The sequence below is a fragment of the Ruegeria sp. CDSA033 genome (assembly GCF_059612305.1).
Map to the genome: position 1 here is coordinate 1 of NZ_JBXWQI010000014.1, position 56,119 is coordinate 56,119.

Consider the following 56,119-nt stretch of genomic DNA (forward strand, 5'->3'; position numbering starts at 1 on the left):
GGACAATATGGATGCCGCAACGCAGCATTGCAAGAATTTTCTTGCTGCACTGCAGAAATTCTTCACAGAAGAGTTATAAATCAACCGCCTGCCTTGACCTGCACATAGGTCCCCGGTGCCGGTGCCAGAGCGGGATGGCCCGAATCGCCGGGCGCGCGCGCGGGCACCTGCTTGCCCGACCGCTTCTTCAGCCAGGCCTCCCACCGGGGCCACCAAGACCCTTCATGATACGTAGCCTCTTTCAGCCAGGTCTCGGGATCTGCCTTCAGATCGGTATTGGTGTAATGGCCGTATTTCTTCTTGCTGGGCGGGTTCACGATGCCTGCAATATGCCCCGATTCCGAAACGATGAAGCTTTTCGACCGCGACCCCATCTGCTGCACACCGCGATAACACGCCTTCCACGCCGCGATGTGATCCGTCTCGCAGGTGATCGCCATCAGGGGCACGTCCACGTCGCGCACATGCAGCTTGTGCCCCAGCAGTTCGAACCCATCGGTGACGAAGTCATTGCGCTGACACAGGCCGCGCAGATACTGGACCGCCATACGACCGGGCAGATTGGCCCCGTCCCCGTTCCAGAACAGCAGATCGAACGCGGGCGGTGTCTCACCCATCATATAACTGCGAATCGCAGGCCCATAAATCAGGTCTTTGGAACGCAGAAATGACATCGTGCGCCCGATGATCCACGCCTTCAGAACCCCGTCCTCCGAGATCTGATCCTCGATCCCATCCACAAAGTCGTTCTGCAGGAAGGGCGTGAACTCACCCTGATCACCAAAGTCGGTCAGGGCCGTGAAGAATGTGGCCGATTTGATCGACTTGTCGCCGCGCTGCTTGAGCAGCGACAGCGTCAGGCTCAGCGTGGTGCCCGCGATGCAATAGCCGACCGCATTGACCTGTTTGACCTTGCAGATCGACTTGACCTCTTCGATCGCGGTCAGGAAACCGTCCTGGATATAGTCTTCCATACCGATATCGGCGTGGGATTCATTTGCGTTCACCCAGCTGACCACAAACAGGATATAGCCCTGCTCTGTCACCCATTTGATCAGACTGTTCTGCGCTTTGAGGTCCAGAATGTAGAATTTGTTGATCCACGGCGGGAACAGCACCAGCGGCGTTTCGTGCACCGTCTCGGTCGCCGGCTTGTACTGGATCAGCTCCATCAGCCGGTTACGATAAACCACATCGCCGGGCGTCGTCGCGATATTGCCACCCACCTCAAAGGCACTGTCATCGGCCAGTTTCACCACCATCTCGCCGTCATTGGCCTCGAGATCAGCCACCAGGTTTTCCAGACCCTGGATCAGTGACTGGCCTTCCGTCTCGACCGCCTTTTCCAGCGCATCGGGATTGGTTGCCAGAAAATTCGTCGGCGACATCATGTCGATGATCTGCTGCGAGAAGAATGCCAGCCGCTGCTTGTCCTGCACATCCAGATCCTCGACCGAAGCCACCGCCTGCGCGATGGCATCGGCATTTGTCTGATACTGCTGACGGATGAATTTGAAATACGGATTGGTCTCCCACAAGGGGTTGGAAAACCGCTTGTCCCGGGGACCCGATGCGGCCTCTTCTGCCTCGCTGCCTACCAGCGCCTGCTGCGCCTCGGCAAAGTTCAGAACAGACTGGCCCCAGAACTCGATCTGCTTCTCCATTAGCCGCGCAGGATTTTGCATCGCTTCAGCCCAGTACGCCGATGCTGCCTTTGCATAAAGCTCTTGATTCGGACCGTCCAAAGCAGGGTTGTGACCCTTCTTTCCCGACATCGCATCAACAAGTCGCTTCGAAAGCTCCTCCACCTTGTCCATATTTTCTTTAAGCCTCTCAAGGTGTTCCGGGGATAGCTCCGGTGTCTGGTGTTCACTTGTTGTCATTTTAACAATTCCCCCTTAACCTCGCTGCTATGCAGAATAATCGTCGTGGGCTTGGGGAGCAAAGCGACGAATGGTCCGACACTCACACCGGCAGCCAGGAGGCCCCCTATATGCGCTACATGATGACCTACGACCTTATGGAAACCATGCGCAACACGAACCAATGGATGGGGGCAACGGCCAGTGCTATGGCGTCTTACCCACTGTTTTCCATGATCCCCAACCCAGCGTTCAGCATGATGGCCGCATGGGGCGAGGTGACCGAGCGCACGTTTCAGCGCATGATCGCAAAGCCGGATTGGGGTATTCGAACGTTCACGTGTGAGGATGGCAAGGACCACCTTGTTGATATTGTTCCCGTAATGGAGCGCCCATTTGGCGACCTGATCCATATTCGCGTCAACGGACGGGAAGAACAACCCCGTAAGGTGCTGTTGGTGGCGCCAATGTCCGGCCACTACGCGACTTTGTTGCGTTCCACGGTCAAAAGTCTGCTGGTCAATTGTGAGGTTTACGTAACCGACTGGCATAATGCGCGTGATATCCCTGTTTCCGAAGGCAAGTTCGATGTCGAGGATTACACGCTGTATCTTGTCGATTTTATGAAAGAGCTGGGCCCGGACACTCATGTTGTAGCCATTTGCCAGCCCGCCCCTCTGACGCTTGCCGCAACCGCTTATCTGGCCGAGGTCGAGCCCAAGGCTCAGCCCAGCACATTGACCCTGATCGGTGGTCCGGTTGACCCTGATGCCACCCCGACCGACGTAACCGATTTCGGCCGTCGTGTGACCATGGGACAGCTGGAAGAAACCATGATCCAGCGCGTCGGCTTCAAATACAAAGGCGTCGGCCGCATGGTATATCCAGGCTTGCTGCAATTGGCGTCCTTCATGTCGATGAACGGGGATCGCCACTCCAAAGCGTTCACCGATCAGATCCAGCGTGTGATGCGGGGCGAAGCGTCCGATCACGATGCGCATAACCGCTTTTACGATGAATACCTGGCGGTCATGGACATGCCCGCCGAGTTTTACCTTTCCACGGTCGAGCGTGTGTTCAAAGACCGCGAGATCGCCCGCAATGAGTTCGTTGTCGCAGGCCACAAGGTCGATATCGGCAAAATCACCGATGTTGCGGTCAAAACGGTTGAAGGCGCAAATGACGATATCTCGGCGCCCGGCCAGTGTATTGCCGCGCTTGAGCTCTGCACCGGTTTGCCGGATGCCAAAAAGGCAAACCATGTCGAACCCGGCGCGGGTCACTATGGCATTTTTGCGGGCCGCAGCTGGCGGGATAACATCCGGCCGCTTGTGATTGACTTCATGAATGCAAATACGCGCAAACCAAAGCGTCGCGCCGCAAACAAAAACAAAGTGGCCTAAAAATCATGAGCAGGAAAATGGCGAAAGACACCCCATTTTCCTGCTCTTGCGGTTCCCTGCACGGGCGGATCAGCGCCGCAGGCGTGAAACACGGCACACATGTCGTGTGCTACTGCCACGATTGCCGCGCAGCCCAGTTGTATTTTAGGCAACCCGATCCTGCCCCCGGTCCTGTTGAAATCCTGCAGATGCTTCCGGAAGAGATCCTTTTCGACGGTGGCGCAGAGCATCTCGCGCTGATGCAACTGAGCCCCAAAGGGATGATGCGCTGGTATGCCAGTTGCTGCAATGCGCCACTGGCGACCACACCAACAACGCCGAAGTTCCCATTCGCAGGTTTGATCGTCAAACGTATCCCCGACCCAAGTGGGTTGGGGCCAGTCACCACGCGCGGGTTTATCCCCACAGGCCACGGCAAACAGACCCATGAAAAGATTGGGTCGGCCGTATACGGGCTGGTGACCCGCGTCGCGAAATCGCGGATGTCAGGTAGCTGGAAGAACACACCCTTCTTCGACCCAGAAACCTTCGACCCGGTTGTCGAGCCTGTGATCCTCAGCAAATCCGAGCGCGCGGCCCTTTACCCATAAGTGGTTCGCGCAGGCATGTTTAACCAGTTCTCAAGTGCTTCATTGACAACCTGAGGCGCTTCGAGCGTTGGCAAATGCCCCGCATCCTCAACCACTTTGAGTTCCGCATTTGGGATCAAATCTGCCATAAAGGTGTGTTTTCTTACGGGTGTCAGCAGGTCATGGCCCCCACACAAGACCAGCGTGGGCACCTTGATCATTCGCAGCGCACCTTGCTGATCCGCGCGCCGCTGCAAAGCGCGCATCTGGCGTTCAAACACATCTGCGCCCTGATCCAATGCCATGGAGGTCACATCACTCAGAATGGGAACGCGCCTTGGTCCCGGGGCTAGCGTGTGCGACCCAAGGATCTTTCGCATAACCTCTTCGAGCCGTCCGGCCTTGGCGCCAACCATATGCTCTTCTCGTGTTGCCGCGATCTGCGGCGTGTCGGCCTGCGCATCTGTGGCCATCAGACACAGGCGCGAAATCCGGTCGGGCGCCCGACGAATAAGTTCAAGCGCCACCACACCACCCATACTAAATCCAGCAAGCGCAAAGCGGTGTGGCAGTTGATCCAAAAGGCCCGATGCGATCTCTTCAATCCGCTCGCCCAACGAAACCGGTGCAACCGTGACCGCACGCTGACGGGAAAAGTGGGCGATCTGAGGGGCGAATACCCTAGAATCGCACATCAATCCGGGCAATAGAACCAGCGGCTCGATCAATCGCGGCCTCCTTCGTCTCAGCTTCTTGAGTGGCTTTGTTTTTTAACAGGATGAGAGGTTTTTTCGGCCTGGGCAAGTTAAACTTCACGGATAGGCAATACCGCGAAACGTGGGAAAATCCGCATAGCGCTTTTGACGAGTCTTCAGGTCTTCGCCCGGATTTTCGCCCGCACGCAACAGGCACCCGCGCGGGACGATGTAGCTGTCGATGCGCTTGATGGGAATTGGTCGCCACACCAGATTGAAGGCGCAGAGTTTTGGAAAAAACCAAATCTCGGAATACTCCAGATGGTCGTGCATCCACCACGCCAGATCGCGCCAATCCCGGCCTTCCGCATAACGATCCGCGAACCACGGAATGACAATCGACGCCCCAGCAATCCGATCATCGCCGGTACCCCAATCCCAGATATGGCACTCCAGTGGATTATCGTTTCGGGCACAGTTTAGCCGGTTTTCATTGCCAAATTGATTCAACGACGGCGATCGGTAACCGGACCGAACCGCCACTCGTCCGAACGTTTCCTCTAACGGGTCCAGTAACGTCTGGCAAAAGGCACGACCGGTTTCGATGGCAAGATCAGGATTGTCGGGAAGGTTCTGTTTTTCATGGAAATTACCAATCTCGGAATACAGGAAATCCCGCATGAAAAAGTGCCGGGACAGGCGCACGCGGCCAAGAGTTTCAAGGCTCCACATGCTACCCGGCTTACGCATCACCCATACCCGTTCCAGCGAAACGCCCCATCAGGGGCCAGAGGTGAGAACGGGTTGAAAGCGACCTCCCAGATCGTGCCTTCGGGTGCGCGGAAATAACCGTGATGCCCGCCCCAGAACACATCCGAGGCCGGTTTAAGAACCTCGGCACCGGCGGCCTGAACCTTGCTCAAAACCTGCGCGACATCTTCCTTTGACCGGCAGTTATAGCTAAGCGTCAGCGCCCCACGGCCCAAGGTGCCCACGTCAACACCAATCTCATCGGCCAGTGCCGGCAGAGGATACAGCCCCAGCGTCTGCCCGATCAGATCAAAGGCAATCACACCGTCCGGGCTGTCGACACGTTTCCAGCCGATCTTTTCATAGAATGCGGCCGCAGCTTCCGGGTCTTCCACCCCGACAGTGATAAGGCTGACGCGCTGTTCCATCATTCGATCCCTTGCTCTTTCAACCATGCCAGAATACCAGCTACGGCAGCATCCGTCTGTCCCGGAGACATCAAGCGTCCGGCAATAACATGTGACGAAGGGTCATCGCCCGGCCCCATCGTAACCGTCTGAACACTTGCAGGCCCGCCCCAAGCTTCGGCCACCTTGTGGGTCAAGTCCGGGCGCACAACCTGATCATCGTCAGAGAACCAGAACAACGCCGGGACACGCGCCTGCGAGAAGTCCATGGCATAAACAGTCTCAACCAAGGCGGTCATGGGCACAACTGCCTCCCACGGATAAACCGACGACCAGTACTTGTTCTTCTCGGGATCCGGCCCCGAGACGTCCCGTTCTTCCCCCATGATCAATGGCAACCAGCTTCGCGCCCATGGAAGACCCGGTATCCAAGCACCGGGCGTGTTCACGCCAAAGTTCGGAGAGACAAAGACCAATCCGGCTACGTTTTCTTTAAGCGCGTCGTCCAATGCTGCCGCCGCAGCCAGCGTTCCACCGGTCGAGGTTGAAATCACGACGACCTGATCGCCCACAGCACGGGCGGCGGCCAACCCTTCGGCCATATCCTGCATCCAGCCCGAGGCGGTGCCTTCGGCCATCGCCTCCCCGTCGCGCCCATGACCCTGCAAGCGGGTGTAGACCAGATTGGCCCCCAGCGCATCGGCGACCATGTCCGGGACAGGGCGAATTTCCTCGGACGTGGCGGAAAACCCATGCAAATACAATATGGAAACCGGGGTGCGCTGTTCCTTGAACCCGTTTTGCCAGACAACCCGTTTCTCAACACCCGGAGTTATGTCATCGAAAGCGGACTCGACGCTTTCGAAATAGACCTGCACCCCTTCGCCAAACTTGCGTGGCTCGAACGTCGGGTTCAGGTTCACCTCTTCGCGCGGACCGAACCAATAGATCAGGGCACCAGCCGCGACCAGCACCAGAAGAACACGCCCGATGGCTTTGCCCACCCCCCGGATCATTGCGCGCCCATCACTTCAAGCACGGCGTTTTCGATGATTTCCAGGCATGGCCCGTCCGAGAACCTGTGGTCTGCATCCTTGACCAAGAGCAGGCGCATATCTGAACCGGTGGCATGTTCCACCAGGCGCACAGCGGTTGCGGTGGAAACAGCAGTATCTGCGGTCCCTTGCAGAAAACGCACCGGAAACTGAAGATTAATTGCATCCCGCAGAACCAACTGCTGTCTTCCGTCCTCAATCATGCGTTTCGTGATGATATAAGGCTCCATATAGTCAGAGGGTAATTCGACATACCCTTCGGTTTCCAACACCTGTTTTTGCGTGTCAGAAAACGACGCCCAATAACCGTCTTCAGTGAAATCAGGCGCGGCGGCGATGGTCACCATCCCTACAATCCGATCCGGCATTGCCTTCGCCAGCAAAAGCGTTTGCCAGCCGCCCATAGACGACCCGACTACGATCAGCGGCCCATCGGTCAGCGCAGTCACCGCGGCCAACGCATCCTCGTGCCAGTCGCCGATGCATCCGTCCTCAAATTTGCCCGAGCTCTCGCCATGGCCCGAGTAATCGAACCGCAGGAATGCCTGACCGCGCGCCTTGGCCCAAGCCTCAAGATGCACCGCCTTGGTGCCATCCATGTCAGACTTCAGCCCGCCCAAAAATACAACCGTCGGCCCTGCCCCATCGCTTTTGTGATAAGCCAGCCGCCGCCCTTGCGCCGTTTCCAGAAAATCCGTCGCTGCCATGTCGCCCTCTTTCCTTTTGGGGTTCATCATGCACGGCTGCCCGGTGGCTGCAATTCCCGAATTCGAACCTCCCGCCGCGTCAGCCACAGCGCGGTTGGGTGCTTGACAGGTCATGCTGCAACTGCCAAATGGATCGAACACACATAACCCGCAACCGGGCGTTCAGTGGGCGCCAAACCGACGAGGAGAGCCGATATGGCCCTGGACTCACAGTCAGTCTCCCTTACTTTTCCCGATGGCAATTCCCGATCCTTCGACGCAGGCGTTACGCCCGCGCAGGTCGCTGCCGACATCTCGACCTCACTGGCCAAAAAGGCCATCTCAGCCACCGTGAACGGCCAGCACTGGGACCTGCAGTGGCCCATCGAATCTGACGCGCAAATCGCCATCCACACCATGAAAGATGAGGAACAGGCCAACGAGCTGATCCGTCACGATCTGGCGCACGTGATGGCGCGCGCGGTACAGGAAATCTGGCCTGCAACCAAGGTCACCATCGGCCCCGTGATTGACAACGGTTGGTACTATGATTTCGACCGGGAAGAACCGTTCACGCCCGAAGATCTCGGCCTCATCGAGAAAAAGATGAAAGAGATCATCAACAAGCGCGATCCCGTGACCACCGAAATTTGGGACCGTCAGCGCGCAATCGAATTCTACAAGGCCAATAACGAGCCTTATAAAGTCGAGCTGATCGAAGCCATTCCGGGTGACGAACCGCTTCGCATGTACTGGCACGGCCACTGGCAGGATCTCTGCCGTGGCCCGCACTTGCAGCATACCGGCCAGTTGCCGGGCGACGCCTTTAAGCTGATGAGCATTGCTGGAGCCTATTGGCGTGGCGACAGCGACCGCGCAATGCTGCAGCGCATTTATGGCGTGGCCTTCACCGGCAAGGAAAAGCTTAAAGCGCATCTGCATATGCTGGAAGAGGCTGCCAAGCGTGATCACCGCAAGCTGGGCCGCGAGATGAACCTGTTCCACATGCAGGAAGAAGCGCCGGGCCAGATCTTCTGGCATCCGAACGGCTGGAAAATCTATACCACTCTGCAGGACTATATGCGCCGGATGCAGGAACGAGACGGCTATGTCGAAGTGAACACGCCACAGGTCGTTGACCGTAAGCTGTGGGAAGCGTCTGGCCACTGGGACAAATATCAAGAGAACATGTTCATCGTCGAAGTGGACGAAGAACACGCCCGCGAAAAGGCGATCAATGCGCTGAAGCCGATGAACTGCCCGTGTCACGTGCAGGTTTTCAATCAGGGTCTGAAGTCTTATCGCGACCTGCCTCTGCGCATGGCCGAGTTCGGATCTTGCGCGCGGTATGAACCCTCGGGCGCTTTGCATGGGATTATGCGGGTCCGTGGCTTTACGCAGGATGACGGCCATATTTTCTGTGCCGAGGAACAGATCGAATCTGAGACCGCCAAGTTCATTGCGTTCCTGTCCAAGGTCTATGCTGACCTCGGGTTCCATGACTGGACCATCAAACTGTCGACTCGCCCGGAAAAGCGGATCGGATCGGATGAAAGCTGGGATCTGGTCGAAAAGGCGCTGGGTGATGCCTGTAAGGCAGCGGGCTATGACTATGAGGTTCTGGAAGGCGAAGGCGCGTTCTATGGCCCCAAGTTGGAATTCACTCTGACCGACGCGATCGGCCGGACATGGCAGTGCGGCACCTTGCAGGTTGACCCCAACTTGCCCGAACGTCTGGATGCCAACTTTATCGGAGCTGATGGCGGCAAGCATCGTCCGTTCATGCTGCACCGTGCGACATTGGGCTCGTTCGAACGCTTCATCGGTATCCTGATCGAAGAGCATGCTGGCAAGTTGCCGTTCTGGTTGGCCCCGCGACAGGTCGTGGTCGCCTCGATCACGTCAGAGGCGGATGACTATGTATTGGAAGTTGTCGAAACGTTGAAGGCCGCAGGCGTGCGGGCCGAGGCGGATATTCGCAACGAAAAGATCAACTACAAGGTTCGCGAGCACTCGGTCGGCAAGGTGCCTATCATTCTGGCCGTCGGTCACCGCGAAGTTGACGAGCGTACGGTAAGTGTGCGCCGCCTTGGCGAAAAACAGACACAGGTTCAATCGCTTGAGGCTGTAACAAAAGAGTTGTCTTTGGCGGCTACCCCGCCTGACCTTCTGTAACATTCGGCGATAATTTGCACGGAATCCGACCCCAAATTCGGGGTCGGATTGAAACATTTTCCATTTTTCATTTCAAAAACAGTTTGTTAACCTTCAAGATGGCATTACGCTCTTTGACGGGGTTGTGAGACACGGGCTCGTGAATTCACCTGCCCCGATTTAGCTACTACCTTTGTCATTGTCACAAGAAGACATACGCAGTCATCAAAAGGGATTACCGAGATGTCGAACACCGCAAAAACCCTGGTTATCGCAAGCGCAGTTGCAGCAGCCGTATCCGGCGTCGCCACAACCGCCTCCGCACAAGCCAAAGAGAAATGCTATGGCGTTTCGCTGGCCGGTCAGAACGACTGTGCCGCTGGCCCCGGCACCACCTGCGCGGGCACCTCGACCGTTGACTATCAGGGCAATGCCTGGACACTGGTCGACGCTGGAACCTGCGCCGATATCGAACTGCCCAAGTCGGCAGATGGTGCAGCGCGTGAAGGTTCGCTGGAACCGCTGGAGCGCGACCTGCCGGCATAAGCCCAAGCATCTGAGAATCGGAGGGGCGGGCCTTATCGCCCGCCTCTTTTCGTGACCGAAGGATTTGCACATGCTGGATAGTTCACTTCGATCGAACAGACTGCCCGCGGCACCGGGGGTCGGGTATAAACCCCAGCATTACGACCAGATTCTGGACCATGCGCATCCGGTCGGCTGGCTTGAAATCCATGCCGAAAACTACATGGGTGACGGCGGCAGACCGCTTGCGCAATTGCGCCACCTCTCTGAAAAATTCCCCATTTCCGTCCACGGCGTTGGCCTTTCGATCGGTGGAGAAGGCCCCCTGGACCCCGATCATCTGGCGCGCTTGAAACACTTGGTAGGGTGGCTGAACCCAGCCAGCTTTTCCGAGCATCTGGCCTGGTCGACTCATGACAGTTATTTCCTGAACGATCTTCTGCCCCTGCCCTACACTGACGAAACGCTGGAGCGAATCTGTGGCCATATAGACCAGGTTCAGGAAACCGTGGGACGGCAAATGCTGTTGGAAAACCCATCCAGCTATTTGGCTTTTGAAGAAAGTACATGGTCCGAGCCTGACTTCCTGCGGGAAATCGCACGTCGGACAGGATGTGGTCTTTTGCTGGATGTGAACAACGTCTTTGTGTCGGCAACCAATCTGGACTTCTCGCCGCAGAGCTACATCGACGCCTACCCGCTGGACAACGTCCACGAGATACACCTTGGTGGTCATGACGAAGACGAAGACGATCATGGCCGACCTTTGCTGATCGACAGCCACGGTCGCGAAGTCGTCGATCCGGTGTGGGCGCTGCTGGACTACGTGTTGAACCGTTCCGGCCCCAAACCCGTTCTGATCGAATGGGATACGGACGTACCCGACTGGTCCGTTCTTCGGGCCGAAGCAGATCGGGCTCAGGCGGCACTGGACCGCATTCCCGCATGAGCGTCTCGCAAACCTCGTTCCGCGTAGCCCTGCTTGACCCGTCGGCGGCTGTTCCGGACGGATTATGGGATGCCGCAGAACGCCCTGCCGGGCGGCGGTTCAGCGTTTACCGCAACAACGTGGCTGTTTCGCTGACCGAAGCGATGCATCAGGCCTTTCCCGTGATCGCACGACTGTTGGGCACACAGAACATGGATGGGCTTGCCGGGCTTTTCCTGCGCAAACACCCCCCGTCTTCACCGCTGATGATGTTCTACGGTGAGGAATTCCCCGAATTTCTTGCCGGGATGGAGCAACTGTCGCACCTTGGCTACCTTGCCGACGTAGCGCGTCTGGAACTGGCACTGCGCCGGTCCTACCACTCTGCCGACAGCCAGGCCGCACGACCCGATGCGCTGGCCATCCCACCGGAAGAGATCGTTCTGGCAAAGCTGGAATTTGCGCCATCCATGAAGGTTCTTCGGTCAGATTGGCCGCTGTTTTCGATCTGGCGCTTCAATTCCGAAGAGGGTGCACCCAAACCTGCATCCGGGTCCGAAGATATCCTGATCACCCGACCCGAATTCGACCCGGCCCCGCATTTGCTGCCCAAAGGCGGAGCGGACTGGATCGCCCGCGTTCAGGCCGGGGTTACCATTGGCGAGGCATTCGAACAAACCTCTGCCGAATTCCCCGAATTTGACCTTGGGGCCACTCTGGCGCTGCTTTTGCAGGGCGGCGCAATAACCTCTGTGACTATCGAAAGGCTGGCAACATGACTGCCCTGATCTCATTGCACAACAATACCCTGGGAAGGTTGGAATTGACCTCTGGCTGGTTGACACCGACCCTGGCACGGGTCGTGTTCATCGCGGTTCTGCTGTTCTATTTTTGGAATTCAGCAATGACGAAAATCGACGGTTCGATATTTTCGCCGTCTGCAGGCGCATTTGGTCAGATCTTCCCAAAAGCGGCCGAAGCCGCCTTGTACGATATTTCTCAGCTGACCATTATTCAGCGTATCGTGATTTTCCTAGGTACCGTTGCAGAGTTCGTTCTGCCCGCGCTGCTGCTGATTGGCCTGCTTACACGCCTGGCAGCATTGGGCATGATCGGTTTTATCTGGGTTCAGACCGCCACTGACGTTACCGGGCACGGCGTGAAACTTGGCAGCCTGTTCGACAATGCGATCTCACTGATAGACCAACGCATGATGTGGACTTTCCTGTTCCTGGTCATCGTCATTAACGGTGCAGGTCCGCTCTCGGCCGACCGAATCCTGCGCATTAAGTGACCTAGAAATGTGCCTTGGGCTCGTCCGGCTTTCCCGCGGCCAGCCCAAGAATGCCCGCCACGGCGGCAAAGGCCACCGGAAACATCGTAAAGGCGTTGAATCCAAACGCAAAATACATCCCGACGGCTGAGATCAGCAGCAATATTCCACCGATAAGGGCCCGCGCATGGGCCATTGCGCCCCCCGCGATGGCCAGCAAAGGCGCAATAATGGAAGCGGTCTGGATGAACTGTACGTTGTCCACTTGCTCAGCAAGGCCTTCGATCTCGCCGTAGTGGTTTATGAATTCGATATAGCCATAGCCAAAAAAGCCAACAATCATTCCGATCAAACCGGCAATGACGCCCAAAATCATTGATGCGTTGCGCATTTAAACCCTCATATTTACGTCAGACACATAAGCGCCCGATCAGGCAACGCCAAGGCTTGCCTTGGTTTTCGCGGTCCAGCCCAACAACAACGTACCGTCATCTTCGATCAAGGGGCGCTTCATCAAAGTCGGGTGTTCCTTCAGCAACTCCAAAGGTGGTCGCGTGCGTTGTTCCGCGTCCAATCCACGCCAAGTTGTCGACCGGGTATTGAGCAAAGCTTCGCCGAACGTAGCAAACGCCTCTGTCAGGACAGAATCGGGAACTCCTTGCGCGCGAACGTCTACAAATTCAATATTTTCAATTTCTTTCAGTGCCTTACGGCAAGTATCACAGTTTTTCAGGCCATATAGACGCATTTTGGGACCGTTCCTGTACTTGTATGAATTTTTGGCATTTTTGCCTGCTACATCCAGTTATTCTTGATTTTTTACTTCACCGTGCAATGTTGAAAAAGACGAAACACACAATTCGGGCTGCGTCGTGTGGGCGAAGCGGTGATGCGTTGTGGTTGCGTCAACCACTGCCCCCACCAATTTGTGGGACAACGTGTAAGTAGAAGGAGACACGGGAAATGCCAACTGGCACCGTGAAATGGTTTAATACCACGAAAGGCTATGGGTTTATTGCCCCTGACGAAGGTGGCAAGGACGTTTTTGTTCATATCTCGGCCGTAGAACGGTCCGGTCTGACCGGACTCGCTGACAATCAGAAAGTCTCGTATGAGTTGGAAGACGGACGCGACGGCCGACAAATGGCCTCTGATTTGAAGCCATTATAAAACACCCCGTCATCTGCGGGTACTAAAAGCAGGCCAACGGCCAATTTCCGGCCGTTGTCCATTCTCAAGGGTTTGAAACCTTACCCTCGCGTCGGTTTGGTATCGGCATGAGCGCTTTCGTTTTAGCCGAACACCACGATTTCCGAGCGTTCACACATCACACTGATGACTGATGTCATGAACCACTCAAAAAGGCGTCATGACATCAGAAGAAAGAGTTCTGTCGGCTTTAACTCTCGCGAATGACAGCCTCGAACTCGCGCCATTCCCGTGCCGTCATGCCCGAGTTTTCCTGCGTCACAGTTTCACCGGCCAACATGCGTCGCAGGCTATCAACCATCTGCGCCGAAAGGTTGACCGCACCCAAACGGTAATCTTCGAACGCTCTATACGCGAAGGGCACCCAGTCGGCGACGATCTTGCACATCATGTCGGCGTAAACTCGGATTTCGTACTGAGCATGTGGATCGGCCCGCAGGCGCAGGAAATGGAACAGGTTGTGCAGGTCGACCTTCCAGTACCACTGCGTGTAGATATTCGCAGGCAGGTTCATCCGCGCCAGTTCTCGCGCCAGCCCCTGCTGACCATCCTGGTTGATCATGGCTTCGTAATTGTCATAGCACCGCGCGCTGTCGGCCTTGAGCATTTCTAGTACGCGGGCTGCCTCTTCGCCTTGCAGGGCGTCGCCGCGACCCTGATTGTTCACTTCGGATTGTGCGGCCACGTGGTCCGGTGCAGGGATATAAAACTCTCGGTCCAGAATAGAATACCGCGCAGAATACTCATTCACATTTGCGGTCCGGTGACGAATCCACTGTCGGGCGACAAAGACCGGCAGTTTGACATGCAGCTTGATCTCGCACATCTCGAACGGGGTCGAGTGCCAGTGCCGCATCAGATAGCGGATCAGACCCTCGTCATTCTGCACCGACTTGGTGCCCTTGCCGTAAGATACGCGTGCCGCCTGACAAATTGCTGCGTCATCCCCCATGTAGTCAATGACGCGCACAAATCCGTGGTCCAGTACTTGATGCGCGGTATAGAGGTGGTCTTCCATCCCCTCAGCCACAACGCGGCGTGTTGGATGCGATTGCGCCCGTTGCGCTTCGATCTCGGCCAGTTGGTCAGAGGACAGCGGCATGAAAGTTCCTTTCCAGCAATGAGTCGCTCACCACTATATATCGGCAATTCACAGACAGGAACCGCGACATGTGCACCAAGCGTCGCAATTTCCAAATTGTGTCCACCCTGCCCCTCGACACGCTTGGCCCGCGCGCTAAGCTGCAGCCCATCACCTGAATAGAAAGGAAGCCACAATGGGGCTGACATATCTTCACACCATGGTCCGCGTGAAGGATCTGGAGAAGTCGATGGCGTTCTATGAACTGCTGGGCCTGAAGGAAACCCGCCGTTATGACAGCGAAGCGGGGCGGTTTTCGCTGATCTTCATGGCACCTCCGGGACAAGAGGATCGGCCGATCGAGCTGACCCACAATTGGGATGGGGATGACACTTTGCCCAGCGACAGCCGACATTTCGGGCATCTCGCTTATGGGGTCGACAACATTTACGAAGTTTGTCAGCACCTGCAGGATAACGGCGTCGTGATCAATCGCCCACCGCGTGACGGGCGTATGGCGTTTGTGCGCTCACCCGACAATATCTCGGTCGAGCTGCTGCAAAATGGTGACGCGCTGGAACCGGCCGAGCCCTGGGCCAGCATGGAAAGTGCCGGTCACTGGTGATCCGCTGGCTGATAGCATTGGGTCTGGCCGTTCTGGCCAGCCCCGTTCGGGCCGAGACCTGCCGGCTTGCACTGGCACTCGCTATGGATATCTCGACTTCCGTGGACGAGAACGAAGACGTTTTGCAAAGGCAGGGTCTTGCGGCTGCATTGATCGCACCAGAAGTGGTCGAGGCGTTTTTTTCCTCGCCCGCACCGGTGGCGCTGGCCGTGTATGAGTGGAGTGGTCGCACCACACAACGCGTTGTTCTGAACTGGACCATGATCAACACCGAAGCCGACCTGCTGGTTGCAGCTTCAACAGTGCAACAATCTGTTCGTTCGGATAGTGGCTCAGCCACAGCAATGGGCTATGCCTTGGCATTTGGCGCGACTTTGATGCAGCAAGCACCGCCCTGCCTGTTCCAAACTATCGATCTGTCCGGGGATGGCTCAAACAATGACGGCTATGGGCCGGATTCGGCATACCGGCACTTTCCCTTTCAAAACGTCGTGGTCAACGGGTTGGTGATCAACGCTGCGGACTTCGAAGGAGAATTGTTCCTCATCCCGTTCTTCGAGAACAACGTTCTGCATGGCCCTGGCGCGTTTTTAGAAATCGCACAAGGGTTCGAGGATTTTGAGCGTGCGATGCGCCGCAAACTTGAGCGTGAGCTGAAAGGGTTGCAGATCGGTGCGTTGAAGGAGGGTGCACATCAATGATCCGCCCCCTGGCCACGATACTTGTCATGTTCGCCAGCGCCGCTGCGTCGGAATGCAGGCAAGCACTGGCGTTGGGGCTGGACGTGTCAGGTTCGGTCGACAGCGCCGAGTATAGGATGCAAACCGGCGGTCTGGCTGCGGCCTTGCAACGCCCTGAAGTTGTTCAACTGATCCTGTCCGACATCGGCGCGCCTGTGCGATTGGCGATCTACGAATGGAGCGAGACCCGCCATCAACATATGTTGGTAAACTGGACTGAGATCCGCACGGCACAAGATCTTGCACGGATCAGCGACCAATTGAAGACCGTCGCGCGGGGTAACGCACCACAGGGCACGGCTGTTGGGTCGGCAATGCGGTTCGGAGCCAATCTACTGTCGCAGCAACCGAATTGCTGGAAACGCACATTGGATCTGTCAGGGGACGGCAAGCACAATCTGGGCCCCCATCCACGCAGCGTGAAAGCCGAACTGGAAAACACCAGCATCACGATCAACGGGCTCGTGATCGGCGCAGACGATCCCAGTCATGGCGACAAACGCTATGTCCAAGTCGGTGAGCTTTCCGCCTATTACAACACATGGGTAATACTGGGGCCCGGAGCCTTCGTCGAAGTCGCTTTGGGCTTTGAGGCCTATGAGGACGCGATGACCCGAAAACTGGTACGCGAGCTGGAGGGGCTAACCCTGTCCGACGCCGCAGATACCCTGCACCCTTGATCAATAGATGTACCGGATTTGGTCCGTCCAATACCGCTCGACCCGACGCAGGGATGTGGTGATGTCGTCGATGCCTTCCAGCCCCAACACGCCGCGATTTTGCAGCCCCTCAACGTGGCGCGAAAACAGCTCGGATACGACATCGCGTATTTCACGACCGCGTGGGGTCAATCGAACCCTTACGGAACGGCGGTCGATCTCGCATCTTTGATGGTGCATGTACCCCATTTCGACCAGTTTCTTAAGGTTGTAGCTGACGTTGCTGCCCTGATAATACCCGCGACTTTTCAGTTCACCCGCGGTGACTTCATGGTCGCCGATATTGAACAAAAGCAAGGCCTGTACGGCGTTGATCTCCAATACGCCAACACGCTCAAACTCATCCTTGATGACGTCCAATAGCAACCGGTGCAGCCGTTCCACCAAGGCAAGTGCCTCAAGATAGCTGGTCATGAACCCTTTGGTTCCCGGCGCGGAGACCTGCATTTCCATACTCATCCGATCCTCCGATTCAGTCGCGCTGTTTCAGGCAGGATGAATGGAAATCCCGAAAAATCGGTTAAGCCGGGTTTTCTTCTATTTTTGAAAGGTCTGCGCGATGTCCGATATCAATTCGGAATAGGTTTCGGGCGGCTGCACCTGCCCTGTGACCCACTGATAAAGATCCTGGTCGTTTTCGTGCAACAACGCATCATAATTATCCAGATCCGACGGCTCCATGGCCGTCAGATTTCGGTCAGCATAGGCTGACAGGATCAGATCCATTTCTTTGATCCCACGCCGCATGGATCGCATCTTCAGCCGCTTTATACGAACGTCCCGTGGTTCGTTCACCGACCCTGCTCCAGCATCAGACGCACCCTTTTCTCCAGCTTCGCGGCCCGCTCGGCGCTGGCGCGCATTTCACCGCGAATGGAACGCAGCTCAGCCACGACATCCGCAAGCTCGGGTGCGCCTTCTTCCGCTTCGACGGGGGCATCCATGCCTTCGCCTTCGCCGGTCAGCAGCCACATGATCGACACGTTGACCATGCCTGCCATCATGGAAAGACGGTTCGCGCGTGGCTCGGACAGATCATTTTCCCAGGCTGCAATTGTCGTCTTTTTCACGCCAAGCCTGCGGGCCATCTGGGCCTGGGTCATACCAGCCGCTTCGCGTGCCCCTGCCAGCCTGTCCCCGAATGTCGCAGAGTCCGGTCCGTACCAGTCATTCTCGTCGTTCATCGGGCTCTCCAATTCCATTATTCATATCGCTTGATCGTCATTCGAGCGCACCCTATGACAGTCAAGCTGAACATACAAATCGAGGCCGACCATGAGTTTCCTTTCTGCGACACTGTCACGCGTGAAGCCATCGCCCACCATTGCGATAACCGCTAAAGCGGCCGAATTGAAAGCTGCCGGGCGCGATGTCATCGGCCTAAGCGCGGGCGAGCCCGATTTCGACACTCCGCAGAACATCAAGGACGCAGCAGTAGCGGCCATCGCGGCCGGTAAGACCAAATACACTGCGCCTGACGGCATCCCTGAATTGAAACAAGCTGCCTGCGCCAAGATGAAGCGTGACCACGGGTTGGACTATACGCCCGCGCAGATTTCGGTCGGCACCGGCGGCAAGCAAACCTTGTACAATGCCCTGATGGCCACGATGAACGAAGGCGATGAGGTTGTGATCCCTGCGCCCTATTGGGTTAGCTATCCGGATATGGTGCTATTGGCCGGAGGCACTCCGGTAATCGCGGAAACTTCGATCCAGACAAACTTCAAACTGACCGCAGATCAGCTTGAGGCTGCGATCACGCCGAAGACCAAGTGGCTTATCTTCAACTCACCGTCGAACCCCACTGGTGCAGGCTATAGCCGTGAAGAGCTGAAAGAACTAACCGACGTCCTGATGCGCCATCCGCATGTTTGGGTCATGTCCGACGACATGTATGAACATCTGGCGTATGACGGGTTCGAATTTTGCACCCCGGCCGAAGTCGAGCCCCGCCTTTATGACCGGACGCTGACCTGCAACGGTGTCTCCAAAGCCTATGCGATGACTGGCTGGCGCATTGGTTACGCGGCAGGACCGGTCGAGGTTATCGCCGCCATGCGCAAGATTCAGTCGCAATCGACCTCGAACCCCTGCTCGGTCAGCCAATGGGCGGCGGTTGAAGCACTGAACGGCACTCAGTCCTTCCTGGCCCCCAACAACGAAACGTTCAAACGCCGCCGTGATCTGGTTGTTCGCATGCTGAACGAAATCGACGGCATCAGCTGCCCGACGCCCGAGGGGGCGTTCTACGTCTATCCATCCATTGCCGGGCTAATTGGCAAAACCACCCCCGCAGGCACTGTGATCGACTCGGATGAGGCGTTTGCCACCGCATTGCTGGAAGAGGTAGACGTGGCCGTCGTGTTCGGTGCGGCTTTTGGCCTGTCGCCAAACTTTCGGGTCAGCTATGCGACCTCGGACGAGGCGCTGACCAAAGCCTGCACCCGCATCCAGCGCTTTTGCGCATCATCGACTTGAGTAAGCGCAAATGACGTCGGAACTGCCCGAATATTATTTCCGCGTTCGCGAAAATGGTGCGGCGGTTTTCAGGATCGACACTGAAAACCGCCAGCGCCGGATCGAGATGGATCAGATCGCGGTCATCAACATCCGCAATGGCGAGGTGAAACCGCAAGGCCAACGCACGTTGTCCGACGCCGACAAGGCCGAGATTGCCCGTTGGATGGAGGCGCGAAAAGCGTTGCTGGCCCAGCGCGACATCGATGACATTCACCGCGCGGTTGATTATCTGAACCTCACCACGCAATGGGCGCAATCCAAGGCGACACCAGAGCAGCTTGAGGACGTAACCGACCGGTTGTTGCTGGCCATGCATGATCTACGTTCTGTCCTGGTGCGAAAAAAGGCAGACCGCTTCGGCAAAGACTGACCCGCCGAATCTTACTCGGCGGGCACACCGACCTCGCGGACCGAGCGCATCCAGAACCGCGCCATCAGCATAACCGCTGCGCAGGCCAGGCCCAGAACAAGGCCGAGCCAGACTCCGATTCCGTCCATGCCCAATACGAAGCCAAAGTAGTACGAGGACGTGATCCCCACGCCCCAATAACTGAGCGCGGCCATGACCATCGGGACCTTTGCGTCCTGCAAGCCGCGCAGCAGACCCAACGCAATGACCTGTGCGCCATCCACCAACTGAAACAAGGCAGCCATGGCCAGCAGGCCTGTACCGATCATCAGAATTTCCGGACGCTGCGGGTCATCCGGTTCCATGAACAGGGAAATCAAAGGCTCGGCATAGGCTAGGAACAGGATGACAGTCAGGACCGAGATCACCAAAGACATCCCCGTCACCGCAATCGCGCCGCGTTCCAGATGTGGCCTATCTTTCCGGCCCAACGCGTTCCCGGCCCGGATCGTCGCAGCGTTTGACAACCCCAGATGCACCATGAACGTCGCGGATGCCAAATTAAGTGCAATGCCATGTGCCGCCAGCGGAACCTGACCCAGCCAGCCCATCATGATCGCTGACATTGCGAACAGGCTGACCTCGGACAGGGTCGTCAGGCCAATCGGCACGCCAAGGCGGAGAACGCTAAGAAACATCTCCCAATCTGGACGCCAGAACCTTTGGAACAGGCTATGTTCGGGCAGAACGCGCATGGCGTAAATCACCACGCAAACCAGCGACACGATCTGCGTAACGACCGACGCGATTGCGGCGCCCATCACACCCAGCTCAGGGGCTCCCCAATTGCCGAAGATCAAGGCATAGTTGGTAAACGCGTTAACCACCGCCGCCGCCACGGTGATCCACAAAACGATCTGAGTCCGCTCTAACGCGGCCAGATAGGATTTCAACACCATGACCAAAAGCGCCGGAATCAAGCCCCACCCGGCGACCCTTAGGTACTGGGACGCGGTGTCGGCAACCTGCGGGTCCTGCTTCAACGCAAGAAAAATTGGGTAAGACCACCAGAGCATTGGCATCATGACCGCCGCATAGATCAACGACAACCACAACCCCATGCGCGTTGTACGGCGAATGCTTGTTTCGTCTTCTTCGGCCGCGGCCGTCGCCACCATTGGCATGACGGCCAAACCGAATCCGGCCCCAAACAGGAACAGCACAAAGAAATAGCTGCTGGCCAGGGTCACGGCGGCCAGCGCCTCGACACCGTACCAACCCAGCATGACCGTATCCGTCAGCCCAATTGCAAATTGGGCCAGGTGCCCGCCGATCAGCGGCAGGCCCAGCACAGAAATGGCCCGGAAGTGGCCACCATATGTCATCACCTTACTCATCCGAACAGCCTTATGCCCGGCCCGAGGCCGGGACAAGAGGCGAACGACGAAATTTCACCTTGAGACTACACCCGCAGGTTCAAATGTTACCTGAGAGGACTACTGTCACACCGTTTCAGGATGCAGTGAATTGCCCAGAATATGTTCCGAATGCTGGATCACGTGATGCGCCTGCCCGACGATCAAAGGATCGGGGCTGTCGACGATTTCATGGTTCTTGTCCGGATAATCCAGTGTGGACAGGAAGTGGCGCATGCAATTCAGACGCGCGCGCTTTTTGTCGTTCGATTTCACGATGGTCCACGGGGCATCGGCTGTGTCGGTGTAGAAAAACATCGCCTCTTTGGCCTCGGTATAATCGTCCCATTTATCAAGGCTGGCCTTGTCGATCGGCGAAAGCTTCCACTGTTTCAGAGGATCGGTTTCGCGGCTTTTGAACCGGCGTTGCTGCTCGGGTTGCGTGACCGAAAACCAGTATTTGTAGAGCTGGATGCCCGAGCGCACCAGCATCCGCTCCAGCTCGGGTGTTTGGCGCATGAACTCGAGATACTCGTTGGGTGAGCAAAATCCCATGACCCGTTCAACCCCCGCGCGGTTGTACCAGGACCGGTCGTAGAAAACCATTTCGCCGACCGTGGGCAATTCCTGAACATAGCGCTGATAGTACCACTGCCCCTTCTCTTCCCAGGTGGGCTTGTTCAGGGCAACGACACGCGCTTGGCGTGGGTTCAGGTGCTCCATAAAGCGTTTGATCGTTCCACCTTTGCCTGCGGCATCCCTGCCCTCGAACAGCAGGACAAACCGCTGGCCGGTTTCCTGTGCCCAATGTTGTACTTTTAGCAATTCTGCCTGCAGTTGCGCCTTTTCCGCCTCATAAGCTTTGCGCGCCATCTTGCGATCATAAGGATATTTGCCGCTTTCAAAGGCCTGACGAATTCTCTCGGGGCTAGGCTCGGCCGGTGAGGTTTTGGCTATCGCCGACAGGTTGGCAGGGTCTTGCACATTCTCGATCTGCGTCACTACTTCCATTCAGGTTCTCCTTGTCTCACTGTCCGGGAAAACGCCTAGCAGTCGGGTGAAAAACACGCTTTGATTGGTGTCAAAGTTTTACATCTTTCTGGGCGTGTGCTTCAGGTACAACAAAGGGCTTCGGCTATGGAAAAAAAGTTCATTGATCTTAACGGCCAGAGGTTCCTTCGGCGCAGCTGGGGGGACCCCGAACTTCCGCCCTTGTTGATGCTTCACGGTTTTCCCGAATATGGCGGCGCGTGGCAGGACCTGGCCCCGCATTTGTCCTCCGACTTTCATTGCATCGCCCCCGATCAACGCGGTTATGGGCAAAGCTGGGCACCGGAAGGCGTCGACCATTATGCCCTGTCGCGACTGGTCTCGGACATGGTGACGCTGATCGAGGGGTTCGCCCGCCCGGTTTGTGTTCTTGGCCACGATTGGGGAGCGTCTGTGGCCTATGGTTTGGCCATGTTCCGCCCTGATCTGGTGGACCGGTTGATCATCGCCAACGGCGTGCATCCGGCGCCCTTCCAACGGGCCATGGCCGCAGGCGGGGCGCAATCCGAGGCTTCGCAATACATCAATGCACTGCGCGCACCAGACGCGGCAGAGCGTTTGTCGGCGGACAATTTCGCCAAGCTCGAACAGTTCTTTCGTTTCGGGATGGGTACAGACTGGCTGACGGACCAGCAAATGCAGGTCTATCGTACAGAATGGGGCCGGCCCGGGCGGCTGGAGACTATGCTGAACTGGTACCGGGCATCGCCGCTGGTGGTTGCGAAACCCGGCGCACCGCGCACGGATCTGCCAGAGCTGCCGAAGGACCGGTTGATGGTTCGCTGCCCCCACCTGTTGCTGTGGGGGCGTGAAGACAAGGCGTTGCTACCAGAATCGACGGAGGGGCTGGAAGACTACGCGCCCGACCTGACGCGCATCGACATACCGAACGCCGATCACTGGCTGCATCACCAACAACCCAAAACGGTGGCGCAGGCAATCCTTGGGTGGATGGCGCGCTAAATCCGTTTACCGGTGCCCCCAATCCGCCGGGTCATCCGAGTTGTTGGGTGACAGGCCCAATATGTCACCATCTGTGGAACACCCCAGCCCCAAAACGGTCCGGTTCGCATAAGAAAAATACGCGCACACCTGATTGATTTCGAGGATCTCGCCATCGTCCCATCCGGCCGCGCGCAGGGCTTCCACGTCTTGCCGTTTCAACTCCGCCGGGGCCTCGGTCAGTTTGCGCGCGTAACGCATGGCCTCAATCTGAGCCGCATCCAACGGGGCCTCCTCTGGTGTGTCAGCCTCAATCGCCGCGCGAATTGCCTGGCTACGCTCCGGATCGCCCAACAAACGCTGCAAACCGCTGTAATGGTGCTCAACACAATAACTACATTTGTTCAGCGCGCTGACCCACACGCCCAGCACCTCAAGAAACCATTTCGGGATCGTGTTGGACGAATGGTGCAGCACGTTCTTGTACATGGCCATGTGACCTTCCATCGAATGTGGCCGCAAGGAATGCACCATCATGATGTTATCGACGTTGTTGCCGGGGCCAGTAACACGGTCGTAAAGTTTCCTGAGTTTTCCTGTTGCTTCATCAAAAGGGATGGTTCTGATCCAGCTCATCTCTTTGCCTCCCGTATCCATTTGCTTTTGCAGCCAAACCTAAACAGATTGCAGAAACAATGCGAGGCCTTGGCGACCACGTCTACCTGGAGCATTTCACCTGACTGCAATGAGAGCGCTCTGGGCATTCTCCACCGCCACCTGATAAAGAACTGCCGACACCCCGTTTCACTATTTTGATTTTTCAGCGATGCGCCTTCCTCTGTTCTTGTTTGTCCTGTCAATCTGCGGCCTGTTCGCGGCACTGTTCCACCCTGCTCTTTCTGATTGGGTAATGGTCGCAGGGCTTTGCACCGTCGCAAGCGCGATATTGCGGCTTGGAAAATGGTTGCGCAGATCGAAAGCGCCGAAGGACTGGGCCGTGGTTGATGGATCAAATATTTTGCACTGGCGAGAGGGCATTCCGGACATTGCCACCGTGCGCGAAGTTGTCGACGCTTTGACCGCCTCCGGCCTAACCCCTGGCGTCGTGTTCGATGCAAATGTCGGCTACAAAATCTCAGATCGCTACATGAAGGACAAAACTCTTGCCTCACTGCTTGGGTTGCCCGTTGACCACGTTATGGTCGCACCCAAAGGAACGCCAGCCGACCCGCTTGTTCTACAGGTCGCTCGTGACCTAGGGGCTACCATTGTCACAAACGACCGTTTTCGCGACTGGGTTGACGATTATCCGGATGTGCTACAGGCCAAAGAGCTTGTGCAGGGTGGCTATCGGAATGGGGCTCTCTGGCTGGCGTTGTGACCGTGGGTCCCGCCAAGTCAAACATGTAGCGTGTCAACTTCAGTTCCCCATCGGGGCGCATCATAGCCGACAAACCGCACACAACACTTCGCGCGCCCCTTCCCCCGGACCACATCCCCTGCCATAATGGGACCAAACCCAAAAACAAGAGCAGCACCCATGCCCGACGATCTGTTGACGCCAGAAGCGACCAATACCTATGACGCCTCCTCGATCGAGGTGCTTGAAGGTCTGGAACCGGTCCGCAAACGCCCCGGTATGTATATCGGCGGCACGGATGAGCGTGCGCTGCACCATATGGTGGCCGAAATCCTCGACAACTCGATGGACGAAGCGGTTGCGGGCCACGCCAACCGGATCGAGGTTGAGCTGCACGCCGATTACGCTCTGACGGTGCGCGACAACGGGCGCGGTATCCCGATTGATCCGCATCCCAAATTCCCGGACAAATCGGCGCTTGAAGTCATTCTTTGCACCCTACATGCGGGCGGCAAATTCTCGGGGAAGGCCTATCAGACCTCGGGCGGTCTGCACGGTGTGGGTGCATCGGTTGTTAATGCGTTGTCAGATTCCATGGTTGTACAGGTAGCGCGGGATAAGCAACTTTATGAACAACGCTTTTCGCGTGGTGTTCCACTGGGTCCGGTCGAAAAGGTTGGCGCAGCCCCAAACCGGCGCGGCACCACCGTGACATTCCACGCGGACGAAGAAATCTTCGGCCATCACAAGTTCAAACCCGCGCGGTTGTTCAAATCCATCCGCTCCAAGGCCTACCTGTTCTCGGGCGTCGAAATTCGCTGGAAATCCCATATCGACGACGGCGAAACGCCAACCGAGGCCAGCTTCCACTTTCCCGGCGGGCTGTCGGACTACCTGAAGGAAACGATGAACGGCTCGTCCACCTATGCCGAACAACCTTTTGCCGGCACTGTCGACTTTCGGGAAAAATTCGGCGCCGCCGGCAAGGTCGAATGGGCGATCAACTGGACGCCCTCGCGCGACGGGTTCATCCAGTCCTACTGTAACACCGTCCCCACCCCCGAAGGCGGCACCCATGTGGCAGGTTTCTGGGCTGCAGTCCTCAAGGGCATCAAGGCGTACGGAGAGCTGATCAACAACAAGAAGGCCGCGCAGATCACCCGCGACGACCTGATCACCGGTGGCTGCGCGCTGGTATCCTGCTTTATCAGTGAACCGGAATTCGTCGGCCAGACCAAAGACCGCCTTGCGACGGTCGAGGCGCAGCGGCTGGTAGAGAATTCGGTCCGCGACCATTTCGATAACTGGCTGGCCGCGGACACGAAATCCGCCGGTGCTATTCTCGATTTCCTCATTCTGAGGTCCGAAGAACGCCTGCGCCGACGCGCCGAGAAAGAAACACAACGTAAGTCCGCCACTAAAAAACTTCGTCTTCCCGGCAAGTTGGTGGACTGTTCTAGTTCAACACGCGACGGAACAGAATTATTCATCGTCGAAGGAGATTCTGCGGGCGGTTCTGCAAAAATGGGCCGAAACCGCAAAACGCAGGCCCTGCTGCCCCTGCGCGGCAAGATCCTGAACGTGCTGGGCGCGGCCAGTTCCAAGCTGGGCACCAATGCCGAGATCAACGATTTGACGCAGGCGCTGGGTGTCGGTCTTGGCACCAAGTTCAATGTCGATGACCTGCGCTATGACAAGATCATCATCATGACAGACGCGGACGTGGACGGCGCGCATATCGCGGCGCTGTTGATGACGTTCTTCTTCACCCAGATGCGGCCGATGATCGACACGGGCCACCTGTACCTCGCCTGCCCGCCTCTGTATCGCCTGACCCAAGGCGCCAAGCGGGTTTATTGCCTTGACGAGGCCGAGCGGGATGAGTGGCTTGAGAAAGGTCTGGGCGGCAAAGGCAAGATCGACGTCTCACGCTTCAAGGGTCTGGGTGAAATGGACGCCAAGGACCTGAAAGAGACCACGATGGACCCCGCGTCCCGCAAATTGATCCGCGTCACCATCGACGAGGACGAACCCGGCGAGACCGGCGATCTGGTCGAGCGCCTGATGGGCAAAAAACCCGAACTGCGGTTCCAGTACATTCAGGAGAACGCGCGGTTTGTGGAAGAGTTGGATGTTTGAGACGGTTTAAAGCAATGCGCAGAACATGGATAAACCCAATCAGGAAAATGGTCTCATAAATCAACAAGCAATGCAGGGGCCATATGTTGGGGTCACGTAAGGCAAGGCTGCGATGGGCGGCCGCTATTCTTTTTCTTGCTGGTATGATTGCACTGCAGGCGGATCATCGTCGCAGGCCAGCCACTGTTGAAGAAATTGTCGACTCATTTCTTCACATCCACAATATTCCTGGTGCTGTGCTGGCCTATGGCCCATGGCGTGCGGACCCTAAAATCGTGGCATTCGGTGTTTCCGATCCAATTCAGAATACTCCTATGCAGCCTGACCAGCCATTTCGTTTAGCCTCGCTCACCAAACCCATTGCGGCCAGAGCCTTGATCAAAGCTGAGGAACGCGGTCAGTTCGACCTGGAGCGTCCAATAGCCGAGCTAGCCAACCTTCCCCCGCCTCTTGATCCGCGATCCTCTCAGGTTACGGCCCGGCAACTTTTGGCGCATACGGGGGGGTTTGACAAAAACGTTAGCTACGATCCGATCTTCGCTCCAGAACGCCTCGGCCTCGATTTGTCGGCCAGTTGCCCCGAAGTGGCCCAAACCGTATGGGAAACCATGCCCCTGGATCACGCGCCTAACAGAAAAACGGCGTACTCGAATGTTGGTTTCTGCCTTCTGAGCAACCTGATAACCAGCACGCCGGGAATGACTGTCGAACACGCCTTGCAGCAGGTCGCCGATATCCATCTCGAAGGTGCCGTCGGACCCAATTGGGAATTTGGCATCGATGGCTGGACCCGCGTGTTGGATTCTGAGGCTGATCAAAACTGGCTTTTGGGGCTGGGTATCGCTGGCGGGGCAATCGGCACAGCCGAAGCGATCTGGTATTTCGCCTCGGTCCCTCAACCCCATTTTGAGGCGACGGCGACCCATGATGAAAACACTGATTTCTATGCTTCAGGATGGCATGTGTGGCCAGAGGAAAACGGCCAGCACCTGACCCATTGGGGCGGCCTTCAGGGTATTTTTACTGCTATATTTCGATTCTCCGACGGAGAGACCATTGTCATCTTGTTCAACGCCTCACCTGTCGATCGCGGAAGTGCCTTTGCGTCGCTTCATAACGCGTTGTATGAAAATAATAACGTCAAAAGATAAAGTAAAATTGCACGAGCATATGATCGAATCTCTGGCGAGCATCAAACCCGACTCGCGGCTTCAAAACACGCAGGGAACGCGCGGTTTGTGGAGGAGTTGGATGTTTGAGAATTCTCTATAGAGCACAATATTCCTGCCTAAAATCGGCTTATAAGGACTTTTGAAAAGCAGTTGGCTAGCAGAAAAACAGTTCAAATCGCTTTTTTCGTTGTACTAGGTGGCCTTGCAGTGTCTGCGGCCGCCATTCCTCGTGACTGGGTAATCGAGCCTATCGACGAATGTGATATTGCGAGAACTTGGCACGAATGGGAAATCATAAGGACTGGAGAACCTGTATCCTTTCAGGAATTCCTCAATAACTACTATCGTGTTTCCGTTCCGGAATTAACGCCTTCGGGGTTTGATCCCGCCCCTTACGCAGTGTCAATAAAGCGAAAGTCTTTCAATACATCATACGACAACGAGATAAAGGAATACGACTTCGAGATATCATGGACTGGTAAGATGAAGTCGCTTCTGAGAATGAGCGTGGATTTAAGCTACTGGAACAGGCTCAGAAAGTTAGATTGCGAATAGCGACAACTTCGTTGCACCTTTTTTGCAAGTCGAATTTAAATCGATCCAGCATGCTCGTACACTTATGCGGGCGGGGCAACCTAGTGCTTGATGCTTCGCATCAAACACGGAATGGATAGGGCGAACCATCACCACACGGCTCCCCATAATCCCCTTGCCTAACCCGTTGATCCCGTTCAAACTTGCGCGCAATTGTCATCCAAGAACAAATTCTGAGGATCCGAGCGTCCAAGACCCAATTTGAACGAACAAATTTTTCGAACGGGAGGACGACATGAAATCAGTAACCCTCGGGCTGGCCTTTGCCTTGCTGGCCAGTCAGGCAAGCGCGCAGCAGTCGCTGATCGGCGCATCGCCTATTCCGGTCGGGGCAGAGTTACGGTTCTGCTATTACAACGGCCTCGCTTATTCGGTGGACGCCTTTGTTGTGATCTCTGGCAACAACACCGTGACCGAAACGTCCAGTACGCGCGAAGAACACCTTCTGCGGTGTATCAAAAGCGGCGACGGTGTCATGAAGTGGAAACCGGAGAGCGGTATTCAGGTCAATCGCTGAACTGAAAGGTCGGGCCTTCTAGCCCACATTCCCCTTCCAGCCAGTCTGCAATCTGGCCGGCGGGATGCTCCCAGCCGGGCTCCATGAACAAGAAATGCGCGTGGTTTTCCACCGACATAAACGTTCCGCGATCCCCGTACAGATTGGCCAGCGCACGGCAGGTGTTTGGGTTGACGGCGCGATCCTCGGTGCCTGATACGATCAGCACCGGGCAGTCGACCTTGTCGATATCAACCTTCATCGCATGCTGATCGTCGAACATCCAAAAAAACATCTCGAACATAACCCGCCCGCTCTCTGCACCCAGCTGGTCGAACACCTCATGCTGCTGCGCCTCGGGCATCTTGTTCAGCGCAAAGGGGGCCATCAGGTCGAACTCGACATGCATGGGCTGTTTCCAGAACGCCCCGCCCTCCATCAGCGCGCGCGGGATGGCGCGCTCATCGTCGGTTTCGGGCAAGGTGCCCCACGGCGCGTTCGGGTTGATCAGGACAATAGCACTGGCCAACCCGCGCGCGGCCACTTGCTGCGCCACCACGCCCGCGATGGCATGGCCGAGGATGACCGGCTTGCTGTCCAAGCTCTGCACGAGTTCGGCTATGTCATTGGCATAATCCGCGACACTGGTATCCGTAAGTCCGGGGTCAGGTTCGGCCTCGGGGTCCCCACCATGAAAGCGCAGCGCAGGAGTATGCACGGTCCAGCCGCGCGCGCGGAAGAAACCCGCGTAGTCCGCCATACACCAAGGTCCGGCAAAGGCCCCGTGGATCAGAACAATCTCTTTGGTCATCAAAACGCCCTCTCGTCACTCGCCCCCACTATGCGAGACGACAGGCGCGCGCGGCAAGGCCGTCGGGGTCAGACGGACATACCGATCAGGGCAACGCCAACGGCCATCAGTAGGGCCGCGCCAAGGCGACGCATCCAGTTGCCCTCATGCAGGAAGATAAACCCGATCAGCGCAGCGAAGATCACCGAGGTCTCGCGCAATGCTGAAACCGCACCCAGTGGTGCGAAATTCTTGGCGTAAAGCACCAGACCATAGGCCGTCATCGACACCAGCCCGCCCAGGATACCGATCATCCAGACCTTTGCTGGAAGGCTGGCCAGTGTGTCCCGCTTTTTGATGCCGACGAACCCGGCAATGAACAGGTGCAGAAACGCGCCCCAGGCCCAATAGCTAAGCGTATTGCCCGACAGCCGCACGCCGATGCCGTCCACAACTGAATAGATCGAGATGCAAAACCCCGTACCCAGTGCAAACCACAGCGCCCAGCGCCCGACGCCGGACCGCAAGGCACTCCAACTGCTGAGCTGAATACCAAGCGCGATCAGCGCAATCCCGCCCCAAGCCTGCAGTGGCAGCACCTCGCCCACCAGTATCATCGCCCAGAGCGAGACCAACGCAGGCACGATACCACGGGCGATCGGGTAGACGACGCTCAGATCCCCATGCTGATAGGCTTTGCCCAGCATGTAGTAGTACCCAAAATGCACGACGGTCGAGATCAGGATGTATGGAAAGCTTTCAGCACTGGGCAGCGGCAGCAGCAAGACCATGGCCGTTGCAGGGATGACATGCCCAAATGCGACAAGACCCAAAGTGGTCGTTCGGTCGGCGGCTGTTTTGACGATGGCGTTCCACACCGCATGCAGCAACGCAGCCGTCAAAATGATGGCGATGACAAACAGAGTCACTTCCGAACCTTTCGCGCAGAGAGAACCGGCCCAAGATACGGGCCGGTTTCGTTACTTGCACAGAGCAAGACCGATCACAATGCAGCCTTGAACAGAGCGGTCAGATTGTCCTCAGTCAATTCGATTGGGTTACCCCCACAAGACGGATCGATGATCGCACCTTGCACCAGTTCCGGGATCGCAGCTTCGGTCACACCCAGTTCGGACAGCCTGGTTGGGATACCCAGCGCGTCGTTGAACGACTGGACAAAACCGCGGACGCCATCAAAGCCGCCATCAATTCCCAGATAGGCCGCCGCCGACTGAAACCGATCAGCGATAGCTGGGGCATTGAATTCCAGCACTGTGGGCATGCAAACCGCGTTGGTGGTGCCGTGGTGAGTGTTGAAAACCGCGCCAATCGGGTGGCTCATGGCGTGGATCGCGCCCAGGCCTTTCTGGAAGGCGGTCGCCCCCATCGCTGCCGCGCTCATCATCTGCGCGCGGGCCTCGATATCCGTGCCATCTGCATAGGCGCGTGGCAGGTACTCCTTGACCAGCCGCATACCTTCCAACGCAATGCCGTGGCTCATCGGATGATAATGCGGGCTGGAATACGCCTCGACACAATGCGCAAATGCATCAAGACCGGTGCCCGCCGTGATGAATTTGGGCATACCAACCGTCAACTCTGGGTCGCAGATCACCACGGTCGGCAGCACCTTGGGATGGAATATGATCTTTTTCGCGTGGGTTTCGGAATTCGTAATGACACTGGCGCGCCCGACCTCGGACCCGGTCCCGGCTGTGGTCGGCACAGCGATAATCGGCGCAATGACATCCGAAACCGCGCGTGTCCACCAATCGCCGACATCCTCGAAATCCCAAACCGGGCGCGCCTGCCCTGCCATAAAGGCAACCATCTTGCCCAGATCCAAGCCGGAACCGCCGCCAAAAGCGATCACACCATCATGGCCGCCCGCGTTGTAGGCCTCGACCCCCGCCTCAAGGTTTTTTTCGTTCGGGTTCGGGTCCACATCGCTGAACAGCCCGCGCCCCAGCCCTGCGGCCTCCATGATATCCAGCGTCGCCGCGGTGATCGGTAGATCGGCCAACCCTTTGTCGGTGACCAGCAACGGCTTTTGCATACCAGCGGCGGCACATGCCTCAGGCAGTTCTTTGATGCGGCCCGCGCCGAATTTGATTGCGGTCGGATAAGACCAGTTTCCAACAAGTGACATGTCAGGATTCCTTTGTGATTTGAGACCTGCCCGGCCGAGGGGGTCAGTACCGGACAGGCCAGTGCCCTTAGCCCGTGACCTTTTTCAGGTGGTAGGATTTAGGACGTGTCAGGTTGTGATAGCCAATGACGGACAAACCGCCGCCGCGGCCGGTATTCTTACAGCCGGTCCAGCAAAGGCCCGGATCCAGATAATCGGCACGGTTCATGAACACGGTTCCGGTTTCGATCGCATCGCCCACGCGCTCAGCCCGCTCTACATCGCGGGTCCACAGGCTGGCGGTCAGACCAAATTCACTGTCATTCATCAAGGCGATGGCTTCGTCGTCCGAGGACACTTTCATGATGCCGACCACGGGGCCGAAACTCTCGTCCTGCATCACCCGCATGTCATGGGTGACGTTGGTCAGGATCTGCGGTGTCAGATAGGCCCCACCATCGTCCTCGGGGAACGTGTCGATATGAGCCACCGCCCCGGCCGAAACAGCCTCGGCGATCTGCGCGCGCACCTCTTTGGCAAAGCGCACATTGGCCATTGGTCCAATCGTTGTATCGCTGTCCAGAGGATTGCCCAGCTTATAGCCTTTCACCACATCGACTGCCTTGGCGACGAAGTCGTCATAAAGGCTTTCGTGAACATAAATCCGCTCAATCCCACAACAGCACTGGCCCGAGTTGAACATGGCACCGTCGATCAGCGTTTCGACCGCTGCATCCAGATCAGCGTCATCCATGACATAGCCCGGATCCTTGCCACCCAGCTCGGTGCCAACACCGGTGAATGTCCCAGCAGCCGCGCGCTCCATCGCCTGACCGCCCCCTACTGACCCGGTGAAGTTCACAAAGTCGAACGCATTGCCTGCGATCAGGTCATTGGTCACGTCATGGCTCAGGAAGACATTCTGAAACACATCATCGGGCACACCCACGGAATGAAACGCTTGCGCCATGCGCTCGCCCACCAGCAGCGTTTGCGTGGCATGTTTCAGGATCACTGTGTTCCCCGCGATCAGCGCCGGGGCCACTGTGTTGATTGCGGTCATGTAGGGATAGTTCCACGGTGCCACCACAAAGACCACGCCATGCGAAATGCGCTTGATATAGCGTTTGAAGGTTTCATCTTCCCCCACTGCGATATCAGCCAGAGACGCCTCGGCAATCTGAGCCATATGGCTCGCACGCTCGTTAAAGCCGCCGAACTCGCCGCCATAACGTACCGGACGCCCCATCATATGCGCCAACTCGGGCACAATCTCGTCATTCATCGCCCCAACCGCAGCCACTCCGGCCATGACAAGATCGATACGTTCCTGCAACGGCCGCGCCGCCCATTCTGCCTGTGCCGCCCGCGATCGCACTGCCGCTTCAAACGCTGCATCCCGTGACAACACCTCACGTTCAGCAAAAACCGATCCATCGATCGGCGAGACACATTTCAACATCTGCCCCATATCCACTCCAATTCCGAAAGAAACAGGATCCCTGCTTCATCTAGCCACAAATATCCTGGAGGCTGCCCTTGGTGCGCCATTGGTTCGAGCGCCAATGGCGGCGGGCAAAGCCCCCAGCCGGACCCAATCTCAAGCCCGCTCAAACCCTCGGGCAATTTCCCAATCCGTCACAACCCGCTCGAATTCCTCGATCTCGACCTCCGCCGCACGGGTATAGTGATCGACCACCTCATCGCCCATAGCAGCCCGCAGTATCGATGACCCGTGCAACGCATCCCGTGCTGCCCGCAGATTGCCGGGGATCATGCCGGTGTCTCCCTGATAGACATCACCGGTGGTTGGCGGCTGCAGTTCCAGGCCTTCTTCAATACCGGCAATCCCGGCGGCCAACATGCCAGCCATCGCCAGATAAGGGTTCATATCTGAGCCCGGAATACGACACTCAACCCGCACTGCCTTCGTCCCATCGCCACACAGACGGAAGCCAGCCGTACGGTTGTCCACCGACCAGATAATCCGCGTCGGCGCGAATGTGCCCTTCATGAACCGCTTGTAGCTGTTGATGTAAGGCGCCATGAAATAGGTGTAGTCACCGGCGTATTTCAACAAACCAGCCATATAGTTTTTCATCAGCGCCGACATGCCCAACGCATCATCCGCATCATAAAATGCTGGCTTGCCGTCCGCCCATAGCGATTGGTGCACGTGGCTGGAACTGCCGACCTTGTCGTGATGCCATTTTGGAAGGAACGTCGCAGCGTGACCGTGTTGCCAGGCGATCTCTTTCACCGCATTCTTGGCGATCGAGTGGTACTCGGCCGTGTCCATCGCCGGCGCGTATTTGATATTCAGCTCTTCCTGCCCGGTCTCGGCCTCGCCTTTCGAATTCTCAACCGGAATCCCCGCGTTCCACAGATGGTTGCGGATCGGGCGCATCACATGCTCTTCCTTGGTGGTCTGGAGGATGTGATAATCTTCGTTATAGCCCGAGATCGGCTCCAGATCGCGGAAGCCTTCCTTGCGGATCGCATCGAAGCTCTTTTCGAACAGGAAAAACTCCAGCTCGGTGGCGCACATCGCGTCATAGCCCATGGCCTTCAGCCGGTTGACCTGCTTCTTCAAAATAGACCGAGGCGCGTGTGGAACCTCATCATGGGTGTGGTGATCCAGCACATCGCACATCACCATCGCCGTGCCTTCCAGCCACGGCACCGGGCGCAGAGTGCTGAGGTCCGGCTTCATGACATAGTCGCCATAACCCCGCTCCCAACTGGTCGAGGCATAGCCGTCGGGTGTCGCCATCTCCAGATCTGTGGCCAGCAGGTAGTTGCAGCAATGTGTCTCTTCCCATGCGCCCGCCACGAAATGGCCTGCGTGGAACCGCTTACCCATCAGGCGGCCCTGCATGTCCACCATGCAGACCAGCACCGTGTCGACCTCGCCCGCCTCGAATTTGGCTTTCAGATCGGCCAAAATCGCATCATTGCCCATCATTGGTATCCTTTGTCACTTACAGAGACCCCGGTTTCACTTACCCGCCATCAGTCATCGTTGGCTTCTTTTTCCATTTCCATCACCAGCCGCGTTTCCAGAACCTGACCGCTTTTGTAGAGGATCGGATAGGCGATGGCGGCGATATGCCCGTGCAGGTCCCGCATGGACCGCAGCGTTTCCAGATGCAGATCGGAGGACTGGAAACTCTCAGTCTGACCCCGCTCCAACCGTTTGAGGTGCGCCTTGCGGCTATTGCGGGACATCCGCTTGACCTCGGCCTTGTCCAACACCAGCCGGCGGGCACAATCCATGTCGTCCACCAACAGCACGTGACGCGCCAGCGAGAAGCTTTCCAGAATGGCCGCGTGCAAATCCTTCAGCTCTTTCCAGCCCTGCGCTGAGAACTCCGAACGTTCGGTGTGCTTGATCTGGGCCGTCCGGGTCATCCGGTTCGAGACGACATCGCCCGCAGCTTCAAGACGGATGGCATATTCGACCAACCCTCGTGCGGCTTTGATCTGCCCTTTGCTCATATTCTGCCGCGGCATGCGCGCGACGAAACGGCGGATCTCGGTCAGTTGCGTATTGACCCGCTCATCCTGCTGCCAAAGCGCGGAAATCGCGTCGCTGTCATCCTGTTCGTAGATATCCAAAACGGGGCGGAACATACGCTCGACCTGCGTGATCATCTGCAACAGCTCGTGACGCACCGAGGACATCGCAACGCTCGCCCTTTCGCCGCTGGGGTCCCCCAGCGGTGTCAGCGCATCCGAAAACTGATCCAGCGCATTGGCCTCGGCTTTGGGCTCCGCCATCAGAACGGCCATCGGCTGTTCCAACTGGTTCACGAAACCCGTGGCCAGAAGGAATACAGCCAAATTGAATCCGATATGTGCAAAAATCAGAGACTGCGCCGGGCTCGTCACCAATAGCGCCTCGTGCAACCCGCCAACATTCACGACGATCAGCATTACCAGCGCCGCGCTTCCCCGCAATAAAAGGTTGGCCAGAGGGATACGCCGGGCCGAGACGGTCATATCGCGCGTCAGCCACATTGGAATAAAGGCCGAACCCAGATTTGCTCCCAGCACCAGGGACAACCCGGCGGCAAAGGGAATTGCACCGATCTGAACCAAGGCCACGCACATCAGGATCGTCGCGACCGAGCTGTGCATGACGAAGGCTAGCACTGCGCCGACAATAAAGGCGCTGAAATAATCGGTCTCAAGATACCCCGCGATTGCGGGCAAAAACGCGCTTTCGCGGATCGGCTCAACTGCTTCGCGCAAGAACTGAAGCGAAATCAGGATGAAGGCGACGCCCAGAACGATCCGCCCCATAAGCCGGACATTCGACCGTTCGGATTTTAGGTACAGCCAACCGCCCAACGCCAGCAATGCGGGTTGAAGCCAGCCCAGATCATAGGACAGAACCTGAATAACTAAAGCGGCGCCCAAATCCGCGCCCAGAACACCCGCCAGCGCCATCCCAAACGTCACCATCCCCGCCGCAGCGAAACCGGTCAGCAAAACCGTAACGGCGGCCGAGCTTTGCAGGATCGTGGCCAGAACCATGCCAGCCCCCCCTGCAACAAAGCTGTTGGAGTGGCGTGTCAGGATCGACTGGAACAGCGCACCAAAGCGCCGTTCGATACCGGTACGAACCAAGCGTACGGCGAATAGCAGCAACATGGTTGCGGCAAAAATCTCAATCAAAAAGCTCGCGATAGCCATATGTTCACACCTCGTCTGACCGGTGCGCACAAATGTGCTTCCGGTTTTGTTTTTCTATTCTTGGAACAGACGAGAGCATAAATGATGTCGCTTATTGATGTCCAATCCCGACGCACGGGGTGCCCCACGCGTCGGGAAGAAGGGTTTCTTAGGTGTAACGATAGGGCCGACCAGCCTTTAGCATCTCGGCGTTGTAACGCTTGAAGATGTCGACAACTTTCGCTTTGGTCTCGGACTCGGCTGCCACTTCGTCCCAGAACTTCACGGCGGCTTCCTCAACGGTTACCCATTCTTCGTCCGGGATAGAAGTCAATTGCATCTTGGTGCCGTTGACGCGCAGGTTGGCCTCACCACCCCAATACCACCACTGACGGTAGTAATGTGACTGATCACAGCAAACCTTGAACAGGGTCTGCAGATCTTCGGGCAGTTCGTTCCAGCGATCCATGTTGGCAAAGAAGTGACCCGCCCAGGCACCCGACACGTTGTTGGTCAGGAAATAGTTGGTCACATCGGCCCAGCCGACGGTGTAGTCTTCGGTGATGCCCGACCAAGCGATACCGTCCAGTTCGCCCGTCTGAACCGCAACCTCGATGTCTTCCCACGGCAGGGTTACCGGCACGACGCCGAACTGAGACAGGAAGCGCCCCGCCGTCGGGAAGGTGAAGATGCGTTTGCCCTTCATATCCGCCAGCGAGTTGATCGGGTCCTTGGTCGCAAAGTGGCAAGGGTCCCATGCTCCGGCGCTGATGTGCTTGACGCCGACCTTGGAGTATTCCTCGTCCCAGATCTCGTTCAGGCCCCACTGGTTGAACAGCACAGGCACGTCCAGAGAATAGCGCGAAGCGAACGGGAAATAGCCACCGAACACAGTTACTTCGGTAGGCGATGCCATCGAGTCGTCGTCCGACTGTACCGCGTCGATGGTGCCTTTCTGCATCGCGCGGAACAACTCGCCCGTCGGGACCAGCTGATCAGCATAGAACAGCTCGATCTGCATCCGGTCACCGGCGATTTGGTTGAACATCTTGATCGCAGGATCAATCACGTGCTCGGCCAGCGCAGGACCTGCATAGGTCTGCATCCGCCATGTGATCGTGTTCTGCGCCAAGGCAGGCGTCGCCAGCGGTGCGGCAGCAACGCCAACCCCAGCGGTTTTCAGAAACTTACGTCTTGTCGTCATGTCAATTCCTCTCCGTTAAAGTTTCTGTGCCCGTTCACCGAGCATTCTTGTTAATTTCCATAGACATACCCGGGCAACCACAGTGCGATTTCCGGGAAAACCATGATGATTGTCAGCGCCAGCACCATCACCGCGACAAAAGGAAAGATCGAACCATAGATGTCCCGCAGGGTGATCTCGGGCGGGGCCATCGCGCGCATCAGGAACAGGTTATAGCCGAAGGGCGGCGTCATATAGGCGATCTGCGTCGTGATCGTATAAAGCACCCCGTACCAGATCAGATCAAAGCCCAACTCGCCGACCAGCGGGACATAAAGCGGTGCCACGATGACCAGCATTGCCGTGTCATCCAGGAACGTGCCCATGACGATAAAGCTTAGCTGCATCAGGATCAGGATCATCCAGGGCGACAAGCCAAGTTGATCGGTGAACAGATTGTCGATGGCTTTCACCGCGCCGAGACCGTCAAATACGGCCCCAAAGCCCAGCGCGGCCAGAATGATCCACATGAACATGCAGGAAATGGCCAACGTCTGCTTGGTGCAGTCTTCGAAAATCTTCCAGGTCATGCGGCGCTTGATGACGGACACAGCCAGAGCGGTCAGCGCTCCGATCGCCGAGCTTTCAACCAGTGACGTCCAGCCATTCACAAACGGCACCATCATGGCCGCAAAGATGATCAGCGGCAGCGCCCCTGCCCCCAGAAGCCGGATCTTCTCGGCCCGCGGCACCTCATGCGCGTCTTCCATTGCGGGTCCCAGCTCGGGCTGAATGCGGCAGCGGATCCAGATGTAGAGAATGAACATCGCAGCCATCAGCAGACCCGGGATAATCCCCGCCAGCCACAGTTGCCCAACAGGCTGGCGCGCGATCATCGCATAGAGGACCAGAACCACCGAGGGTGGAACCAGAATACCAAGACTAGAACCCGCCTGAATGACCCCGGTCACCATCGTCTTGTCGTAGCCGCGCCGAAGCAGTTCCGGCAGCGCAATGGTCGCGCCAATGGCCATACCTGCAACGCTCAGGCCGTTCATGGCCGAGACCAGCACCATAAGACCGATGGTGCCGATGGCCAGACCACCATTGATAGGCCCCATCCAGACGTGGAACATCTTATACAAGTCATCCGCCAGTCGGCTTTCGCTGAGCACATACCCCATGAAAATAAACATCGGCAGCGTCAGCAGCGGATACCATTTCATCAGCTTCATCGCGGCCGAGAACGTGATGTCCTGCCCGCCTGTTCCCCAAAGCGCCAGCGCGGCAATGGTAGCCACCGCGCCAATCGCGCCAAAGACCCGCTGACCTGTGAACAGCATCAGCATCATCAATGCGAACATGAAGATGGCGATATATTCCTGGCTCATGCCCGCACGACCCCGATTTCCTGCCCGTTGATCCGGGCTATGTCTTTGAAGAATTCCGATATCGCCTGCAGCAGCATCAGGAAGAAGCCGAACACCATGATGGTTTTTACTGGCCAGATATACGGCCGCCACGCTGTTGATGAGCGTTCAAGCCGGCCAATTTCCTCACTGCCTGTCAACAGTCCAAAAAAGTAGGAGACCGGTTCATCGCCCCAATAGCCAAGGCTGTAGGCCGTCGACCCAAGCCCGCCATAAAACAATACCCCCAGGTAGAAGATCAGCAGCAGAACGGTGAAGGCATCGAACCAGGCTTTACGGTGCGGGCTCCAGTTGTGATAAAACAGGTCCATTCGGACGTTCGATCCCAGCTGTATCGAATACGGTCCGCCCATAATGTAATAGGTCACCATCGCGAACTGCGCCATTTCCAGCGTCCAATGCGATGGCACGAAAAACGTCTTCGAGATCGAGGACCACAGCAGGATGCCCATCATCACGAACAGGCCCCACATCATGACCCGTCCGATCCGGTAGTTGACCGCATCGACGATCCGGACATATGACGCCATCGCCTTGATCACGCCGCGCCCCCTTTCTGAAAATCTGCAAGGGTCCGCGCGGTCCATGACGCCAGGCAATCGGCCATCGCCTCTTGCTGCTCGGGCGTTTGTATCAAGTCATTGCGGATCTCGATCATGACGTTCAACAGCCCGTTCGGCAGCGCTTGCGTGTCAAGGGTATGGGCGACCCCGTCCGCCGCCGAATACGGCTCATTCAACCGAGTCTCATAGGTTTGGTCGGCGGGTACTGTCGTCATCATTGCCCGGGCGAACCGGTCATCCACCCCGTGTAATATGCCCAGTTCCACCTCACGCGTCTGACCATGGTAGACTGGCGTAAAGCTGTGGATTGTCACCATGAGTTCAAGCGTATCCCCATTTTTGGAGATCAGGTCAGACAGCGCCCTGCTGAAGGGCCGGTAGATGCTCTCAATCCTGCTTTCGCGCTCTTCCTCGGACAGATCGACATTCGCTGGAATTTGATAGTCCTCGCTGCGCGCCGGCATGGCCCCTGCGGCTTCAGGAGGGCGATTGCAGTCATAGACCAGCCGGGACACCCCGCCATACACCAGCGGTGCCGACAGGCGTGCCGCCATCAGCTTGGCCACGGCCAATGCCCCCGGATCCCACGCGATGTGGCTTTGCAACGCGTCCACAGGCAATCCCATATCACCCAAAAACGCGGGAATGCGGCTGGACGCGTGTTCGCAGACCAGCATTACCGAAAGGGGACCATCTACTGTGTCCGTGTGAACGACTGTTCCGAAGTCCAAAATACCGCCTTGCGATTCCAATTAAGATGCGTGTGGAAAAATTTCCACATGAGACCTTAACCTGTCAATATTTTTCCTGTACAAATTTCACCACTCTTGATCTTGCTGAAAAATTATTCACACTAAGATCGAAAAGATGCAGGAGGAACGCCGCGTGCGGGTGACGGACAGGCTGCTGGCCCACAAAGACAAGATGACCCCATCCGAGCGGCAACTGGTCAGTGTATTGCTGGACGACTACCCCATGGCCGGCCTTGGCAGTATTACCGAACTGGCCAGCACGGCCTCGGTTTCCACCACGACCGTCGCACGGATGCTGCAGAAAACCGGCTTTGACGGCTATCCGCAGTTTCAGGCCGCCCTGCGGGGTGAGGTGAAAGAGATGATCTCGGGGCCGGTCGCAAAACGTGACCTGTGGCAGAACGACCTGCCCGAAGAACACATTCTGAACCGGTATTCCCAACAGACTCTCGCCAATCAGAAACGCACGATTGATGAGGTTGACCCCGGTGAATTCGACAGCTTCTGCAATCTGTTATGTGACCCCAACAGGCGCATTTTCATTACCGGCGGGCGCATTACCGGTACGCTGGCACAATACCTGTACCTGCACCTGCAGATGATCCGCCCGGATGTCCGACTGCTGCCCGTTGCGGCATCGTGGACGCATGACTTGCTGGACATACGCAAAGATGATGTGCTGGTGACGCTGGATGTCCGCCGATATGAAAACGCGTCTCTGCTGATCGGCCAGCTGTGCCATGAACGTGAGGCCGAAATCGTCCTGTTCACTGATCAATGGCGCTCACCCATTCATCGGCTGGCCAAACACACTTTTGCTGCACGCATCGCCGTTCCGTCCGCGTGGGACTCCATGGCAGCCATTCTGGTTTTGATGGAATGCGTCATCGCCGAAGTACAGGAAAGGCTGTGGGATTCGGTTAAAGAGCGCACGGATGAGCTGGAACAGGCTTTTGACCGCACCAAACTGTTCCGGAAGTTCGGTCAAAGCTCGGGCTCATAACGGCTTTTTAGCACCCAAACGGAACAACTGAGCGTGAGGAGTGTTGCCAGCCGCATGGCAGGCCGTCACTTTGAAGGCATGAGTTTCGTGACCCAAAACCAACTGCCGCTTTTGATCCTGTTCTTTCTGATTGGATTGATTGGCACCGCCTTTCTTTTCCGTAAACCCGCCGGGCATCGTGCCTGGAAACTTGCGGACCTCGTCTGGGTTGTGCTGGGTGGCGTTGGCGCTCTAGTCGCGGTTTTGGCCGGGCTTTACACTTCGGATAGCTCACGGCTGGATCGCCAGATAGACGTCGCTTACGCCGCCGGGCTGGCCTTTGACCGCGATGCCGCGCGATTCCGGCTGCGGTTCTGCGACCCGGCCTTTGACCCGGATACCGAAGTGTTGTGCGAAAAGGTCGAATTCCTGTCGGCCTCAACCGCCAGCAATGCCGACCTGCCATTGTTTATCGCAGTCACAAATGAGGTCGCGCCGCTACAGGGGCTGCATTTTTTGTTTGGCAGTCAGGCAAAAGACGAACAGGACGAAATGCGCGCAATGGCCGACAAGGCTGATGCGTTCGACATCGATCAGTTCCTAGTCTTTACCACGTTGGACGACATAACACAGGCCGCGATCGACAACATGCGCCGCAAGGTTCCCGCGATTGCCGGAGATTATCTGATCCTGGCGCAAAGCTATGATGATCTGGTGGAACAGGTCGGCAAGTTGAAGGACGAATGGGAATATCTGCAGGACAATGCGCATATACTTGTGCTGCAGATCATCGCGCTGTGTCTGGTCAGTTTCGCGGCGCCTTTCCGGCTGGGCAAATCCGTGGTCGAACTGCGCGCGTCGCTCAGCGCCGATAGTCCTGCGCCAGCTTCGCAGGATCTGCCCCCAGTAAATACCGCGTCAGAGTCCACAGGTTCCGCCCTCCCCGACGCAACCAGCCCGCACGCTCATAGCGATCCGCGCTCGTAACTGCCCGGCTGGGCAGCAAAGTGATGCCACGCAGGCTGCGGACCAAAGCGACGTCCTCCATCAAGGGTTGATCAGGAAAGCCCCCCGCCTTTCGATACATCTCACTCGGTACCAACAGGCCCTGATCGCCATAAGGCAGGCCAAACAGACGACTGCGCAGATTGGCCCAGCACGCCACCCATGTCGGCGCAAAGCCTGACGCCCGAAACGCCAGACGAAACGCCGCCGGGGTTCCGGTGAAAAGATGGTCGCCTACAACCTTACCCCACCCCGCTTGCAAAACTGTGTCGGCATGCAAAACAAGCAGCCAGTCCCCTTTGGCTGCGGCGCATCCTCGGGCCAATTGCCCCCCGCGCGAAGGCGGCCCGGTCACGATCTCAGCCCCGGCCTCATCCGCAATCTTTAAAGTCTGATCGGCCGATCCTCCGTCCGAGACGATCAATTCGCGGATCAGCCCCGCATGCAGGCCTTCCATCAAGGCTGCAAGGGTCGCGGGAAGGTTCCCGTCCGAATTCAGGGTCGGGATAACGATGCTAATCGGCGCAGGCACGGCGGAAACCCTCTGGTCATGGCAGCGGAAACTCCTATATCACGAGGTCCGAGGAAAAGACGAGGACAACCCAGATGCCCAACCGCCGTATATTGCGCCTAAGCGGCTCGGACACCGACAGCTTTCTCCAAGGGTTGATCACCAACGATATTGCCGGGTTGGACAATGGGTTGGTCTACGCCGCCCTACTGACCCCCCAAGGTAAGTACCTGGCGGACTTCTTCCTGAAGCGCGAGGGTGACGCGGTTTTGCTGGATGTTGCCGAAGTCCTTGCCGATGGATTTGCCAAACGGTTGGGCATGTACAAGCTGCGTGCAGATGTCAGCATCGAAGACAGCGGCCTGAACCTGCAACGCGGCACTGGCCCTGCGCCCGAAGGTGCCCTGCCCGACCCACGGCACCCGGATATGGGCTGGCGGGCCTATACAGCGGGTGCGGAAAGCGATGACGGCACCGATTGGGAGGCAATCCGCGTGCGACACTGCATTCCGGAAACCGGAATCGAACTGACCCCCGACAGCTATATCCTTGAGGCCGGGTTCGAGGCGCTAAACGGCTTGGACTTCAAGAAAGGCTGTTATGTGGGGCAAGAAGTCACCGCGCGGATGAAACACAAGACTGAACTGCGCAAGGGTCTGCGCAGCGTTAGCGTCGCTGGGTCTGCGGCGGTTGGAACTGCAATTACTTTTGGCGGAAAACCGGCCGGTACATTGTTCACCCAATCCAATGGCCGCGGCATCGCCTATTTGCGATTGGACCGCGTAGGTAACGACATGCAGGCCGGTGACGCCACCATACAGTTAGACACTTAACGTGTTGCCGAACCGGCACGGCTGAGCAACCGACTGAATTGGTGTGGTTTGAACATAGCCAAGTGCGCTGTCACACTGGTTTGAATTCAGCAATCCGGATGCACGTATGTTCCAGCTATACAGGGCAATCTGGCGCGCCAGCGCCGGGCGGCAGATCATCCTTATCGTTCTGTCCATCGCAATCGCGGGTCTGGCTGCAGTTCCGCTGGAGTTTCAGCGCGACATTATCAACCACCTGACCTCTGCCGACGTAACTACGGACAAGCTGATCTACCTGGGTGCTGGAATGATGTCCGTCATCCTACTCAGCCTCGCCCTAAAGTGGCTTTTGAGCTATCGCGCAGGAACGTTGGGCGAAGATCTGATCCGCATGATCCGCCAAAGGCTGCTGCTGCGTGCCTCAGATATCAATGTCTCGGGCGAAACCATGCGCAAGGGCACGATGACCACGGCGATTTCAGCCGAGGCGGAAGAGCTGGGGAAATTCGCGGGCGGCGCTTTCTCGGACCCGGTCGTTCAGATCGGCACGCTGATCAGTGTGATCGGCTATATCTCGTCAACACAACCGGGGCTGGGCATGATCGCCTTTTCGATGATCGTGCCGCAGATCATCATCGTGCTGGTATCCCAACGCAAGGTGAACGTGTTTGTCGCCGAACGTGTCCGGATATTACGCGGAGCCAACGATAAGCTGAATGTCGAGCGGATCAACGAAATCGCGCGCGAGGTTGAGGCGCAGTTCGACGAGATCTATGAAACACGGCGCAAGATGTTCATCTGGAAGCTTTCGGCCAAGTTTCTACTGAGCGTCATAAACGGAGCCGGAACGGTCGGCGTCCTGATGTTGGGCGGCTATTTGGTTCTGAACGGGAAAACAGATGTCGGCACTGTGGTCGCCGCCACAAGCGGCCTCAGCCGCATTCAAGGCCCCACAGCATTCCTGATCGCCTTTTACCGGCAGGTCAGCGCCAATCGCATCAAGTATGAACTGATGCTTGAACTGTTCGGCCCCAACCCCGAACGGTATCGCCAAATCAGACGGGGCAACTGACAAAAAAAACCGCGCGGCACGGGTCCACGCGGTTTTTCTTTACTCTGGCAAACGCGTGGTTAGGCGCGTTCGGAATAATCCATGGTTTCGGTGTTCACCACGATCATCTCATCCTGACCGACGAATGGCGGCACCATGACTTTGACACCGTTGTCCAGAATGGCCGGTTTGAACGAATTCGCGGCGGTCTGACCTTTGACCACAGGCTCGGTCTCAACGATCTTGCAGGTCACTTTCTGAGGCACCGTGGCGTTCAGAGCCTCGCTTTCATAAAATTCGACGACAATTGTCATGCCGTCCTGCAGAAACGGGCGGCGTTCGCCCAGCAGTTCCGCAGGCAATTCGATCTGCTCATATGTCTCGGAATCCATGAAAACCAGCATGCCGTCAGATTCGTACAGAAACTGCTGGTCTTTCTGCTCAAGACGCACGCGTTCCACTTTGTCAGCCGAGCGGAACCGCTCGTTCAACTTCGAGCCATTACGCAGATTGCGCAGTTCGACCTGTGCAAAAGCACCGCCTTTACCGGGCTTTACGTGGTCAACTTTGACAGCGGCCCATAGCCCGCCGTTATGCTCAAGCACATTTCCGGGGCGAATTTCGTTCCCATTTATCTTGGGCATGACTTAAATCCTTCACAAACGGTTGATGCGTCAGTTCCCGCTCCTATATCTGGCGGGAACACACCTGACAAGATGACGAGACTTAGTGCTGCACCTGCAGCAAGCTATGCAAATGACGCAACGCAACTATGCATTTTAAGTGTATCCGAATCGCACTTAATCGGTCATAAGAACCGTCACGCCGAAAATGCAAGAGCAAGAACAACAAGGAAGACGAGATGAGAGATTTCGTTGACGGCACTGCCTTTAACAACGAGCAAGGCAATCGTGCACGCAAACTTTTCGCGGCTGTCGTACTGGCTGCGCTGGATGACGCTATTGCCGATGACAAAAAATATGGCAATGGTCCGGAACAAATCGCCCGCTGGGCGCGCTCTCGTGATGGTCGCGAGGTCCTGTCCTGCGCGGGTATCGACCCGAATGAGCGCGTTGTTGGCGGACTGATGGAGTTCGTTGGACGTGGTGTGCGCACCTCGGTTGCGCTGTCGCGTGAAGAAAGCGAACGTCGCAACGCGGCCCAACAAGCAGAAGCCGCCTGATCCAAGGTGACTTTCGCATGAAAAAGCGCGCTCCCTAGCTGGGAGCGCGCTTTTCTTATTCTTATGCTATCATTCAAAAGAACAACAGCCACTGCCGCGCGACCCACAGTTCGGCCATCAGCAGCACGGCAAAGAACGCTTTCGCCCAGATGGGCATGCCGCGACGCCACAAAACGGCGTAACACGCGACACAAAGCACGGCCGAAATTGGTGTCACCCACAAAGCGTGATGCGTGCTGTCCCAATAGCTGACGGGGCTGTGAAACACCCAATTGCTGAATGGCCAGAACTGCGGCCGCCCATCCCCGGCATGCAGCAGAAAATCCATCGAAAGATGCAGCAACCCGGCGGACGCCCCAACGGTCCAGACCTTCCAGCGCATCCATACCCCGACAAGCAAGGCACCCCCCCAAAGGACAAAGGAATTGTCGATAGCAAACACGGTCTGCCAGCCGTCGGAAAAATAAAGCTGGTCGAAGACCACGCTTGCGGGAATCCCAAGCACGTAAAGGGACGTGCCCGCCATCAGGTAAAGCGACAGGTCCGGCAATAGCGAACCCAACAGAGCCGCCCACAGGATACGTCCCTGGGCTGGGCGGGCAAAGGCGGCAGCTCCGATCAAAAGATGCGCTGGCGTGTTCAACTTTGGCTTTTCCTTTGCCCGCAAATCAGGTCATCTGCGCGTCAACATAGGAGACAGGCCATGGTTCGGTCCATCATGATTCAGGGCACCGGCAGCAATGTCGGGAAATCAGTTCTAGTGGCCGGTCTGGCGCGGGCTTTCACCCGGCGCGGGTTACGTGTTGCACCGTTCAAACCACAGAACATGTCGAACAATGCCGCCGTCACCGAAAATGGCGGCGAGATAGGGCGCGCACAGGCTTTGCAAGCGCTGGCGGCGGGGCGTGCGACGCATACAGACATGAACCCGATTCTGCTGAAGCCGGAAACCGACACTGGTGCTCAGATCATCGTACAAGGCCAACGCGCAGGCACGATGAAAGCGGGCGATTACCGCAAGGATAAATCCAAACTGCTGGGCGCAGCGCTTGAAAGCTTTGACCGCTTGTGCAGCGACGCGGATCTTGTCCTGATCGAAGGCGCAGGCAGCCCGGCCGAAACCAACCTGCGCAAGGGTGACATCGCTAATATGGGATTTGCGCGCGCTGCAGGCGTACCCGTTATTCTGGTAGGTGACATTCACCGCGGGGGTGTCATTGCCCAGATCGTAGGCACCCGGGCGGTATTGGATGTAGGCGATCTTGAGATGATCCGGGGTTTTGCCGTCAATCGGTTCAAGGGCGACGTGTCCCTTTTCGACGAAGGTCGCGATGAAATCGCTGCACGTACCGGATGGCCCTGTCTGGGCGTCGTTCCCTGGTTCCATGATGCGTGGAAACTGCCAGCCGAGGATATGATGGATATCCGGTCCCACTCTGGCGGGGCCTGCAAGGTGGTTGTTCCGCAGTTGGAACGCATGGCCAATTTTGACGACCTCGACCCTTTGTCTGCCGAACCCGGTGTCTCGGTCGAGATCGTGCCAGAAGGACGCCCCCTGCCCGGTGATGCCGATTTGGTACTGCTGCCCGGCAGCAAATCCACCATTGGCGATCTGGCTTATTTCCGGGCTCAGGGCTGGGATATCGACCTATATGCCCATGTCCGCCGGGGCGGCCATGTTCTGGGCCTGTGCGGCGGCTATCAAATGCTGGGCAAGACAATCGCTGATCCGGATGGCGTCGACGGACAACCAGGGACTGTCGAAGGGTTGGGCCTGCTGGATGTTGAGACCGTGATGGCAGGGAAGAAACAGGTAACACTCACCTCGGCCCGCGCCCTTGGCGGAGGAGAACCGGTTTCAGGCTACGAAATCCACATGGGCCGTACCGAAGGCCCTGATTGCGCCCGCGCTTGGCTAGAGGTCGAGGGGCGGCCAGAAGGTGCCGCAAACGCCTCTGGTCGTATCCGCGGCAGTTACCTGCACGGTATCTTCAGTTCGGATGCATTCCGCGCGTCTTACCTGTCGCAGTTGGGTGTGACCTCGGACCTGGCCTATGAAGACGGGGTCGAAGAGACGCTGGACGCGCTGGCGGATCACCTTGAACAGAATATGGATCTGGACCGCCTGCTGGCGCTTGCAGAAACGCCCCAAAGAGTTTGAGTGTTACTCGAGGTCCTGCTCGGCCAGGGCCTTGTAGATTTCGCGCCGAACCATCTTGCGGACGTTGCGGGTGATGCGTTCGCCCAAAACACCCTGCAATTCTTCACGAACAACTTCGGCGATCATTTTGCGCAATGCGTCTTCGCTTATGCCAGCTATCGCTGAGTCTTCCGCTGCTGCTTCGACTGGGTGAACAGGTGGTGCGGTGATCACCTCGGGGTCGCGAACGAAAGTTGCCCTGGTCGTCGCCACAGCCTCTTTGGCCTTTGCCTGAGTGGGTTCGGCTTTCTTTCCCTCGGTATCCGTAAATTCTTTGCGCGCGCTGAATTCAAGGGCTTTCGCCGGAGTACCGGAGTACTCGTCTTCGCTGTCGCCGTCCGGCTCCCACTGGTCCTCAGTGCGTGCGATCGCCGCCTCTAGGGCTTCGATCTTTGCGCTCAGACTATTGGTCGGGTTTTTGGGCGGCTCGGGCGCGGCCTGTTCTTTGTTGGCGGGGTCTTCACGATTAACGATGTCGCACGCGCGCAGAAGCATCGGCTTGACCGACGCGTCGGCCGTGTAGCCTGCTTTGGCTTCGGCTTCAATCTCAGGGCTGTCTTGAATGCTGGACGTTCCGCCGACTCGCAATGCATCGGTAAGCACCAATCGCCCGGGCTTGCGGGCGATTGAAGGCGTCAGCTCTGAGGTTTGTTCACCTCTTTCACCGACCAGCCGTTTGATCGAGGACAGCACGTCCTCTACTCTGCCGTTTACGACTTTTTCCGTCATTGTTCTCTACCGCTCTATCCTCAGGATTGAGTGTAGCCAAACAAGCCGGGCGTCACAACAGATAGTATTGGCCCTTAGTCGCGGCGCAGTGCTTTGAGAACGCGATCCAGGTCCTTGCTTTGTCTGCTGACCTGAGCCGGCGCTTTCTTGACTAGGTTGTAATACAGCGTCGGATCATAGATCTGCACCGCCAGTCCCAGACGTTCGGCGGTCAACAGGCCCTGTGCTTGCAACAGCTGGTAAGCCGCACGCGAACGCTCGATACGCGATGCGACCTCGGCCAGCTGCGCATCCAGCAAATCCTGCTGGGCGTTCAAAACGTCCAGCGTGGTCCGTGCACCCAGAGTGGCCTCTTCGCGGATACCGTCAAACGCCACTTTCGATGCGCGAACCCGTTCGCTCGACGCCCGCAAACTTGCAGATGCCGCTTGGAATCGGGCATAGGCTTCGGTCACACCCTGAGTGATATCTTTTTGCACATTCAACAGGTTGGCACGCGATGCATCCCGTGTGGCCATGGCGCGGCGCACGCTTGCGGCCAAACGGCCACCGGCATAAATCGGCTGGTTGAAATTCAACGAAACAGTGCCGTCTCTGATGTTGTCGTCGTTGTCGTAGCTCTCAGTGATACCGGCATCGGCATTCAGGCTGACATTCGGACCTAGGTTGGCGCGCTGCTGCGCCACGATCAGGTCGAAGGCACGCACCTGGTGCTGAGCCGAAAGAATGGCTGGGTGATTACGCTGCGCAAGGCTGACAGCCTGCGGTTCCGAGCTTGGTAGGTTTGGCAGGCTCGGTTGACCGGCCGTGCGTCCGGCCGATTTGCCAACGGCATTCACGTATTCCGCCTGCGCCGTGTCGAGGTTACCGCGCGCAACAGCCAGATCAGCTTGTGAGCTTGCAAGCTGGGCTTGTGACAGCGCAACGTCCGTACGCGTGACTTCGCCTACATCGAACCGGTCCTGCGATGCGCGCAGTTCTTCGGCCGACACGTCGACGTTGTTCAGGCGAATCTGTACGGTTTCTTCCTGCAGCAGCACTTCGAGATAAGCATTGGCACCACGGAACAAAACCTGCTGTTCGATATCAACAAGGGTCTGCCTGGTCGACAGCACCGTTTCTTGCGCCGATTGCTTGCCCAGAACGGCGGCCCCACCATCGTAGAGCAGTTGGCTGAGGGTCAGCCCCGTGAAGAAGTTGTTCGGGTCGGGTCTTGTCACCACATTGCTGATGTCGCGACGCGTGTAGTCGTGGCTAATTGCAACCGTCCAGTTGATGATCGGTCGAAGCGCCGACAACGCGATTGCCACGTCTTCGTCTGCTGCACGCAACAAGGCACGGTTCTGTTCCAGCAAACCGCTGGTATTGTAAGCGCCAATGAATGCGTCAGTTATATTGTCGGCCCAAACGGCCCTCCCCGGCACAAAGCTAAGTGCGACCCCCGCAGTAAGCGCCAGCGCCTTGACCAGCCTTCCTCCCGCCATAGAACCCATAACGAAATCCTCTCAAATCGAAATTACGCTGCTCTGCCGATAGTTTGCGCGTTTGCGTTAAACTAATCAAGGCAGCAGAAAAATCAGTGATCAAACTATAGCGAAAATACACGATTTTTGGAAAATGTCTGCAAAATCGGTGCATTGGCGTTAAACGCATCTCGCCAAGTCACACGATCCCCTGATTTATGGCCGATACGGACGATCCCCAGCGCACCTTGGACAAAAAGGCAGGCAATTCGCCCATGATCCTTAAGCTGTGCGATCAAAGCATCCGGAACCTGTTCCACACCACCCTGGATCATGATCACGTCATAAGGCCCATGTTCGGGGGCACCTTGTTCAAGCGGGCCTACATGGACAATCGCATTGTCTGCCTCCGCCTCCATCAGGATAGACTGAGATTCGGCCGCCAGATTTTCGTCTTCCTCTACGGCAACAACCAGCTGTGCCATGCGCGCGGCAACGGCGGTCGAATACCCCAAGGCCGGAGCGATATCCAAAACCGACTCGTCGTTGGAGATATTTAATATGTCCAGCATCTTAGCCAGGGTCCGCGGCTCCAACATGCAGCGCCCATCACCCAGTTCGATCAATCCCTCGACATAAGCCGCCTCGCGCTGTGCATCCGGCACGAAATTCTCGCGCTTGACGGTCAGCATCGCGTCTATGATGGGAAACTTCGTGACATCAGAAGGACGTATCTGCGTATCGACCATCGTCCGGCGGCGGGCTGCGAAATCTGTCATTGGATCGCTCATCTTGCTCCCTTGGGTGATTGAGTTCTGCCACATCCTTGAAAAACCGGCAACGGCCCAGACACGGAAACTTTCCAATCTTCACAAGATACAACGTCGCAACCAAAGACTAAGTTGGCACCCGGCCCTGAAATTTGCGCTCCCCCCTCTGGACGCTCCTGTCGAAAGCTGCTAAAACGCCGATCACACCACGGCAAGTATTTGATTTTACTTGAAAAGGCGAGTTGGCGGAGTGGTGACGCAGCGGATTGCAAATCCGTGTACACCGGTTCGATTCCGGTACTCGCCTCCATTTATTTCCAAGCACTTAGCTTTCTGCGCTGCTTTCGCAATTTCGGACGCCTAAAGTTCAGTATCAGATGCATGTTGCGATTGCGGGTCCAGCGATTCCATTTACACAACCGCACTACTTGATTGCCAAACCGAGAAGTGCTGAATCATCTGCGACGGCCGGGCTGAATTGCGCCTCGCTGCGTGATCGGATCGCATCGGATGCCGCTGACTGACTTCGGCAAGTCGCTTTTCTGACGTAGCGGGTTTTCAAACCCCAGTCGTGCTTGACAAGCCCCCTGCCCGTGCCGCATGTCGCATGCGTTGGTGTCCATCCCCGGATGGATGAAAAGGGAATGTGCCAGCGGTTATTCCGCCAAGCACAGCCGCCCCCGCGACCGTGACCGGAGAGGGTGCCCAAAGCCACTGGCCTAATAGGCCGGGAAGGCGGGACATCCAACAGAGGCTCGCCTCTGACATCCGCAAGCCGGGAGACCTGCCAGCACCCGAAGTTGAAACCGGGCGGGGTGTTCCGGTGTCGGGTCCATGTGCAGACGCGTGGCCCGCATGAAACCCCGTCCCCCGTATAAAGGATGAGGGGGATGAGAGACGTGACCGAGACCGCACCAGTCGAGTTGCTGGTCTGCACGACATGCCGCCGTGGGTTACCTATCGAAGATGACGCCCAGCGACCCGGCACTTTGCTGCATAAAGCACTTGAACAGGCTGGCTTGCCGGACGGCGTCGACCTGAAACCGGTGGAATGTCTGTCGAACTGTGGTCAGGGATGCTCGATCGTTTTGCGTGGCGGCCCGTCCCGATGGACCTTCGTTTATGAAAACCTCGACGAGACCGACCATGTCGAGACCATCGTTGAAGGCGTCACCAAGTATCTAGCCGCTGAAGACGGTCTGGTGAAATGGCGCGAACGCCCCGAACATTTCCGCAAAAACTGTGCGGCCCGCATTCCCCCGATTGGAGCCCTGAAATGAGCAACCTTGAAAAACTCCCCGTCACTGTGATCACCGGCTTTCTGGGCTCGGGCAAAACCACGCTGGTCAAACACCTGATGCAGAATCCGCAGGGCAAGCGCCTGGCCGTTATCGTCAACGAGTTTGGTGATGTGGGTGTGGATGGCGATATCCTGAAATCCTGCGCCATTCCGGATTGCCCGGCGGAAAACATCATGGAACTTGCCAATGGCTGCATCTGCTGCACCGTAGCCGATGATTTCATCCCGACCATTGAGGCGCTGATGGCGCTGGAGCCGCGCCCCGATCACATCCTGATCGAAACGTCCGGTCTCGCCCTGCCCAAGCCGCTGCTCAAGGCGTTTGATTGGCCCGATATCCGCTCGAAAATCACCGTTGATGGTGTGATCGCTCTGGCGGACGCCGAGGCCGTCGCCGCTGGGCGTTTCGCACCAAATGTCGAAGCCGTGGACGCCCAGCGCCTGGCTGACGACTCGATCGACCACGAAACGCCCCTGTCTGAGGTGTTCGAGGATCAGATCTCCTGCGCGGATATCATCCTGCTGACCAAGCCCGATCTGGCTGGCCCCGAAGGCGTGGTGAAGGCCAAAGGGATCATCGCCGACGAAGCTCCCCGCCCCCTGCCCGTAGTGGAAGTCGCCGAAGGCGCCGTGGACGTCCGCGTCGTATTGGGCCTCGAAGCCGCCGCCGAGGATGACATGGACGCGCGCCCGTCGCATCACGACGGCCACCACGACCACGAACACGACGATTTCGAAAGCATCATCGTCGAGTTGCCCGAACAGACCGACCCGGCGGAACTGGTCGCCAATATCGAACGTCTGGCCAATGATCTGAACATTCTGCGCGTCAAAGGCTATGCCGCCGTTCAGGGCAAACCTATGCGTCTGCTGGTGCAGGCCGTTGGTGCCCGCGTACGTAACCAGTATGACCGGCCGTGGGAGCCCGGCGAAGAGCGCCGCTCGCGCCTGGTGGTCATTGCCGAGCATGACGACATCAATGAGGCCGCAATCCGCGATATCCTCGTGGGTGTGACCGAGGCCGCCGAGTAAGCCATGCACGTCGTCTTCCGCGAAAGCCACGGGTTAGAAGAGACCGAAACCCCGACCGATCTGGGTCAGAGCCCGGCGGATCTGGTGGTGCTGTCCTTTTCGGACAGCGACCTTGGCGCTTTCGCGGCAGGATGGCATCGCGGTGGCGGGTCCGAAGGTCGCATGCCGACGATGCGATTGGCCAATCTGACCGCGTTGAAACACCCGCTGTCTGTCGACACTTATGTCGAGCAAACGCTCGAGGGCGCCAAGGGCATTCTGATCCGTTTGATCGGCGGCGTCCCTTACTGGTCCTATGGCTTGCAGCAAGTTCTGGCGCTGGCACAGGCTAAAGGCATCGCGCTGGCCGTCCTACCCGCCGACGGGCGCGAGGATACTCGGCTGGATGACTACTCCACCCTGCCCGTCTCGACCCTGCGGCGGCTTGCGCATCTCTGTGACACCGGCGGTGAAGTCGCGGCGCAAGCGGCTCTTGCCCAGATGGCGCTTGCGGCGGGTCTCTATGCCGGACCCGTGATGGGGGCCAAGACCCTGCCCGAATGTGGTGCATGGTGCCCGGATCGCGGCGTCATCCCGGCGGATAAAGCGTTCACCACCGACGCAAAGCGTATCTTGGTAACGTTCTACCGGGCTTACCTTACCTCGGCGGACACCGCCCCGGTCGCAACCTTGATCCGCAGCCTGCGCGCACGCGGGTTTGAGGCCGTCGGTCTGTTCGCTCCCTCGCTGAAAGCCCCGCTTGCCGCCGATTGGTTGCGCGAAAATGTCGTGGCGCTGAACCCGGCGGCGATCATTAATGCCACCTCTTTCTCGGGCAAGGGCGCATCCGGCACCTCTCCACTGGACGCCGCCAATGTGCCGGTGTTTCAGGTTGCTCTGGCCACCTCACGCCGCCAGGCTTGGGCCGAGGCGGAACGCGGTCTTTCGCCCGCTGATCTAGCGATGCATGTCGTCCTGCCCGAAGTGGACGGTCGGATCTCGGCAGGCATCGCCTCTTTCAAGGAACCGGGCAAGCGTGACCCGCATCTGGAGTATTCCCGTTTTGCCCACCGGGCTGAACCGGAACGGATCGAGGCTATCATCGACAGGGTCACCGGCTGGTTGAACCTGAACGACAAGCCCAAAGGGGATCAGGTCCCCGCCTTGGTGCTGTCCACCTATCCCGGCAAAGACTGGCAGATGGCCCATGCGGTGGGCCTCGATGCTTTGGCCTCGGCCGAGGCGATGCTGGCCGACCTGCAGGGCGAAGGGTATGACACCGCTCCTGCCCAGCCGATTTCTGATACGTTGTTGGACGCGCGGATTACGTGGTCGCTTTGCGAATATCTTACTGCGCTGGCAGACTTGCCGGAACAACTGCGGGCAGACCTCGAAACCGTCTGGGGCAAGCCTGAAGACGATCCCGCCTTTGCAGATGGCGCGTTCCACTTCACCGCCCTGCGCCGCGGCAAGGCGCTGGTCGCGTTGCAACCTGAACGCGGCACGCCCGAGTTGCGTGATGACGATTATCATGACCTGTCGCGTACCCCGCGCCATAGCTACGTGGCCTTCTACCTGTGGCTGCCCAAAGGTCTTGGTGCGGATGCGCTGATCCATATCGGCGCGCACGGTACGCTGGAATGGCTGCCGGGCAAATCTGTGGCGCTGTCCAACGAATGCTGGCCCGAGGTACTGATTGGCGACCTGCCTGTCATCTACCCCTTCATAGTCAACGACCCCGGCGAGGCCGCGCAGGCCAAGCGCCGGATCGGGGCGGTCACGCTCGGCCATATCCCACCGCCAATGAAGGAAAGCGGTACCCCGGATCGGATGGTTCGGCTGGAATCGCTGCTGGACGAATTCTCGAACGCTGATGGTCTGGACCCCAAACGTCGCGACCGCCTGCAAGAAGATATCCGGGATGAGGCGCAAGCCATCGGGCTGGAGAGCGACCTCGGCCTCGATCAGGCCACCTGCATCGCCGAGGCGATCACCCGCATCGACCGTTTTGTCTGTGACATTAAGGAAAGTCAGTTCGGCGATGGGCTGCATATCTTTGGGCGTGTGCCCGAAGCCACCGCCAATTTTGACACGGCCCCTTCGGCCGATGCCGAACGCCAGGCATTGATCGACGCGCTGGCAGGCAAACGGATCGAGGCAGGCCCGTCCGGGTCCCCCTACCGCGGACGGTCAGACGTCCTGCCCACCGGGCGCAATCTGTATACCACCGATCCGCGCTCAGTCCCCACCCGTGCGGCCTATACCCAAGGCGTAAAGCTGGCTGAAGAATTGGTGCGGCGACACCTGCAGGAAGAGGGCGATTATCCCAAGGGGCTGATCGTTGATCTCTGGGGTTCAGCCACGATGCGCACGGCGGGCGAAGAGTTTGCCATGGCGCTGCACTTGCTGGGCGTCAAACCCGTTTGGGACAAAGGGTCCGAGCGGGTGTCGGGCATCGAAGTGCTACCCATCACTGACCTCAGTCGCCCACGTCTGGACGTGACCTTGCGCGTCTCAGGCTTGTTCCGTGATGTGTTCCCGACCCTTTCAGCGCTTTATGGTCAAGCTGTTCGCGCGTTGTCGGATCGCGATGAAGCCCCGGACTGGAACCCTTATGCCGGACAGGCCCCGGCGGCGCGCGTCTTTGGCCCGGCCCCGGGCAGCTATGGCGTGAACATGACCCAGCTGTCCGAAATCTATACGGATGAGGCCCGCGCGCAGGCGGGTGAGGCATGGCTTGAGGCCAGCTCTTTCGCTTTGGAAGGCGAACACATCACACAAGATTTGGACGGCATTACCCAACGGGTCACGAATGCCGACAGTTTCGTGCACCTGCAGGATCTGACCGAAACCGATCTGCT

The 56,119-nt window shown here is 57.5% G+C and carries 57 protein-coding genes, 1 tRNA gene, 1 pseudogene and 1 riboswitch (1 of these 60 cut by a window edge); of the genes and pseudogenes, 28 read left to right on the forward strand and 31 right to left on the reverse strand.

Annotated elements, in window-relative coordinates:
• Positions 1–80 precede the first annotated feature (80 nt).
• Positions 81–1,883, reverse strand: coding sequence for a PHA/PHB synthase family protein (locus AC2FLA_RS16545; RefSeq protein ID WP_496723626.1), 1,803 nt, complete (start codon positions 1,881–1,883; stop codon positions 81–83).
• 110 nt (positions 1,884–1,993) lie between these two features.
• Between AC2FLA_RS16545 and phaZ the strand changes: the two genes are divergently transcribed.
• Complete coding sequence (gene phaZ, locus AC2FLA_RS16550; RefSeq protein WP_496723789.1) at positions 1,994–3,265, forward strand: polyhydroxyalkanoate depolymerase; 1,272 nt, start codon at positions 1,994–1,996, stop codon at positions 3,263–3,265.
• A 17-nt stretch (positions 3,266–3,282) separates the two neighbouring features.
• Complete coding sequence (locus AC2FLA_RS16555; protein WP_496723628.1) at positions 3,283–3,855, forward strand: DUF6151 family protein; 573 nt, start codon at positions 3,283–3,285, stop codon at positions 3,853–3,855.
• Here the strand turns inward: AC2FLA_RS16555 and AC2FLA_RS16560 are convergent.
• The 5 genes from AC2FLA_RS16560 to AC2FLA_RS16580 all read right to left on the reverse strand — a co-directional run bounded on the left by AC2FLA_RS16560 (position 3,846) and on the right by AC2FLA_RS16580 (position 7,448).
• Positions 3,846–4,562, reverse strand: a complete 717-nt coding sequence (locus AC2FLA_RS16560; RefSeq protein WP_496723630.1) for an alpha/beta fold hydrolase — start codon at positions 4,560–4,562, stop codon at positions 3,846–3,848. The genes AC2FLA_RS16555 and AC2FLA_RS16560 overlap by 10 nt on opposite strands.
• A gap of 84 nt (positions 4,563–4,646) precedes the next feature.
• Complete coding sequence (locus AC2FLA_RS16565; protein WP_496723791.1) at positions 4,647–5,261, reverse strand: hypothetical protein; 615 nt, start codon at positions 5,259–5,261, stop codon at positions 4,647–4,649.
• A 17-nt stretch (positions 5,262–5,278) separates the two neighbouring features.
• Positions 5,279–5,707 (reverse strand): VOC family protein, encoded by a 429-nt coding sequence (locus AC2FLA_RS16570; RefSeq protein WP_496723793.1) that lies wholly within the window; start codon positions 5,705–5,707, stop codon positions 5,279–5,281.
• Entirely contained in the window at positions 5,707–6,702 is a 996-nt protein-coding gene (locus AC2FLA_RS16575; protein WP_496723632.1) for an alpha/beta hydrolase, read from the reverse strand. The genes AC2FLA_RS16570 and AC2FLA_RS16575 overlap by 1 nt, the downstream gene beginning before the upstream one ends.
• Positions 6,699–7,448 carry an alpha/beta fold hydrolase gene (locus tag AC2FLA_RS16580; RefSeq protein WP_496723795.1) on the reverse strand — a complete coding sequence of 250 codons (750 nt, stop codon included), beginning with the start codon at positions 7,446–7,448 and terminating at the stop codon, positions 6,699–6,701. The genes AC2FLA_RS16575 and AC2FLA_RS16580 overlap by 4 nt, the downstream gene beginning before the upstream one ends.
• A 195-nt stretch (positions 7,449–7,643) precedes the next feature.
• Between AC2FLA_RS16580 and thrS the strand changes: the two genes are divergently transcribed.
• The 5 genes from thrS to AC2FLA_RS16605 all read left to right on the forward strand — a co-directional run bounded on the left by thrS (position 7,644) and on the right by AC2FLA_RS16605 (position 12,328).
• Positions 7,644–9,602, forward strand: a complete 1,959-nt coding sequence (thrS, locus tag AC2FLA_RS16585; protein WP_496723634.1) for a threonine--tRNA ligase — start codon at positions 7,644–7,646, stop codon at positions 9,600–9,602.
• A 222-nt stretch (positions 9,603–9,824) separates the two neighbouring features.
• Positions 9,825–10,127 (forward strand): BufA1 family periplasmic bufferin-type metallophore, encoded by a 303-nt coding sequence (locus tag AC2FLA_RS16590; protein ID WP_058275886.1) that lies wholly within the window; start codon positions 9,825–9,827, stop codon positions 10,125–10,127.
• A 70-nt stretch (positions 10,128–10,197) separates the two neighbouring features.
• Positions 10,198–11,055, forward strand: a complete 858-nt coding sequence (gene bufB, locus AC2FLA_RS16595) for an MNIO family bufferin maturase (RefSeq protein ID WP_496723636.1) — start codon at positions 10,198–10,200, stop codon at positions 11,053–11,055.
• On the forward strand, positions 11,052–11,813 hold the full coding sequence (locus tag AC2FLA_RS16600; RefSeq protein WP_496723638.1) for an HvfC/BufC family peptide modification chaperone: 762 nt from the start codon (positions 11,052–11,054) through the stop codon (positions 11,811–11,813). The genes bufB and AC2FLA_RS16600 overlap by 4 nt, the downstream gene beginning before the upstream one ends.
• Positions 11,810–12,328: a DoxX family membrane protein gene (locus AC2FLA_RS16605; protein WP_108860275.1), complete on the forward strand. Its 519-nt coding sequence runs from the start codon at positions 11,810–11,812 to the stop codon at positions 12,326–12,328. Before AC2FLA_RS16600 ends, AC2FLA_RS16605 begins: the two co-directional genes overlap by 4 nt.
• A 1-nt stretch (position 12,329) precedes the next feature.
• On the opposite strand, the gene AC2FLA_RS16610 is transcribed toward AC2FLA_RS16605, so the two are convergent.
• Positions 12,330–12,698: a hypothetical protein gene (locus tag AC2FLA_RS16610; RefSeq protein WP_282119874.1), complete on the reverse strand. Its 369-nt coding sequence runs from the start codon at positions 12,696–12,698 to the stop codon at positions 12,330–12,332.
• A gap of 39 nt (positions 12,699–12,737) precedes the next feature.
• Entirely contained in the window at positions 12,738–13,055 is a 318-nt protein-coding gene (locus AC2FLA_RS16615) for an ArsC/Spx/MgsR family protein (protein WP_496723641.1), read from the reverse strand.
• Positions 13,056–13,270: 215 nt separating this feature from the next.
• Here AC2FLA_RS16615 and AC2FLA_RS16620 point away from each other — a divergent pair, with 215 nt between their 5' ends.
• Positions 13,271–13,477, forward strand: coding sequence for a cold-shock protein (locus tag AC2FLA_RS16620; RefSeq protein ID WP_010439113.1), 207 nt, complete (start codon positions 13,271–13,273; stop codon positions 13,475–13,477).
• A gap of 229 nt (positions 13,478–13,706) precedes the next feature.
• Here AC2FLA_RS16620 and thyX read toward each other — a convergent pair whose 3' ends face one another.
• Complete coding sequence (thyX, locus tag AC2FLA_RS16625; protein WP_496723643.1) at positions 13,707–14,618, reverse strand: FAD-dependent thymidylate synthase; 912 nt, start codon at positions 14,616–14,618, stop codon at positions 13,707–13,709.
• Between the two features lie 175 nt (positions 14,619–14,793).
• On the opposite strand from thyX, the gene AC2FLA_RS16630 reads away from it, so the two are divergent.
• The 3 genes from AC2FLA_RS16630 to AC2FLA_RS16640 are packed head-to-tail and all read left to right on the forward strand — an operon-like array spanning position 14,794 to position 16,642.
• Positions 14,794–15,222, forward strand: coding sequence for a VOC family protein (locus AC2FLA_RS16630; RefSeq protein ID WP_496723645.1), 429 nt, complete (start codon positions 14,794–14,796; stop codon positions 15,220–15,222).
• On the forward strand, positions 15,219–15,923 hold the full coding sequence (locus AC2FLA_RS16635; RefSeq protein WP_282153691.1) for a DUF1194 domain-containing protein: 705 nt from the start codon (positions 15,219–15,221) through the stop codon (positions 15,921–15,923). Before AC2FLA_RS16630 ends, AC2FLA_RS16635 begins: the two co-directional genes overlap by 4 nt.
• The gene (locus AC2FLA_RS16640) at positions 15,920–16,642 is read left to right on the forward strand and encodes a DUF1194 domain-containing protein (protein WP_496723647.1); all 723 of its coding nucleotides are present in this window, start codon (positions 15,920–15,922) and stop codon (positions 16,640–16,642) included. The genes AC2FLA_RS16635 and AC2FLA_RS16640 overlap by 4 nt, the downstream gene beginning before the upstream one ends.
• On the opposite strand, the gene AC2FLA_RS16645 is transcribed toward AC2FLA_RS16640, so the two are convergent.
• The 3 genes from AC2FLA_RS16645 to AC2FLA_RS16655 form a co-directional block, all read right to left on the reverse strand.
• Positions 16,643–17,140 (reverse strand): MarR family winged helix-turn-helix transcriptional regulator, encoded by a 498-nt coding sequence (locus AC2FLA_RS16645; protein ID WP_496723649.1) that lies wholly within the window; start codon positions 17,138–17,140, stop codon positions 16,643–16,645.
• Between the two features lie 78 nt (positions 17,141–17,218).
• Complete coding sequence (locus AC2FLA_RS16650; protein WP_108860430.1) at positions 17,219–17,437, reverse strand: succinate dehydrogenase assembly factor 2; 219 nt, start codon at positions 17,435–17,437, stop codon at positions 17,219–17,221.
• 35 nt (positions 17,438–17,472) lie between these two features.
• Complete coding sequence (locus AC2FLA_RS16655; protein ID WP_058274142.1) at positions 17,473–17,865, reverse strand: helix-turn-helix domain-containing protein; 393 nt, start codon at positions 17,863–17,865, stop codon at positions 17,473–17,475.
• A 91-nt stretch (positions 17,866–17,956) separates the two neighbouring features.
• Between AC2FLA_RS16655 and AC2FLA_RS16660 the strand changes: the two genes are divergently transcribed.
• Together AC2FLA_RS16660 and AC2FLA_RS16665 are read left to right on the forward strand one after the other, a co-directional pair.
• A complete protein-coding gene (locus AC2FLA_RS16660) occupies positions 17,957–19,159 on the forward strand; it encodes a pyridoxal phosphate-dependent aminotransferase (RefSeq protein ID WP_496723651.1) in 1,203 nt (400 codons plus the stop codon).
• A 10-nt stretch (positions 19,160–19,169) separates the two neighbouring features.
• Positions 19,170–19,571, forward strand: a complete 402-nt coding sequence (locus tag AC2FLA_RS16665; protein WP_108860266.1) for a hypothetical protein — start codon at positions 19,170–19,172, stop codon at positions 19,569–19,571.
• Between the two features lie 11 nt (positions 19,572–19,582).
• Here the strand turns inward: AC2FLA_RS16665 and AC2FLA_RS16670 are convergent, their stop codons facing one another.
• A complete protein-coding gene (locus AC2FLA_RS16670; protein ID WP_496723653.1) occupies positions 19,583–20,947 on the reverse strand; it encodes an MATE family efflux transporter in 1,365 nt (454 codons plus the stop codon).
• A gap of 105 nt (positions 20,948–21,052) precedes the next feature.
• The gene (gene ppk2, locus AC2FLA_RS16675) at positions 21,053–21,976 is read right to left on the reverse strand and encodes a polyphosphate kinase 2 (protein ID WP_472724094.1); all 924 of its coding nucleotides are present in this window, start codon (positions 21,974–21,976) and stop codon (positions 21,053–21,055) included.
• A gap of 126 nt (positions 21,977–22,102) precedes the next feature.
• Here ppk2 and AC2FLA_RS16680 point away from each other — a divergent pair, with 126 nt between their 5' ends.
• Positions 22,103–22,978 (forward strand): alpha/beta fold hydrolase, encoded by an 876-nt coding sequence (locus AC2FLA_RS16680; RefSeq protein ID WP_496723655.1) that lies wholly within the window; start codon positions 22,103–22,105, stop codon positions 22,976–22,978.
• A gap of 6 nt (positions 22,979–22,984) precedes the next feature.
• On the opposite strand, the gene AC2FLA_RS16685 is transcribed toward AC2FLA_RS16680, so the two are convergent.
• Complete coding sequence (locus tag AC2FLA_RS16685) at positions 22,985–23,593, reverse strand: carboxymuconolactone decarboxylase family protein (protein ID WP_496723657.1); 609 nt, start codon at positions 23,591–23,593, stop codon at positions 22,985–22,987.
• A 190-nt stretch (positions 23,594–23,783) separates the two neighbouring features.
• Here AC2FLA_RS16685 and AC2FLA_RS16690 point away from each other — a divergent pair, with 190 nt between their 5' ends.
• The 4 genes from AC2FLA_RS16690 (at position 23,784) to AC2FLA_RS16705 (ending at position 28,739) form a co-directional block, all read left to right on the forward strand.
• Entirely contained in the window at positions 23,784–24,338 is a 555-nt protein-coding gene (locus tag AC2FLA_RS16690) for an NYN domain-containing protein (RefSeq protein ID WP_496723659.1), read from the forward strand.
• 159 nt (positions 24,339–24,497) lie between these two features.
• Positions 24,498–26,456, forward strand: a complete 1,959-nt coding sequence (parE, locus tag AC2FLA_RS16695) for a DNA topoisomerase IV subunit B (RefSeq protein ID WP_108860261.1) — start codon at positions 24,498–24,500, stop codon at positions 26,454–26,456.
• A 143-nt stretch (positions 26,457–26,599) separates the two neighbouring features.
• Positions 26,600–27,607 carry a serine hydrolase domain-containing protein gene (locus AC2FLA_RS16700; protein ID WP_496723661.1) on the forward strand — a complete coding sequence of 336 codons (1,008 nt, stop codon included), beginning with the start codon at positions 26,600–26,602 and terminating at the stop codon, positions 27,605–27,607.
• Between the two features lie 850 nt (positions 27,608–28,457).
• The gene (locus AC2FLA_RS16705; RefSeq protein WP_496723663.1) at positions 28,458–28,739 is read left to right on the forward strand and encodes a hypothetical protein; all 282 of its coding nucleotides are present in this window, start codon (positions 28,458–28,460) and stop codon (positions 28,737–28,739) included.
• Here AC2FLA_RS16705 and AC2FLA_RS16710 read toward each other — a convergent pair.
• The 10 genes from AC2FLA_RS16710 to AC2FLA_RS16755 all read right to left on the reverse strand — a co-directional run bounded on the left by AC2FLA_RS16710 (position 28,729) and on the right by AC2FLA_RS16755 (position 40,220).
• Positions 28,729–29,529: an alpha/beta hydrolase gene (locus AC2FLA_RS16710; protein WP_496723665.1), complete on the reverse strand. Its 801-nt coding sequence runs from the start codon at positions 29,527–29,529 to the stop codon at positions 28,729–28,731. The genes AC2FLA_RS16705 and AC2FLA_RS16710 overlap by 11 nt on opposite strands.
• 68 nt (positions 29,530–29,597) lie before the next feature.
• Positions 29,598–30,437 (reverse strand): EamA family transporter, encoded by an 840-nt coding sequence (locus AC2FLA_RS16715; RefSeq protein ID WP_496723667.1) that lies wholly within the window; start codon positions 30,435–30,437, stop codon positions 29,598–29,600.
• Positions 30,438–30,511: 74 nt separating this feature from the next.
• A complete protein-coding gene (locus tag AC2FLA_RS16720) occupies positions 30,512–31,657 on the reverse strand; it encodes an iron-containing alcohol dehydrogenase (RefSeq protein ID WP_496723669.1) in 1,146 nt (381 codons plus the stop codon).
• A gap of 67 nt (positions 31,658–31,724) precedes the next feature.
• Entirely contained in the window at positions 31,725–33,107 is a 1,383-nt protein-coding gene (locus tag AC2FLA_RS16725) for an aldehyde dehydrogenase family protein (RefSeq protein WP_496723671.1), read from the reverse strand.
• 129 nt (positions 33,108–33,236) lie between these two features.
• Positions 33,237–34,598: a glutamine synthetase family protein gene (locus tag AC2FLA_RS16730; protein ID WP_496723672.1), complete on the reverse strand. Its 1,362-nt coding sequence runs from the start codon at positions 34,596–34,598 to the stop codon at positions 33,237–33,239.
• Between the two features lie 50 nt (positions 34,599–34,648).
• A complete protein-coding gene (locus AC2FLA_RS16735; protein WP_496723674.1) occupies positions 34,649–36,334 on the reverse strand; it encodes a Na/Pi cotransporter family protein in 1,686 nt (561 codons plus the stop codon).
• Between the two features lie 148 nt (positions 36,335–36,482).
• Positions 36,483–37,517, reverse strand: coding sequence for a TRAP transporter substrate-binding protein (locus AC2FLA_RS16740; RefSeq protein ID WP_058274157.1), 1,035 nt, complete (start codon positions 37,515–37,517; stop codon positions 36,483–36,485).
• Between the two features lie 50 nt (positions 37,518–37,567).
• The gene (locus tag AC2FLA_RS16745; protein ID WP_058274158.1) at positions 37,568–38,887 is read right to left on the reverse strand and encodes a TRAP transporter large permease; all 1,320 of its coding nucleotides are present in this window, start codon (positions 38,885–38,887) and stop codon (positions 37,568–37,570) included.
• Complete coding sequence (locus AC2FLA_RS16750) at positions 38,884–39,468, reverse strand: TRAP transporter small permease subunit (protein WP_282119896.1); 585 nt, start codon at positions 39,466–39,468, stop codon at positions 38,884–38,886. The genes AC2FLA_RS16745 and AC2FLA_RS16750 overlap by 4 nt, the downstream gene beginning before the upstream one ends.
• Positions 39,465–40,220 (reverse strand): N-formylglutamate amidohydrolase, encoded by a 756-nt coding sequence (locus tag AC2FLA_RS16755; protein ID WP_496723676.1) that lies wholly within the window; start codon positions 40,218–40,220, stop codon positions 39,465–39,467. The genes AC2FLA_RS16750 and AC2FLA_RS16755 overlap by 4 nt, the downstream gene beginning before the upstream one ends.
• A 136-nt stretch (positions 40,221–40,356) precedes the next feature.
• Here AC2FLA_RS16755 and AC2FLA_RS16760 point away from each other — a divergent pair, with 136 nt between their 5' ends.
• On the forward strand, positions 40,357–41,244 hold the full coding sequence (locus AC2FLA_RS16760) for a MurR/RpiR family transcriptional regulator (protein WP_108860251.1): 888 nt from the start codon (positions 40,357–40,359) through the stop codon (positions 41,242–41,244).
• A gap of 78 nt (positions 41,245–41,322) precedes the next feature.
• Positions 41,323–42,078 (forward strand): annotated as a pseudogene (locus AC2FLA_RS16765) (hypothetical protein); the annotation flags it as partial.
• Between the two features lie 7 nt (positions 42,079–42,085).
• On the opposite strand, the gene AC2FLA_RS16770 reads toward AC2FLA_RS16765, so the two are convergent.
• Positions 42,086–42,760, reverse strand: coding sequence for a TIGR04283 family arsenosugar biosynthesis glycosyltransferase (locus tag AC2FLA_RS16770; protein WP_496723678.1), 675 nt, complete (start codon positions 42,758–42,760; stop codon positions 42,086–42,088).
• 74 nt (positions 42,761–42,834) lie between these two features.
• Here AC2FLA_RS16770 and ygfZ point away from each other — a divergent pair, with 74 nt between their 5' ends.
• Entirely contained in the window at positions 42,835–43,572 is a 738-nt protein-coding gene (gene ygfZ / locus AC2FLA_RS16775) for a CAF17-like 4Fe-4S cluster assembly/insertion protein YgfZ (RefSeq protein ID WP_496723680.1), read from the forward strand.
• Between the two features lie 106 nt (positions 43,573–43,678).
• Entirely contained in the window at positions 43,679–44,623 is a 945-nt protein-coding gene (locus AC2FLA_RS16780) for an ABC transporter transmembrane domain-containing protein (protein ID WP_496723682.1), read from the forward strand.
• Positions 44,624–44,682: 59 nt separating this feature from the next.
• Here the strand turns inward: AC2FLA_RS16780 and efp are convergent, their stop codons facing one another.
• Positions 44,683–45,246, reverse strand: a complete 564-nt coding sequence (gene efp / locus AC2FLA_RS16785) for an elongation factor P (protein ID WP_058274164.1) — start codon at positions 45,244–45,246, stop codon at positions 44,683–44,685.
• Positions 45,247–45,464: 218 nt separating this feature from the next.
• On the opposite strand from efp, the gene AC2FLA_RS16790 reads away from it, so the two are divergent.
• Positions 45,465–45,785, forward strand: a complete 321-nt coding sequence (locus tag AC2FLA_RS16790; protein ID WP_008757056.1) for a DUF6280 family protein — start codon at positions 45,465–45,467, stop codon at positions 45,783–45,785.
• 73 nt (positions 45,786–45,858) lie between these two features.
• On the opposite strand, the gene AC2FLA_RS16795 is transcribed toward AC2FLA_RS16790, so the two are convergent.
• A complete protein-coding gene (locus AC2FLA_RS16795) occupies positions 45,859–46,428 on the reverse strand; it encodes a cobalamin biosynthesis protein CobQ (protein ID WP_496723684.1) in 570 nt (189 codons plus the stop codon).
• A gap of 60 nt (positions 46,429–46,488) precedes the next feature.
• Here AC2FLA_RS16795 and AC2FLA_RS16800 point away from each other — a divergent pair, with 60 nt between their 5' ends.
• The gene (locus AC2FLA_RS16800) at positions 46,489–47,946 is read left to right on the forward strand and encodes a cobyric acid synthase (protein ID WP_496723686.1); all 1,458 of its coding nucleotides are present in this window, start codon (positions 46,489–46,491) and stop codon (positions 47,944–47,946) included.
• A gap of 3 nt (positions 47,947–47,949) precedes the next feature.
• Here AC2FLA_RS16800 and AC2FLA_RS16805 read toward each other — a convergent pair whose 3' ends face one another.
• The 3 genes from AC2FLA_RS16805 to AC2FLA_RS16815 all read right to left on the reverse strand — a co-directional run bounded on the left by AC2FLA_RS16805 (position 47,950) and on the right by AC2FLA_RS16815 (position 50,956).
• Positions 47,950–48,714 carry a hypothetical protein gene (locus tag AC2FLA_RS16805; protein WP_496723688.1) on the reverse strand — a complete coding sequence of 255 codons (765 nt, stop codon included), beginning with the start codon at positions 48,712–48,714 and terminating at the stop codon, positions 47,950–47,952.
• Positions 48,715–48,788: 74 nt separating this feature from the next.
• Positions 48,789–50,207 carry a TolC family outer membrane protein gene (locus AC2FLA_RS16810; protein WP_496723690.1) on the reverse strand — a complete coding sequence of 473 codons (1,419 nt, stop codon included), beginning with the start codon at positions 50,205–50,207 and terminating at the stop codon, positions 48,789–48,791.
• A gap of 95 nt (positions 50,208–50,302) precedes the next feature.
• Positions 50,303–50,956, reverse strand: coding sequence for a protein-L-isoaspartate O-methyltransferase family protein (locus AC2FLA_RS16815; RefSeq protein ID WP_496723692.1), 654 nt, complete (start codon positions 50,954–50,956; stop codon positions 50,303–50,305).
• Positions 50,957–51,183: 227 nt separating this feature from the next.
• On the opposite strand from AC2FLA_RS16815, the gene AC2FLA_RS16820 reads away from it, so the two are divergent.
• From AC2FLA_RS16820 to cobN, 4 genes are all read left to right on the forward strand, one after another.
• A tRNA-Cys gene (locus tag AC2FLA_RS16820) sits at positions 51,184–51,257 on the forward strand.
• Between the two features lie 286 nt (positions 51,258–51,543).
• Positions 51,544–51,753: riboswitch (cobalamin riboswitch) on the forward strand.
• 84 nt (positions 51,754–51,837) lie between these two features.
• Positions 51,838–52,227, forward strand: a complete 390-nt coding sequence (locus tag AC2FLA_RS16825) for a DUF1636 family protein (protein ID WP_496723693.1) — start codon at positions 51,838–51,840, stop codon at positions 52,225–52,227.
• Positions 52,224–53,279: a cobalamin biosynthesis protein CobW gene (cobW, locus tag AC2FLA_RS16830; RefSeq protein WP_496723695.1), complete on the forward strand. Its 1,056-nt coding sequence runs from the start codon at positions 52,224–52,226 to the stop codon at positions 53,277–53,279. Before AC2FLA_RS16825 ends, cobW begins: the two co-directional genes overlap by 4 nt.
• Before the next feature lie 3 nt (positions 53,280–53,282).
• Positions 53,283–56,119: the 5' portion of a cobaltochelatase subunit CobN gene (gene cobN, locus AC2FLA_RS16835; protein ID WP_496723697.1), read on the forward strand. It continues 457 nt past the right edge of the window; the window shows 2,837 of its 3,294 coding nt (coding positions 1–2,837); its start codon is at positions 53,283–53,285; its stop codon lies beyond the right edge, outside the window.

Bases quoted from the DNA above. Each gene is read 5' to 3' on its own strand.
- AC2FLA_RS16815 (WP_496723692.1), bottom strand. From the start codon at position 50,956: ATGACAGATTTCGCAGCCCGCCGCCGGACGATGGTCGATACGCAGATA.
- bufB (WP_496723636.1), top strand. From the start codon at position 10,198: ATGCTGGATAGTTCACTTCGATCGAACAGACTGCCCGCGGCACCGGGG.
- AC2FLA_RS16780 (WP_496723682.1), top strand. From the start codon at position 43,679: ATGTTCCAGCTATACAGGGCAATCTGGCGCGCCAGCGCCGGGCGGCAG.
- AC2FLA_RS16740 (WP_058274157.1), bottom strand. From the start codon at position 37,517: ATGACGACAAGACGTAAGTTTCTGAAAACCGCTGGGGTTGGCGTTGCT.
- AC2FLA_RS16600 (WP_496723638.1), top strand. From the start codon at position 11,052: ATGAGCGTCTCGCAAACCTCGTTCCGCGTAGCCCTGCTTGACCCGTCG.
- AC2FLA_RS16630 (WP_496723645.1), top strand. From the start codon at position 14,794: ATGGGGCTGACATATCTTCACACCATGGTCCGCGTGAAGGATCTGGAG.
- AC2FLA_RS16605 (WP_108860275.1), top strand. From the start codon at position 11,810: ATGACTGCCCTGATCTCATTGCACAACAATACCCTGGGAAGGTTGGAA.
- AC2FLA_RS16615 (WP_496723641.1), bottom strand. From the start codon at position 13,055: ATGCGTCTATATGGCCTGAAAAACTGTGATACTTGCCGTAAGGCACTG.
- AC2FLA_RS16660 (WP_496723651.1), top strand. From the start codon at position 17,957: ATGAGTTTCCTTTCTGCGACACTGTCACGCGTGAAGCCATCGCCCACC.
- AC2FLA_RS16720 (WP_496723669.1), bottom strand. From the start codon at position 31,657: ATGTCACTTGTTGGAAACTGGTCTTATCCGACCGCAATCAAATTCGGC.
- AC2FLA_RS16735 (WP_496723674.1), bottom strand. From the start codon at position 36,334: ATGGCTATCGCGAGCTTTTTGATTGAGATTTTTGCCGCAACCATGTTG.
- AC2FLA_RS16745 (WP_058274158.1), bottom strand. From the start codon at position 38,887: ATGAGCCAGGAATATATCGCCATCTTCATGTTCGCATTGATGATGCTG.
- AC2FLA_RS16680 (WP_496723655.1), top strand. From the start codon at position 22,103: ATGGAAAAAAAGTTCATTGATCTTAACGGCCAGAGGTTCCTTCGGCGC.
- AC2FLA_RS16700 (WP_496723661.1), top strand. From the start codon at position 26,600: ATGATTGCACTGCAGGCGGATCATCGTCGCAGGCCAGCCACTGTTGAA.
- ppk2 (WP_472724094.1), bottom strand. From the start codon at position 21,976: ATGGAAGTAGTGACGCAGATCGAGAATGTGCAAGACCCTGCCAACCTG.
- thyX (WP_496723643.1), bottom strand. From the start codon at position 14,618: ATGCCGCTGTCCTCTGACCAACTGGCCGAGATCGAAGCGCAACGGGCG.
- AC2FLA_RS16705 (WP_496723663.1), top strand. From the start codon at position 28,458: ATGAAATCAGTAACCCTCGGGCTGGCCTTTGCCTTGCTGGCCAGTCAG.
- phaZ (WP_496723789.1), top strand. From the start codon at position 1,994: ATGCGCTACATGATGACCTACGACCTTATGGAAACCATGCGCAACACG.
- AC2FLA_RS16825 (WP_496723693.1), top strand. From the start codon at position 51,838: ATGAGAGACGTGACCGAGACCGCACCAGTCGAGTTGCTGGTCTGCACG.
- AC2FLA_RS16730 (WP_496723672.1), bottom strand. From the start codon at position 34,598: ATGGGCAATGATGCGATTTTGGCCGATCTGAAAGCCAAATTCGAGGCG.
- AC2FLA_RS16800 (WP_496723686.1), top strand. From the start codon at position 46,489: ATGGTTCGGTCCATCATGATTCAGGGCACCGGCAGCAATGTCGGGAAA.
- AC2FLA_RS16565 (WP_496723791.1), bottom strand. From the start codon at position 5,261: ATGTGGAGCCTTGAAACTCTTGGCCGCGTGCGCCTGTCCCGGCACTTT.
- AC2FLA_RS16790 (WP_008757056.1), top strand. From the start codon at position 45,465: ATGAGAGATTTCGTTGACGGCACTGCCTTTAACAACGAGCAAGGCAAT.
- AC2FLA_RS16610 (WP_282119874.1), bottom strand. From the start codon at position 12,698: ATGCGCAACGCATCAATGATTTTGGGCGTCATTGCCGGTTTGATCGGA.
- AC2FLA_RS16620 (WP_010439113.1), top strand. From the start codon at position 13,271: ATGCCAACTGGCACCGTGAAATGGTTTAATACCACGAAAGGCTATGGG.
- AC2FLA_RS16805 (WP_496723688.1), bottom strand. From the start codon at position 48,714: ATGACGGAAAAAGTCGTAAACGGCAGAGTAGAGGACGTGCTGTCCTCG.
- efp (WP_058274164.1), bottom strand. From the start codon at position 45,246: ATGCCCAAGATAAATGGGAACGAAATTCGCCCCGGAAATGTGCTTGAG.
- AC2FLA_RS16685 (WP_496723657.1), bottom strand. From the start codon at position 23,593: ATGAGCTGGATCAGAACCATCCCTTTTGATGAAGCAACAGGAAAACTC.
- AC2FLA_RS16690 (WP_496723659.1), top strand. From the start codon at position 23,784: ATGCGCCTTCCTCTGTTCTTGTTTGTCCTGTCAATCTGCGGCCTGTTC.
- AC2FLA_RS16760 (WP_108860251.1), top strand. From the start codon at position 40,357: ATGCAGGAGGAACGCCGCGTGCGGGTGACGGACAGGCTGCTGGCCCAC.
- AC2FLA_RS16570 (WP_496723793.1), bottom strand. From the start codon at position 5,707: ATGGAACAGCGCGTCAGCCTTATCACTGTCGGGGTGGAAGACCCGGAA.
- AC2FLA_RS16665 (WP_108860266.1), top strand. From the start codon at position 19,170: ATGACGTCGGAACTGCCCGAATATTATTTCCGCGTTCGCGAAAATGGT.
- AC2FLA_RS16725 (WP_496723671.1), bottom strand. From the start codon at position 33,107: ATGGGGCAGATGTTGAAATGTGTCTCGCCGATCGATGGATCGGTTTTT.
- thrS (WP_496723634.1), top strand. From the start codon at position 7,644: ATGGCCCTGGACTCACAGTCAGTCTCCCTTACTTTTCCCGATGGCAAT.
- AC2FLA_RS16575 (WP_496723632.1), bottom strand. From the start codon at position 6,702: ATGATCCGGGGGGTGGGCAAAGCCATCGGGCGTGTTCTTCTGGTGCTG.
- AC2FLA_RS16640 (WP_496723647.1), top strand. From the start codon at position 15,920: ATGATCCGCCCCCTGGCCACGATACTTGTCATGTTCGCCAGCGCCGCT.
- AC2FLA_RS16710 (WP_496723665.1), bottom strand. From the start codon at position 29,529: ATGACCAAAGAGATTGTTCTGATCCACGGGGCCTTTGCCGGACCTTGG.
- AC2FLA_RS16645 (WP_496723649.1), bottom strand. From the start codon at position 17,140: ATGAGTATGGAAATGCAGGTCTCCGCGCCGGGAACCAAAGGGTTCATG.
- AC2FLA_RS16580 (WP_496723795.1), bottom strand. From the start codon at position 7,448: ATGGCAGCGACGGATTTTCTGGAAACGGCGCAAGGGCGGCGGCTGGCT.
- AC2FLA_RS16590 (WP_058275886.1), top strand. From the start codon at position 9,825: ATGTCGAACACCGCAAAAACCCTGGTTATCGCAAGCGCAGTTGCAGCA.
- AC2FLA_RS16655 (WP_058274142.1), bottom strand. From the start codon at position 17,865: ATGAACGACGAGAATGACTGGTACGGACCGGACTCTGCGACATTCGGG.
- AC2FLA_RS16650 (WP_108860430.1), bottom strand. From the start codon at position 17,437: ATGCGATCCATGCGGCGTGGGATCAAAGAAATGGATCTGATCCTGTCA.
- AC2FLA_RS16555 (WP_496723628.1), top strand. From the start codon at position 3,283: ATGGCGAAAGACACCCCATTTTCCTGCTCTTGCGGTTCCCTGCACGGG.
- cobW (WP_496723695.1), top strand. From the start codon at position 52,224: ATGAGCAACCTTGAAAAACTCCCCGTCACTGTGATCACCGGCTTTCTG.
- AC2FLA_RS16670 (WP_496723653.1), bottom strand. From the start codon at position 20,947: ATGAGTAAGGTGATGACATATGGTGGCCACTTCCGGGCCATTTCTGTG.
- parE (WP_108860261.1), top strand. From the start codon at position 24,498: ATGCCCGACGATCTGTTGACGCCAGAAGCGACCAATACCTATGACGCC.
- AC2FLA_RS16810 (WP_496723690.1), bottom strand. From the start codon at position 50,207: ATGGGTTCTATGGCGGGAGGAAGGCTGGTCAAGGCGCTGGCGCTTACT.
- AC2FLA_RS16545 (WP_496723626.1), bottom strand. From the start codon at position 1,883: ATGACAACAAGTGAACACCAGACACCGGAGCTATCCCCGGAACACCTT.
- ygfZ (WP_496723680.1), top strand. From the start codon at position 42,835: ATGCCCAACCGCCGTATATTGCGCCTAAGCGGCTCGGACACCGACAGC.